57 protein-coding genes and 2 pseudogenes (1 of these 59 running past the window's edge) are annotated in these 57671 nt (G+C 37.4%); 43 read left to right on the forward strand and 16 right to left on the reverse strand.

The features are described from left to right. Window positions 1–434 precede the first annotated feature (434 nt). Both NC797_RS10145 and tnpA read right to left on the reverse strand, forming a co-directional pair. Window positions 435–1919 carry a transposase gene (locus NC797_RS10145; RefSeq protein WP_272436674.1) on the reverse strand — a complete coding sequence of 495 codons (1485 nt, stop codon included), beginning with the start codon at window positions 1917–1919 and terminating at the stop codon, window positions 435–437. Window positions 1920–1937: 18 nt separating this feature from the next. Further along, window positions 1938–2337 (reverse strand): annotated as a pseudogene (gene tnpA, locus NC797_RS10150) (IS200/IS605 family transposase). Window positions 2338–2599: 262 nt separating this feature from the next. Between tnpA and cymR the strand changes: the two are divergent. The 16 genes from cymR to NC797_RS10230 all read left to right on the forward strand — a co-directional run bounded on the left by cymR (window position 2600) and on the right by NC797_RS10230 (window position 19454). Continuing rightward, entirely contained in the window at window positions 2600–3019 is a 420-nt protein-coding gene (cymR, locus tag NC797_RS10155) for a cysteine metabolism transcriptional regulator CymR (RefSeq protein ID WP_272436675.1), read from the forward strand. Between the two features lie 39 nt (window positions 3020–3058). Further along, complete coding sequence (locus NC797_RS10160) at window positions 3059–4201, forward strand: cysteine desulfurase family protein (protein ID WP_272436676.1); 1143 nt, start codon at window positions 3059–3061, stop codon at window positions 4199–4201. A gap of 61 nt (window positions 4202–4262) precedes the next feature. Continuing rightward, window positions 4263–5375 carry a tRNA 2-thiouridine(34) synthase MnmA gene (gene mnmA / locus NC797_RS10165; protein ID WP_272436677.1) on the forward strand — a complete coding sequence of 371 codons (1113 nt, stop codon included), beginning with the start codon at window positions 4263–4265 and terminating at the stop codon, window positions 5373–5375. Window positions 5376–5484: 109 nt separating this feature from the next. Further along, entirely contained in the window at window positions 5485–6156 is a 672-nt protein-coding gene (locus tag NC797_RS10170; protein WP_272436678.1) for a tetratricopeptide repeat protein, read from the forward strand. Window positions 6157–6179: 23 nt separating this feature from the next. Then, on the forward strand, window positions 6180–8489 hold the full coding sequence (gene recD2 / locus NC797_RS10175) for an SF1B family DNA helicase RecD2 (protein WP_272436679.1): 2310 nt from the start codon (window positions 6180–6182) through the stop codon (window positions 8487–8489). An 84-nt stretch (window positions 8490–8573) separates the two neighbouring features. After that, window positions 8574–8762: a hypothetical protein gene (locus tag NC797_RS10180; protein WP_272436680.1), complete on the forward strand. Its 189-nt coding sequence runs from the start codon at window positions 8574–8576 to the stop codon at window positions 8760–8762. Window positions 8763–8893: 131 nt separating this feature from the next. Continuing rightward, window positions 8894–9961 (forward strand): AI-2E family transporter, encoded by a 1068-nt coding sequence (locus tag NC797_RS10185; protein ID WP_272436681.1) that lies wholly within the window; start codon window positions 8894–8896, stop codon window positions 9959–9961. A gap of 399 nt (window positions 9962–10360) precedes the next feature. Beyond that, window positions 10361–13003: an alanine--tRNA ligase gene (gene alaS / locus NC797_RS10190; RefSeq protein ID WP_272436682.1), complete on the forward strand. Its 2643-nt coding sequence runs from the start codon at window positions 10361–10363 to the stop codon at window positions 13001–13003. A 167-nt stretch (window positions 13004–13170) separates the two neighbouring features. Next, a complete protein-coding gene (locus NC797_RS10195) occupies window positions 13171–13437 on the forward strand; it encodes an IreB family regulatory phosphoprotein (protein WP_272436683.1) in 267 nt (88 codons plus the stop codon). Window positions 13438–13440: 3 nt separating this feature from the next. Then, window positions 13441–13857, forward strand: a complete 417-nt coding sequence (gene ruvX / locus NC797_RS10200) for a Holliday junction resolvase RuvX (RefSeq protein WP_272436684.1) — start codon at window positions 13441–13443, stop codon at window positions 13855–13857. A gap of 19 nt (window positions 13858–13876) precedes the next feature. After that, entirely contained in the window at window positions 13877–14158 is a 282-nt protein-coding gene (locus NC797_RS10205; protein ID WP_272436685.1) for a DUF1292 domain-containing protein, read from the forward strand. 138 nt (window positions 14159–14296) lie between these two features. After that, the gene (gene mltG / locus NC797_RS10210) at window positions 14297–15421 is read left to right on the forward strand and encodes an endolytic transglycosylase MltG (RefSeq protein ID WP_272436686.1); all 1125 of its coding nucleotides are present in this window, start codon (window positions 14297–14299) and stop codon (window positions 15419–15421) included. A 97-nt stretch (window positions 15422–15518) separates the two neighbouring features. Beyond that, window positions 15519–16154 (forward strand): O-methyltransferase, encoded by a 636-nt coding sequence (locus tag NC797_RS10215; RefSeq protein WP_272436687.1) that lies wholly within the window; start codon window positions 15519–15521, stop codon window positions 16152–16154. A gap of 75 nt (window positions 16155–16229) precedes the next feature. Then, window positions 16230–16862, forward strand: a complete 633-nt coding sequence (gene udk / locus NC797_RS10220) for a uridine kinase (protein WP_272436688.1) — start codon at window positions 16230–16232, stop codon at window positions 16860–16862. A 191-nt stretch (window positions 16863–17053) separates the two neighbouring features. Further along, window positions 17054–17530 carry a transcription elongation factor GreA gene (gene greA / locus NC797_RS10225; RefSeq protein ID WP_272436689.1) on the forward strand — a complete coding sequence of 159 codons (477 nt, stop codon included), beginning with the start codon at window positions 17054–17056 and terminating at the stop codon, window positions 17528–17530. A 184-nt stretch (window positions 17531–17714) separates the two neighbouring features. Continuing rightward, window positions 17715–19454, forward strand: coding sequence for a peptidoglycan D,D-transpeptidase FtsI family protein (locus NC797_RS10230; RefSeq protein WP_272436690.1), 1740 nt, complete (start codon window positions 17715–17717; stop codon window positions 19452–19454). A gap of 1 nt (window position 19455) precedes the next feature. On the opposite strand, the gene NC797_RS10235 is transcribed toward NC797_RS10230, so the two are convergent. Next, window positions 19456–19695: a hypothetical protein gene (locus NC797_RS10235; protein WP_272436691.1), complete on the reverse strand. Its 240-nt coding sequence runs from the start codon at window positions 19693–19695 to the stop codon at window positions 19456–19458. A gap of 217 nt (window positions 19696–19912) precedes the next feature. On the opposite strand from NC797_RS10235, the gene NC797_RS10240 reads away from it, so the two are divergent. Further along, window positions 19913–20620 (forward strand): YrrS family protein, encoded by a 708-nt coding sequence (locus NC797_RS10240; protein ID WP_272436692.1) that lies wholly within the window; start codon window positions 19913–19915, stop codon window positions 20618–20620. Window positions 20621–20652: 32 nt separating this feature from the next. Further along, a complete protein-coding gene (gene mtnN / locus NC797_RS10245) occupies window positions 20653–21351 on the forward strand; it encodes a 5'-methylthioadenosine/S-adenosylhomocysteine nucleosidase (protein ID WP_272436693.1) in 699 nt (232 codons plus the stop codon). Window positions 21352–21428: 77 nt separating this feature from the next. On the opposite strand, the gene NC797_RS10250 is transcribed toward mtnN, so the two are convergent. The 9 genes from NC797_RS10250 to sda all read right to left on the reverse strand — a co-directional run bounded on the left by NC797_RS10250 (window position 21429) and on the right by sda (window position 28512). Continuing rightward, on the reverse strand, window positions 21429–21620 hold the full coding sequence (locus NC797_RS10250) for a hypothetical protein (RefSeq protein ID WP_272436694.1): 192 nt from the start codon (window positions 21618–21620) through the stop codon (window positions 21429–21431). Window positions 21621–21808: 188 nt separating this feature from the next. After that, window positions 21809–22519, reverse strand: coding sequence for an RNA polymerase sporulation sigma factor SigK (gene sigK / locus NC797_RS10255; protein WP_272436695.1), 711 nt, complete (start codon window positions 22517–22519; stop codon window positions 21809–21811). Window positions 22520–22702: 183 nt separating this feature from the next. Beyond that, a complete protein-coding gene (mnhG, locus tag NC797_RS10260) occupies window positions 22703–23065 on the reverse strand; it encodes a monovalent cation/H(+) antiporter subunit G (RefSeq protein ID WP_272436696.1) in 363 nt (120 codons plus the stop codon). Beyond that, on the reverse strand, window positions 23052–23363 hold the full coding sequence (locus tag NC797_RS10265) for a Na(+)/H(+) antiporter subunit F1 (RefSeq protein ID WP_272436697.1): 312 nt from the start codon (window positions 23361–23363) through the stop codon (window positions 23052–23054). Before NC797_RS10265 ends, mnhG begins: the two co-directional genes overlap by 14 nt. Then, window positions 23360–23836 carry a Na+/H+ antiporter subunit E gene (locus NC797_RS10270; protein ID WP_272436698.1) on the reverse strand — a complete coding sequence of 159 codons (477 nt, stop codon included), beginning with the start codon at window positions 23834–23836 and terminating at the stop codon, window positions 23360–23362. Before NC797_RS10270 ends, NC797_RS10265 begins: the two co-directional genes overlap by 4 nt. 6 nt (window positions 23837–23842) lie before the next feature. Continuing rightward, window positions 23843–25324: a Na+/H+ antiporter subunit D gene (locus tag NC797_RS10275; RefSeq protein WP_272436699.1), complete on the reverse strand. Its 1482-nt coding sequence runs from the start codon at window positions 25322–25324 to the stop codon at window positions 23843–23845. Beyond that, on the reverse strand, window positions 25317–25655 hold the full coding sequence (locus NC797_RS10280; RefSeq protein ID WP_272436700.1) for a Na(+)/H(+) antiporter subunit C: 339 nt from the start codon (window positions 25653–25655) through the stop codon (window positions 25317–25319). The genes NC797_RS10275 and NC797_RS10280 overlap by 8 nt, the downstream gene beginning before the upstream one ends. Then, a complete protein-coding gene (locus tag NC797_RS10285; RefSeq protein ID WP_272436701.1) occupies window positions 25655–27991 on the reverse strand; it encodes a Na+/H+ antiporter subunit A in 2337 nt (778 codons plus the stop codon). The genes NC797_RS10280 and NC797_RS10285 overlap by 1 nt, the downstream gene beginning before the upstream one ends. A gap of 380 nt (window positions 27992–28371) precedes the next feature. Next, window positions 28372–28512 (reverse strand): sporulation histidine kinase inhibitor Sda, encoded by a 141-nt coding sequence (gene sda, locus NC797_RS10290; RefSeq protein ID WP_272436702.1) that lies wholly within the window; start codon window positions 28510–28512, stop codon window positions 28372–28374. Window positions 28513–28914: 402 nt separating this feature from the next. Here sda and NC797_RS10295 point away from each other — a divergent pair, with 402 nt between their 5' ends. From NC797_RS10295 to NC797_RS10325, 7 genes are all read left to right on the forward strand, one after another. Continuing rightward, the gene (locus NC797_RS10295; protein ID WP_272436703.1) at window positions 28915–29430 is read left to right on the forward strand and encodes a YqeG family HAD IIIA-type phosphatase; all 516 of its coding nucleotides are present in this window, start codon (window positions 28915–28917) and stop codon (window positions 29428–29430) included. A gap of 2 nt (window positions 29431–29432) precedes the next feature. Continuing rightward, on the forward strand, window positions 29433–30533 hold the full coding sequence (yqeH, locus tag NC797_RS10300) for a ribosome biogenesis GTPase YqeH (RefSeq protein WP_272436704.1): 1101 nt from the start codon (window positions 29433–29435) through the stop codon (window positions 30531–30533). Between the two features lie 114 nt (window positions 30534–30647). Continuing rightward, entirely contained in the window at window positions 30648–31493 is an 846-nt protein-coding gene (gene aroE / locus NC797_RS10305; protein WP_272436705.1) for a shikimate dehydrogenase, read from the forward strand. Window positions 31494–31539: 46 nt separating this feature from the next. Further along, entirely contained in the window at window positions 31540–32109 is a 570-nt protein-coding gene (locus tag NC797_RS10310) for a nicotinate-nucleotide adenylyltransferase (RefSeq protein WP_272436706.1), read from the forward strand. Continuing rightward, window positions 32096–32686 carry a bis(5'-nucleosyl)-tetraphosphatase (symmetrical) YqeK gene (yqeK, locus tag NC797_RS10315; protein WP_272436707.1) on the forward strand — a complete coding sequence of 197 codons (591 nt, stop codon included), beginning with the start codon at window positions 32096–32098 and terminating at the stop codon, window positions 32684–32686. The genes NC797_RS10310 and yqeK overlap by 14 nt, the downstream gene beginning before the upstream one ends. Next, complete coding sequence (gene rsfS, locus NC797_RS10320) at window positions 32679–33038, forward strand: ribosome silencing factor (RefSeq protein ID WP_272436708.1); 360 nt, start codon at window positions 32679–32681, stop codon at window positions 33036–33038. Before yqeK ends, rsfS begins: the two co-directional genes overlap by 8 nt. Before the next feature lie 3 nt (window positions 33039–33041). Next, complete coding sequence (locus tag NC797_RS10325) at window positions 33042–33797, forward strand: class I SAM-dependent DNA methyltransferase (protein WP_272436709.1); 756 nt, start codon at window positions 33042–33044, stop codon at window positions 33795–33797. Between the two features lie 98 nt (window positions 33798–33895). On the opposite strand, the gene comER is transcribed toward NC797_RS10325, so the two are convergent. Next, window positions 33896–34717 carry a late competence protein ComER gene (comER, locus tag NC797_RS10330; RefSeq protein ID WP_272436710.1) on the reverse strand — a complete coding sequence of 274 codons (822 nt, stop codon included), beginning with the start codon at window positions 34715–34717 and terminating at the stop codon, window positions 33896–33898. An 80-nt stretch (window positions 34718–34797) separates the two neighbouring features. Here comER and NC797_RS10335 point away from each other — a divergent pair, with 80 nt between their 5' ends. The 3 genes and pseudogenes from NC797_RS10335 (at window position 34798) to NC797_RS10345 (ending at window position 38332) form a co-directional block, all read left to right on the forward strand. Then, window positions 34798–35406, forward strand: coding sequence for a helix-hairpin-helix domain-containing protein (locus tag NC797_RS10335; RefSeq protein ID WP_272436711.1), 609 nt, complete (start codon window positions 34798–34800; stop codon window positions 35404–35406). 87 nt (window positions 35407–35493) lie between these two features. After that, window positions 35494–35940: pseudogene (locus NC797_RS10340) on the forward strand (ComE operon protein 2); the annotation flags it as partial. Window positions 35941–36070: 130 nt separating this feature from the next. Further along, a complete protein-coding gene (locus NC797_RS10345) occupies window positions 36071–38332 on the forward strand; it encodes a DNA internalization-related competence protein ComEC/Rec2 (RefSeq protein WP_272436713.1) in 2262 nt (753 codons plus the stop codon). Between the two features lie 69 nt (window positions 38333–38401). Here the strand turns inward: NC797_RS10345 and NC797_RS10350 are convergent, their stop codons facing one another. Next, window positions 38402–38536, reverse strand: coding sequence for a YqzM family protein (locus NC797_RS10350; protein ID WP_272436714.1), 135 nt, complete (start codon window positions 38534–38536; stop codon window positions 38402–38404). Between the two features lie 320 nt (window positions 38537–38856). On the opposite strand from NC797_RS10350, the gene holA reads away from it, so the two are divergent. Further along, a complete protein-coding gene (holA, locus tag NC797_RS10355; RefSeq protein ID WP_272436715.1) occupies window positions 38857–39903 on the forward strand; it encodes a DNA polymerase III subunit delta in 1047 nt (348 codons plus the stop codon). Between the two features lie 80 nt (window positions 39904–39983). Here holA and rpsT read toward each other — a convergent pair whose 3' ends face one another. Continuing rightward, window positions 39984–40250, reverse strand: a complete 267-nt coding sequence (rpsT, locus tag NC797_RS10360) for a 30S ribosomal protein S20 (protein WP_272436716.1) — start codon at window positions 40248–40250, stop codon at window positions 39984–39986. 166 nt (window positions 40251–40416) lie between these two features. On the opposite strand from rpsT, the gene gpr reads away from it, so the two are divergent. The 13 genes from gpr (at window position 40417) to deoC (ending at window position 55456) form a co-directional block, all read left to right on the forward strand. Beyond that, window positions 40417–41517, forward strand: coding sequence for a GPR endopeptidase (gene gpr, locus NC797_RS10365; RefSeq protein ID WP_272436717.1), 1101 nt, complete (start codon window positions 40417–40419; stop codon window positions 41515–41517). Window positions 41518–41627: 110 nt separating this feature from the next. Then, on the forward strand, window positions 41628–42818 hold the full coding sequence (spoIIP, locus tag NC797_RS10370; RefSeq protein WP_272436718.1) for a stage II sporulation protein P: 1191 nt from the start codon (window positions 41628–41630) through the stop codon (window positions 42816–42818). A 12-nt stretch (window positions 42819–42830) separates the two neighbouring features. Beyond that, on the forward strand, window positions 42831–43178 hold the full coding sequence (locus tag NC797_RS10375; RefSeq protein ID WP_272436719.1) for a DUF3679 domain-containing protein: 348 nt from the start codon (window positions 42831–42833) through the stop codon (window positions 43176–43178). Window positions 43179–43416: 238 nt separating this feature from the next. Continuing rightward, window positions 43417–45234 (forward strand): translation elongation factor 4, encoded by a 1818-nt coding sequence (gene lepA / locus NC797_RS10380; RefSeq protein ID WP_272436720.1) that lies wholly within the window; start codon window positions 43417–43419, stop codon window positions 45232–45234. Window positions 45235–45323: 89 nt separating this feature from the next. Next, entirely contained in the window at window positions 45324–46481 is a 1158-nt protein-coding gene (gene hemW, locus NC797_RS10385; protein WP_272436721.1) for a radical SAM family heme chaperone HemW, read from the forward strand. A 77-nt stretch (window positions 46482–46558) separates the two neighbouring features. Further along, window positions 46559–47590 (forward strand): heat-inducible transcriptional repressor HrcA, encoded by a 1032-nt coding sequence (gene hrcA, locus NC797_RS10390; RefSeq protein ID WP_272436722.1) that lies wholly within the window; start codon window positions 46559–46561, stop codon window positions 47588–47590. Window positions 47591–47757: 167 nt separating this feature from the next. Beyond that, window positions 47758–48330 carry a nucleotide exchange factor GrpE gene (gene grpE, locus NC797_RS10395; protein ID WP_272436723.1) on the forward strand — a complete coding sequence of 191 codons (573 nt, stop codon included), beginning with the start codon at window positions 47758–47760 and terminating at the stop codon, window positions 48328–48330. Window positions 48331–48361: 31 nt separating this feature from the next. Beyond that, the gene (gene dnaK, locus NC797_RS10400) at window positions 48362–50203 is read left to right on the forward strand and encodes a molecular chaperone DnaK (protein ID WP_272436724.1); all 1842 of its coding nucleotides are present in this window, start codon (window positions 48362–48364) and stop codon (window positions 50201–50203) included. Between the two features lie 184 nt (window positions 50204–50387). Beyond that, window positions 50388–51512, forward strand: a complete 1125-nt coding sequence (dnaJ, locus tag NC797_RS10405) for a molecular chaperone DnaJ (protein ID WP_272436725.1) — start codon at window positions 50388–50390, stop codon at window positions 51510–51512. Window positions 51513–51575: 63 nt separating this feature from the next. After that, entirely contained in the window at window positions 51576–52517 is a 942-nt protein-coding gene (gene prmA, locus NC797_RS10410) for a 50S ribosomal protein L11 methyltransferase (RefSeq protein WP_272436726.1), read from the forward strand. A 46-nt stretch (window positions 52518–52563) separates the two neighbouring features. Next, a complete protein-coding gene (locus NC797_RS10415) occupies window positions 52564–53316 on the forward strand; it encodes a 16S rRNA (uracil(1498)-N(3))-methyltransferase (RefSeq protein ID WP_272436727.1) in 753 nt (250 codons plus the stop codon). Window positions 53317–53321: 5 nt separating this feature from the next. After that, window positions 53322–54674 (forward strand): tRNA (N(6)-L-threonylcarbamoyladenosine(37)-C(2))-methylthiotransferase MtaB, encoded by a 1353-nt coding sequence (gene mtaB / locus NC797_RS10420; RefSeq protein ID WP_272436728.1) that lies wholly within the window; start codon window positions 53322–53324, stop codon window positions 54672–54674. A 110-nt stretch (window positions 54675–54784) separates the two neighbouring features. Next, on the forward strand, window positions 54785–55456 hold the full coding sequence (gene deoC, locus NC797_RS10425) for a deoxyribose-phosphate aldolase (RefSeq protein ID WP_272436729.1): 672 nt from the start codon (window positions 54785–54787) through the stop codon (window positions 55454–55456). Between the two features lie 47 nt (window positions 55457–55503). On the opposite strand, the gene NC797_RS10430 is transcribed toward deoC, so the two are convergent. Further along, window positions 55504–56442 (reverse strand): Na/Pi symporter, encoded by a 939-nt coding sequence (locus NC797_RS10430; protein WP_272436730.1) that lies wholly within the window; start codon window positions 56440–56442, stop codon window positions 55504–55506. A gap of 984 nt (window positions 56443–57426) precedes the next feature. Between NC797_RS10430 and NC797_RS10435 the strand changes: the two genes are divergently transcribed. Beyond that, on the forward strand, window positions 57427–57671 hold the 5' portion of the coding sequence (locus NC797_RS10435; RefSeq protein ID WP_272436731.1) for a hypothetical protein. 313 nt of this gene lie beyond the right edge of the window; the window shows 245 of its 558 coding nt (coding positions 1–245); its start codon is at window positions 57427–57429; the stop codon falls past the right edge of the window.

The following is a 57671-nucleotide window of genomic DNA, read 5'->3' on the forward strand; positions in this document are numbered from 1 at the left end:
ACTCAGGGTTTTTACCACTAAAAAAGTCACGATCTCAGACCTGCTTTATCATAGTTAACAGGATTACTTAGAAATAAACGCTATACCCCCACTATATACATTTTCATTCTTCGTGGTGGCTGATAAGCCATGGGGGTTTTGAACACGCACTTTATGTTTACATCTGTATTATTCATAAGCGTACGTAGGATCTTTTCTGACAACTCCCACGGCTAAAGCAGTGGGATTCTAGGGTACTTGCAAGCTTCTCAATGGTGCCCTTATCTTTCCTTGCAGAAAGAGTTTCCACCAAAGCACTGACGTGCATTCCCCTAAAACATTAACGGACGTATTGCGTGTAGCAAGGCACCTCTCTCAACAAGCCTAGAAAGACTCTTGATGTGCTTTTCGTTCCGACTTCTATTGGGCGCTGTCACGACCAATCAGGTTTGTTTTTATGCGACGAACCAACGCAATGTTTTACTTGCTGATTGTTTTAGTCGTACAATCTCAAGATTATGCAATTCAACAAAGTTATTCCATTGTGCGTTGCATAAATCTACATCAACAGAATTAAAAGTTTCGTTTGTGTTACGAATTAAAAAGGCACTATATAAATCGCGTTGGATGAAGAAATCTCCAAAGTCACTCCAACGTTCCGACAGTTGTTTTTTGCTATATGCTCCTGATATATGATTAAACTGACTCGCTTTTGTTGCATAAGTATCTATTTTCTTCAAAGAACAACCTTGATAACCTAGTTTTCGGTCGATTATTTTTAGCAACATCGAAGGAGCGCGATTGGCTATCGATTTGCCAAATCTCTTCTTGCGATTGATTTTACCGTTCTTTTTATTGATCGTTGTGTTTTTCGAACGCTTTTGCAACGATTGAAATCTCATGGTTTCTACTCGTACATCTGAACCAAGAGAAAGGATTTCGTTTGCTCGTTTTTCGTGCGACATTTTCCGTTGTACAACCATTTTGCGATAAAGTTCTTTTCTTTTTTGCCGTAGTTTCTCGTATTTCTTTGAGTATGCCCAAGTTAGTCTGCCTGTTTTAGCTGTGCCATTTTCGTTGAAATTATTAGGATTAGTGCTTCGTTTGGACCTATCCATTTTACGCTGAATGCTTCTTAGTTCTTTTTCATCAGTCTTGCATTCTGGTGCAAGTTCTTGAAGTTGAACTTTATCTTCACTACATATCGCAATAGTAGACGTACCAATATCGATGCCTACACGTTTTGATTCATCGTTAGAAGTCTTACGATTTCTTTTTGTTGGTGGATAGCCTTCTTGAATAAGTTGAACAAAGTAGCGACATTTCCCACGCACTTCACGTTTTAATATACGGACGTACTTTGTCTTATCCATTAAAGCTAAATGTGCGTATTCATCTTTCGGTTTCGGTGAAATCGGCATAGAAAGCCAATTTTTTGGTTTTAGATTTTTCTTTGTTGGTTTATCGCCCCAAAGAATGTTCCCTTCTACAAACCTCAATCCAGTTTTATTTGATTTATTCTCAACTGAAATATCATCCGTGTTATTTTTAAAGTGGACTTTTTTTGATTTTCCAAAATGGAGTTTCTCAACCGCGTGAAAAGCTCTCGTTGCAAGCTTTTGTGCTTCGAAACTTCCAATGTGTTCTTTAAACTTGCTTTGAACAGACTTCACAAAGCTATGTATTCCATATTCAGAAAATCCATATGTTAAGCGAATAGCTGAAAGTTGCTTATCACGTTCTTTAGATTTAGACTCTTTAAGGAGTTTACGATATTCTTTATCCGATTTTACCGCTTTATGCCGTTTTAAAGCTTCACCTAGGCAAGCATTATAAACATTTCTAGCAATCTTGAATTTCTTTTCTAGACGGTCTTGTTGCCAAGGTGGGATGTGCAAAGGAAATTCAATTGTATAAGTGGGTTTCGTTTCTCTTGCCATAGGTTTTTACTCCTCTCTCTAATTCCTTTTCTTTTGATTTTCAACGTATCGTTTAATAGTTTCGCTTGAAACATTGCCTGCAGTGGACACAAAAAGCAAACGTGTCCAAAGGCTTTGCAAATGCTGGAGGTGAGGAAATTCCTCTCTTCGTTTTTTTGAAGCTGAATCCCTTAATTTTCGCCATAATGTCGAAGGACTTAGTTTAGGTAGTGCATGAAGAAACATATATGTATGGTTCTTATCGCATTCAATAGCTACAATTTTAATTTCTAATTCTCCACACACTTCTTTTACTGATTCTTTGAAACGTTTTTCTACATCTGACTGAAGAAAAATCTCCCTTCTATTAACGAGGACAGAAAACGAAATGATCGGTTAATAACGAAACAGTTGTTTTGGTTTTTCTATATTCATTCATATATATAATTATATCAATTTTCGTGCCCAACTACACGCATATGCGCATAAAATAAGCGAAATATCCAAATACTTATAAGCGCCACAAACCTTCAGTTTAAAAGTGCCACTCCGTATTTGACCTCACTATCAGCCCACACTTAAAGGAGTGGGCTTTCCCGTTCGGAAAATCTGTAAATGCAAGGATATTGTCATTCATGCTATAATAATTATTAATACTTAAACGAATTTTATTTGTTATTAAATGGGGACTAGGTGAGAAGATGAAAATATCAACTAAAGGACGATACGGCCTTACCATTATGATTGAGTTAGCACGAAAATATGGGGAAGGACCGATCTCTTTAAAAACGATTGCAAGAGAGAATGAATTATCAGAGCATTACTTGGAACAGTTAGTCGCACCATTGCGTAATGCTTCCTTAGTTAAAAGTGTTAGAGGTGCATATGGTGGCTATATTTTAGCCAAAGAGCCTGCTAGCATTACCGCTGGGGATGTCATTCGTATTTTAGAAGGCCCGATTACACCGGTTGAGGGAATGGAAGACGAAGAACCAGTAAAGCAAAAGCTGTGGATGCGTATTCGTGATGCCGTGAAAGATGTTTTAGATACGACGACATTAGAAGATCTGTCTACTTATAATGATGATGAGAATCAAGAGGCTTATATGTTTTACATTTAGAGGATAACATAAAGTGCAAAAAAGGGAAGTGCTTCGAAAGTGAAATCAATTTACTTGGACCATGCGGCGACAACGCCGATCCACCCTGAGGTTATCAATGATATGGTTCCTGTACTAGAAGAAACCTTTGGAAATCCGTCAAGTATCCATCAATACGGTCGTAAGGCAAGGCAAATACTAGATGTAGCCAGAGATGTTATTGCAAAGAGTATTGGTGCAAACGAGAAGGAAATTATTTTTACTAGTGGTGGAACAGAGGCGGATAATCTTGCATTAATCGGAAGTGCATATGCAAATATGGATAAAGGAAAGCATATTGTTACAACAATGATCGAACACCATGCTATACTTCATGCTGCAGAATTTTTAGAAAAACAAGGATTTACCATTACGTATTTACCTGTTAACGAAAATGGTAGAATCAATCTAGATGAGCTAAGTTCCGCTTTAACAGATGAAACAACAACGGTTTCTGTTATGCATGTAAACAATGAAACTGGGATGGTTCAGCCGATCAAAGAAATTGGAGAATTACTTCGAGAGCATCAGGCGTATTTCCATACTGATGCAGTACAAGCTTATGGTGTTCTACCAATTGACGTAAATAAGCTCGGAATCGATCTTCTTACCGCTTCTTCACATAAAATAAATGGACCAAAAGGATTAGGTTTTTTATATGTGAAAGATGGTGTACGAATCGATGCGCTTCAGTATGGTGGAGAGCAGGAACGGAAACGAAGACCTGGTACGGAAAATGTAGCAGGAATAAAAGGATTTCAACGAGCAGTGGAGTTGTTAAACAATACAAGGGAAGAAAAGGTTCAGACGCACCAAATGTTTTTGGATTTATTTTTAAAGATATTAGAAACGGAAGGAATTTCGTTTTCCATAAATGGAGACCGCGACCATGCCGTATCATCGATTATAAATATTAGTTTTCCGGGTACAAACGTGGAATCATTGTTAACCAACTTTGATTTAGCAGGAATTGCCGCATCTAGTGGCAGTGCATGTACGGCAGGTTCTGTGGAGCCCTCACATGTATTGTCTGCCATGTATGGGGATTCGAATGAACGTACAACGAATTCGATTCGATTTAGCTTTGGTTTGGCGAACAATCGAGAGGATATTGAAGAGGCGGCTATGCGTGTAGCTTCAATTGTGCAGAGAGTCAAACGCTAACCTTAAAGTGACTTTTTGAACATCCTCTTAAATTAAAGTTTATGAAAAGGTGATAAACATCATGAAAGAAAAAAAAGATACTCGTGTGGTTGTTGGAATGAGTGGTGGGGTTGATTCGTCTGTTACTGCCCTATTGTTAAAACAACAAGGATATGATGTTGTTGGGGTTTTTATGAAAAACTGGGATGATACAGATGAGTTTGGTGTTTGCACTGCTACAGATGACTTTAATGATGTCGTTCGAGTCTGTAACCAGTTAGATATTCCCTATTACGCTGTTAATTTTGAAAAACAATATTGGGATAAAGTATTTACGTATTTCCTAGATGAATATAAAGCGGGCCGCACGCCAAATCCGGATGTGATGTGTAATAAGGAAATTAAATTTCATGCATTTTTAGAGCATGCTTTATCTCTTGGTGCAGACTATTTGGCTACTGGTCATTATGCTAGAGTAAGGAAGATTGGTGACCAATATGAAATGCTACGTGGAGTCGACGAAAACAAGGATCAAACGTACTTTTTGAATCAGTTATCACAAGATGTCCTGGCAAAGGTCCTATTTCCGTTAGGCGATCTTCCTAAAAAAGAAGTTAGAGAGATCGCAAAGCAACATAACCTTGCCACAGCAACAAAAAAAGACAGTACGGGCATATGCTTTATAGGTGAACGTAATTTCAAAGATTTCTTAAGTCAATATTTGCCCGCACAACCAGGCCGAATGCAAACGCTGAATGGAGTAGTGAAAGGTCAACATGATGGACTAATGTATTATACGATTGGTCAAAGACAAGGATTAGGCATTGGTGGTGCAGGGGAGCCGTGGTTTGTTGTTGGGAAAAACGTAAAAGATAACATTCTTTATGTTGAACAAGGCTTTCATAATGATTGTTTGTATTCGGACGGTTTAATCGCAACGAATCTAAACTGGGTAAGCAATCAGCTATTAACCGAGGAAGTCAAATGTACCGCTAAGTTTCGGTACCGTCAAAAGGATAGCGGTGTGACTGTAAGGCCTACTGGAGATGACAAAGTTACAGTCGTCTTTGATGAAGCAGAACGTGCTATAACACCTGGACAAGCAGTTGTTTTTTATCAAGGTGATGTTTGTCTTGGCGGAGGAACAATCGACGAAATAATTAAAAATCAAAAGTCCTTACATTATGTTGGTTAGTAAACGGTACACCCTTGTCCATATCATATGACAAGGGTGTTTCCTATTATTTGAAACTTGCCATTCCATCAATTATTTTGATATTTTAAATGCAGGAGGTTTCAATCAAATGGATAAAATTAGACAAGGAATTAACAAAATGCAAGAACAAAAACTAGAAGAAGCTGCCACATTTTTTACCGAGGCAATCGAAGAAAACCCAAAAGATTCACTCGGTTATATTAATTTTGGCAATTTACTTTTACATACACATGACTATGAGCGAGCGATCCGATTTTATCAGAAAGCATCTGAACTGGATCCAAACGCTGCTACCGCGTATTATGGGCTTGGAAACGTCTATTACGAACAGTCCGATTTCAATAAGGCACAAGAAAACTTTCAACATGCGATACAACTAGGCTTACAGGAAGCAGATGCGTATTTTATGTTGGGGTTGACGTTTCAACAGCAGGATCATCATAAGTTAGCACTCCCTTATTTTCAACGAGCAACAGAACTAAATCCAAACGATGATTCTATTCTGTTTCAGTATGGTTTATCATTAGCTCAATCGGAACAAATTGAAACAGCGGTAAAAGTCTTCTCCGACGTATTAACAATTAATTCTAATCATAGTGATGCCCATTATAATCTAGGCGTTGCCTATTTGTTTCAAGAAAAACCAGAAAAGGCATTCCATCATTTTGAAAAGGCATTAACCATTCATCCAGAGCACCTTCTAGCTGCAAATGGGAAGAAGAAACTAGAGGAGATGCTTCAGAAAAAGAATAAAGAGTAATGCTTAAAGAGGATGTTCAAAAAATGGCAATAGAAAATAGGGAAACGAAAGAAAAAAAATATATAAAAGGAGAGCTCATTCATACCATTTTCTTAAATAGGGATGAGCATTTTTCTATTGCGAAAATTAAAGTATTAGAAACAAATGAATCATTGGAAGAGAATGAAATTGTTGTAAAAGGCTACTTTTCAAGCCTTGATGAAGGGGAGATTTACCTTTTTAATGGTAGGTTTGAACACCATAAGCGTTTTGGTAAGCAATATCATGTAGAACATTATCAACGCTATATCCCAGAGACAAAGGATGGACTTGTATCCTACTTGTCTAGTGATTTGTTTTACGGAATTGGAAAAAAAACGGCGCAACGAATCATCCACACCTTAGGAGAAAATGCAATTGCATCGATCCTGCAGGATAAGGATGTCTTACATAAAGTTCCAGGGTTAAAAAAAGAGAAGGCAAACAGGTTGTACGAGGATCTAAAGGAACACCAAGGGTTTGAACACATTGTTATCCACTTATCAAACTATGGTATTGGTTTGAAAATGGCACAAAAAATATATCATTTTTATAAGGAAGAAACAATTCGCATTCTACAGGAAGAACCCTATCAATATGTGTTCGACATTGAAGGCTTTGGATTTCAACGTGCAGATGAGATGGCGCGTATTAACGGAATACCGATGAATCACCCAAGTCGGATTAGAGCAGCATGTATTTTTGTTTTACAGCAAAGCATCCAAGATGGACATGTTTATTTGCCAATTGAAACATGCCTATATCGGATTGATGCTCTTGTTCATGGACAAGCGAATGCTATTTCTCCAGAAGCTATTACCCAGGAAATGTTGGAATTAAATAAGCAAAAAAAAGTGATTATGTTGGATTCGTGCATTTATTTACCCTCACTTTATTATGCTGAAACTGGATTTTGCACCCATTTAAATCGAGTAATCGAAAATAAAATCGAAGAACAAACAACACAAGCAGAATTGATGAAGATTATCGGGGAGATTGAAGAAGAAGAATCTTTAAGTTATGGAAAAGAACAATTTCAAGCGATTGAACAAGCACTTTCTGCTAAAATTATGGTTTTGACAGGGGGGCCTGGAACAGGAAAAACGACTGTCATAAAAGGTATTATCAAAGCATTTGCTCACATTCATGATTTGTCCCTTGATCAGAAGGACTATAAGGACAACACGGACTACCCTTTTATTTTAACGGCACCTACTGGTAGAGCGGCAAAGCGCATGACCGAATCTACTGGGCTTCCTGCGGTGACGATTCACCGTCTATTGGGCTGGAATGGCAAAGAAACTTTTGAAAAGGATGAACAAAATCGTTTAAATGGACGGCTGTTAGTAATTGATGAATTTTCCATGGTTGATATCTGGCTTGCCAATCAACTGTTTAAGGCTATTCCAGACGATATGCAAGTACTAATTGTTGGTGATGAAGACCAGCTGCCTTCCGTTGGACCCGGACAAGTATTAGCAGATTTACTTGCAGGTAACGCGCTTCCATCCGTGAAATTAAGTGAAGTATACCGTCAGAAAGAAGGTTCAAAGATTATTCAACTGGCACATGCGATCAAGAACAATACTTGTGAAGAGAGTAGTTTACAAAAAGATCATGATTTTAATTTTATTTCCTGTACCGAACAACAGGTAGTCGAAGTAATTGTTCGAATTGTTGAGAAAGCTCAAAAGAAAGGTGTTGACATCCGCGACATCCAAGTTCTTGCCCCAATGTACAAATCGGCTGCCGGTATTCATCGAATCAATGAAGAAGTACAACAGTTAATTAATCCTAAAACGAATCAAAAGCGGCAAATAAAATGGAAGGATGTGTTTTTTCGGACTGGGGACAAGGTGATTCAACTAGTTAATCAGCCAGACGATAACGTTTTTAATGGGGATATTGGTGAAATTGTTGCGATTTATCAAGAGGGAGAAAACGGGAATGAAGAGGATCAACTTGTTGTGGCTTTTGACGAAAAAGAAGTTGCTTATGACAAAAAGGATCTAGGAAACTTGATGCATGCGTTTTGTACCTCGATTCATAAATCCCAAGGCAGTGAATTCCCAATCGTACTATTGCCAGTCGTTCCTGGGTATCGCCGTATGCTTAAAAAAAACTTACTATACACTGCGGTTACAAGAAGTAAGAAATCCCTAATATTGTGTGGAAACAAAGCAGCATTTCTTCGTGGGATCAAAGAGGAGGACAAAGAAAGAAGGTATACCACTCTACAAAAATGGCTCAAAGTAATAAACTTACACAGTGATGCGGAAGAGGAAGAGGAAGTTTCCCCTTACGACTTTCTTTAAAATAATGTGGTCGTATGTATAAATTTGTCTAAATTGGAGCACTCTGTTGATAAAAGAAGATCGAGGTCAAGGGAGTTGCGTTGAATGTATTGTCCAAATTGTCAAGGTAAGAATATCGGAAAAATTGGGAATCAGCAATATTATTGTTGGAATTGTTTTATTGAGCTTTCAGAGGATGGGGGAATACTCAACGTTCATCAAGTTGAACTAGATGGATCTCTAAGCTCGCTGAACGACTTATTTTCCGAAGATGAAAGAAAAGCGCAGTGGTAATTTCAGATAAATGTCATTCTTTATATGAACCCCTTGTCAGCCGAGTGCGTTGACAGGGGTTAACTTATTGAAAAATGCGTCCACGAACAGTGCTAACCTTTAGTGGTACTACCTTGTAAGGAGAGACCATCATGTTTAAAGATGAAAAGTCACTTCGTTTTTTTTATTGGATTTTATTTGGTATTGCTTCATTTTTGCTCATATATTTGTTAACGAAGCTGTTTCCATTTTATCAATCGATTTTGTCCTTTTTGTTTCGTATTTTGGCTCCATTTTTAATTGCTGGACTGATAGCGTATTTGTTGCATCCAATTGTTGAAAAACTTTATGAACACAAGTTCCCAAGGTGGTTAGCAATATTATTCATCTATGTCGTCTTTTTTGGAGGGTTTGGTTTTTTATTATATCGATCGTATCCTGTTTTTGTGCATCAATTAAAAGATTTAAATCAAAATCTTCCACAATTCATAGAATCATACCATACGACGATTTACGACATGTATGTGAAAACATCCAACTTACCAGAAAGTGTCCACGACAAAATGGATGAATTGTTGGCTGAAAGTGGGAAAATGATCGAACATTTTCTAACGAATTTGGCCAAAAAGGTTACCAAAATTATGGATGTCTTCATCATAATTGCTGTTATTCCTGTGCTTGTTTTTTACATGCTAAAAGACTTTCATTTAATGAAACGAGTTTTATGGCGATTAACACCTAGAAAATATCGTGATGAAGGAAAACAATTAATAAAGGATATTGATAAAAGCCTTGGTAATTATATTAGAGGCCAATTACTTGTCTGCTTTTTTGTAAGCTTAACAACCTACGGGATTCTTTGGTTTATTAATATGAAATATCCGCTTCTTCTAGCTCTTTTTATGGGAATAACGAATATCATACCTTACTTCGGCCCAATTCTTGGTGCCATTCCAGCAGTTATTCTTGCGTTTACGATCTCAATAAAAATGGTAGTGTACGTTATTTTAGCTGTATTTGTTGTTCAAATCATGGAAGGTAATCTATTATCACCATTAATCGTAGGAAAAAGTACGAATACACACCCTATTTTAATCATTTTTGCGTTACTTGTCGGAGGGGAAATAGGAGGGGTAATAGGTATGATTTTGGCAGTTCCGATTGTTACGATCATTAAAGTTGTCCTTGACCATACGAGTAGATTATCGTTTGATGATTGACATATGCACGTTTTTTATCTATACTATCGCATAACGAAACGAATCATAATGAGAACAATATGATGAAGATCACGAGTACATGATACCGAGCTTTGTGGTTGCTAGAGGTTCACACACACTTCTTCAAATCAATTAGAGAGGATTTCCCATAGGCTGAAAGGAATTCAAGTGAAGGATCATGGAATGCTAGATTGGAGTGCGGTTAATCCCCGTCGGTTTGCGCCGTTACACGCATACTAGAGGTGATGGATCAAGTCTTTTGATTCATAATCAGGGTGGTACCGCGATAAGTCTCGTCCCTGCTTTTAATAAGCAGGGATGAGACTTTTTTTAGTGTGTATTCAAACAGTCACCGTATTTCTTTTCGAAATATAGTACAAATAAATTGGAGGAAATAAAATGAAGCAATTATCGTCAGCTGAAGTGAGACAAATGTTTTTAGACTTCTTTCAACAAAAGGGACACCGAGTGGAACCGAGTGCGTCATTAGTTCCAAAAGAGGATCCAACATTGCTTTGGATCAATAGTGGTGTGGCAACATTGAAGAAATATTTTGATGGCAGGGTGATACCAGATAATCCAAGAATCGTCAATGCCCAAAAATCGATTCGGACAAATGATATTGAAAATGTAGGTCAAACAGCTAGACATCACACTTTTTTTGAAATGTTAGGCAACTTTTCTATTGGCGATTTTTTTAAGGAAGAGGCCATTGAATTGGCGTGGGAATTCCTAACAAGTGACAAATGGATTGGGTTTGATTCCACTCTCCTATCTGTCACTGTGCATCCGGAAGACGAAGAGGCATATGTGATTTGGCGTGATCATGTAAAGCTTCCAGAGGAAAGAATTATTCGGCTTGAGGAAAACTTTTGGGATATTGGTGAAGGTCCAAGTGGGCCAAACACAGAAATTTTTTATGATCGTGGAGAACAATATGGAAATGATGAAACAGATCCAGAACTTTACCCTGGTGGAGAAAACGACCGCTATTTAGAAATATGGAATCTTGTGTTTTCCCAATTCAACCATAATCCAGATGATACGTATACTCCTCTTCCTAAGAAAAACATCGATACTGGAATGGGATTAGAACGCATGGTTTCCGTTATTCAGAATGTCCCGACCAACTTTGATACGGATTTGTTTCTTCCAATTATAAAGGAAACAGAAAAACGAGCGAATTGTCGGTATGGGGACAAACTGGAAACAGATGTATCCTTTAAAGTGATCGCAGACCATATCCGTACAGTTTCTTTTGCGATTGGAGATGGAGCACTGCCGTCGAATGAAGGAAGAGGCTATGTACTAAGAAGACTGCTGAGAAGAGCGGTGCGATTTGCAAAGCAAATTGGCATTGAAAAGCCTTTTATGTATCAGCTCGTCCCAGTTGTTGGAGAGATTATGAAGGACTATTATCCTGATGTTGTAAAGAAAACGAATTTCATTCAAGATGTGATTCAAACGGAAGAACAGCGCTTTCATGAAACGCTAAATGAAGGCTTAAGTATCCTTACAACCATTTTAGAGAAAGAGAAAGACAAAGGAAGCAATGTGTTCCCAGGAGAAGAAGTTTTCAGACTTTATGATACGTATGGGTTTCCAAAAGAATTAACAGAAGAATACCTTGCTGATTTCGGCTTTACAATTGACGAACAAGCCTTTGAAATTGAAATGGATAAACAACGTAACCGAGCGAGACAAGCTCGCCAAAAAGTTGATTCTATGCAAGTACAAGATAGCGTGTTAAGTGACGTGAATGTAGAAAGTACCTTTGTCGGCTATACCACATTAGAGCAACAAACGGAAATTGTTACGCTTGTGAAGAACAAGGGCCTAGTTGAGACAGCGTACGAAGGAGAAGAAATTTATATTTTGTTGAAAGAGACACCTTTTTACGCTGAAAGTGGTGGTCAAATAGCAGACAAAGGCTGGATCATTACGGATAACGGGAAAATGTCCGTTGAAGACGTACAAAAGGCTCCAAATGGTCAAAACCTTCATCGGGCAATTGTGAAGTCTGGGATGATTCGCAATGGTGATCAGGTTCTCGCCACGGTAAACAAAGAAGCACGCTCTTTAATTGTTAAAAATCATACGGCTACACATCTATTACACAAGGCATTAAAAGAAGAACTAGGAGAGCATGTTAACCAAGCTGGATCATTGGTGGCACCTGATCGGTTACGTTTTGACTTTTCTCACTTTGGATCTATTACACAAGAACAATTAGAAAATATTGAGAGAAAGGTTAATGATAAAATTTGGTCCTCTATTCAAGTAGATATTGCGAACCACAAAATAGAAGAGGCCAAAGCAATGGGTGCAATGGCACTTTTCGGTGAAAAATATGGAGATGTTGTACGTGTTGTAAAAGTTGGAGACTATAGTATGGAGTTGTGTGGAGGCTGTCACGTAGCAAACACAGCAGAAATCGGGTTATTTAAAATTGTATCAGAAACTGGAATCGGAGCAGGAACGCGGAGAATAGAAGCTGTCACTGGAAAAGGGGCATATGAACACGTGAATAACAGGCTTCAATTGCTACAAGAAGCCGCTCAATTTCTTAAAGTTACACCTGAAAATGTCCCAAATAAAATGGACTCCCTTTACAAAGACATAAAAGAGGTGCAACGTGAAAACGAATCGCTTCGTGCAAAACTATCTAATTTAGAGGCAACGTCCATTTTAGACAAAGTTGAAGAAATCAACGGAGTATCCTTATTAGCACAGCAAGTTGATGGACAAGATATGAACCAGTTGCGCAATATGGTTGATGAACTAAAACAGAAATTGGAATCTGGCATTGTTCTACTTGCTTCTGTAAACAATGGGAAGGTTCAACTAGCTGCAGGGGTATCAAAGGATTTAATTGATCAAGGTTACCATGCTGGAAACATTATAAAAGAAACAGCGAAAAGATGCGGTGGAGGTGGTGGCGGCCGCCCAGATATGGCTCAAGCTGGCGGAAAAAACCCTGCTCAAGTAACTGAAGCCTTACAGTACGCAAAAACCTATGTACAGTCTGTTCAAAATAAATAGTTTGGGAAACCTTAAAGTACGTGTGCAAAAAGACGACATATTAAAAGGTTGACTAAATTGCCAAGTCATACGGCAACCTTGAAATTAGACAAGTTATTTTTTATTCTTTAGGATAGATAGTATATAATGAAAGAAATGGCTAAGAAATATGGAAGTGAGGTGTTTTCATGGGCTCAATGGATAAAACAGTGAAGTTTAATTTTTCAGAAGAACCATTTGATGATAATGTAAAAGAAATACTCCTTTCTGTGCATGAAGCGCTTAGGGAAAAAGGCTACAATCCGATCAACCAAATTGTGGGGTACCTTTTGTCGGGAGATCCAGCCTACATACCGAGGCATAAAGATGCAAGAAATTTAATTCGAAAAATCGAACGGGACGAGCTTATTGAAGAGTTAGTGAAACACTATTTAGAACAACACAAAGAGGCATAATGCATGAAGATGATTGGAATGGATGTAGGGCAAAAAACAATCGGTGTGGCGGTAAGTGACGAACTGGGTTGGACCGCCCAAGGCTTAACAACAATTAAATGGGATGAGAAAGACTTTTCTACGGCAAAAGAAGAAATAGAATCGATCTTGCTTGAGCACAATATTAAGCAAGCAGTTATTGGACTCCCAAAAAACATGAATGGAACGATTGGGGAACGTGGTGAGGCTTCGCAGAGCTTCGCAAAAAAAATGGAAAACATATTTCACATCCCTACAGTGTTATGGGACGAAAGACTAACGACAATGGCCGCTGAACGTGTATTGTTAGAGGCCGATATGAGCAGAAATAAGCGCAAAAAAGTGATTGATAAAATGGCAGCGATGATTATTTTGCAAAGCTATTTAGATGCGAAAAAGTGACATTCATGGAGGTGAAGTAATGGCATTAGAAGAAAAAGAGAGAATCATCATCCCTGATGAAAACGGGGAAGAGCACTTGTTTGAGGTGCTGTTTACCTTTGACGTCGATCAAACAGGTGATTCCTATATTGCGGTCGTCCCAACTGAACAAAAAGATGAAGAAGAAGTTGAAGTATTTGCCTTTCGCTATGAAGAGAAAGACCAAGAAGATGATTTAACCTTGTATCAAATTGAATCAGATGAAGAATGGGAAATCGTTGAAGAAATGCTAAACACGTTAGCTGATGAACAGGACGAATGATAACGTATTTATATCCTTGTGGTCACAACATGACGACAAGGATATTTTTATGTTAAAAATCGTCAAAAATCTTAGTTATGAATAGAAATATGGCAGATTGTTGTAGTATAATAGATCGGATGAAAGGGGGAACCTTATTTGACATCCGATAATAATCATAATGGTTTTGATAAGGATCGTTTAATCAAACGTAGTAATGAAGCAAAAATAGTAAGGAAAATTGTCATAATCGTTATTTCAGCTTTAACACTTATAATGGCAATTGGTGTAACTTTAGGATATTTGTACGTTAAATCTGCATTGGAACCAGTTGACCCTAATGATACGTCAACAATAGATGTTGAAATTCCTTTAGGATCTTCAACCTCTAAAATAGCGAGTATATTAGAAGAAAATGGGATAATAAAAGATAGTAGAGTGTTTCGTTTCTACACAAAATTTAACAATGTATCAAGTTTTCAGGCGGGTGAATATACATTTTCTCCATCGATGAAATTTAATCAAATTGTAGAAGCGTTACAAGAAGGAAAAGTCTTAAAGGAACCAGTGCTAAAAGTTACAATACCTGAAGGAAAAACGATAGAACAAATCGCAACAATTTATGGAAACAAAACTAATATTAACAAAGAGGATTTTCTTAACAAGGTAAACGATATAGAGTATGTGGAACAACTAATCGATCAATATCCGTCCATACTTTCAGAGGATATTTTAGAGCCACAGATCAAAAATCCTTTGGAAGGTTATCTATTTCCTGCAACCTATTCTTTTTATGAAAAAAACCCTAGTATTGAAAACATTATTGAAAAAATGATTCAAAAAACAGAAACTGTCGTTATGCCGTATCTTGATGTGATTAGTGAGAATGAAGAATTAACGGTGCATAAAGCATTAACGATGGCCTCACTAGTAGAAAATGAAGCGACAACAGCAGAAGACCGAAATATAATTTCTGGTGTATTTTGGAATCGATTAGATGCGGGAATGATGCTTCAAACAGATCCAACGGTGTTGTATGCAATGGGTGAACGCAAAGAAGAAGAGATTACTAAAAATAAAGACATTGATTCACCATACAATACATATAAAAATCTGGGACTTCCGATTGGACCGATTTCCAACTTTGCAGAAAATTCATTGAAAGCTGCATTACAACCAGCTGAAACAGATAATATGTATTTTCTTGCGGGAAATGATGGGAAGATTTATTATGCAAAAACGTATGAGGAACATCAACAAAATGTAAATAAATATCTAAAGTAAAATATAGTAAAAGATGGCTGGGAGTAAGGATTTTACATTCGCAATCCCTGCTATTTTTTAAACAGAGCTCATTCTTACCAGAAAGGAGCCAGTAATAATGGAAAACAAATTATACCAATATTTAGATCAAATGGTAGGTTTAAAAAAAGACTGGATGAAACAGATCGAATCACAAGCAAAGAATGAACAGATACCTATTATGGAACCATTAGGTTTAGACTTTTTAAAACAAATCATTCGATTAAAGCAGCCAAAAAAAATCTTAGAAATCGGAACGGCCATTGGTTATTCTGCATTACAAATGTTAGATGCATCTCCAACCTCCACAATCGTTACCATTGAAAGAGATGTCAAGCGTTACAAGCAAGCGATGCACAACATAACTTCCTTGGACAAACAGAAACACATAGAAATTTTATTAGGGGATGCGTTTGCAATGGAGCAAGAAGCAGAAAAACGTGGTCCATATGATCTTTTGTTCATTGATGCTGCAAAAGGCCAATATCAACGTTTTTTTGAAACGTTCCATGCATTTGTAAGAAGCAATGGTGTTATAATATCAGATAATGTGCTGTTTAGAGGGCTTGTAGTGAAGGAAGAATCGAGCAATAAACGACTCCAACAAATCGCTGCAAAGATTCGAGACTATAACGAATGGTTAGTAAACCATTCCGGCTATTCAACAACCATCATACCTGTTGGAGATGGGGTAGCAGTCAGTGTTAAGAAGTAACTTGTTGGGTACACTTAGAGCTGCGAAAAATAACATCCAGAAAAAGACTTGAATATTTAGAAGGAGCGCTTGTACGTGATAGATAAACCAGTAGTAATTGGGGTGGCTGGTGGTTCGGGATCTGGAAAAACATCTGTTACTAGAGCCATTTGCCAGCGCTTTTCAGATAAATCAATTTTAGTAATTGAACAAGATTATTATTACAAAAACCAAGACCATCTTCCTTATGAAGAACGCTTAGAAACAAATTACGATCATCCACTAGCTTTTGATAACGATCTACTTCTTCGTCACATCCATGATTTATTAAATCAAAAGCCAATTAATAAACCTGTATATGACTATGCGTTACATACACGCTCAAATCAAGTGATAAAAGTTGAGCCTAAGGAAGTTATCATTTTAGAAGGCATACTCATTTTAGAAGATCAGCGCTTGTTAGATTTGATGGATATTAAGGTGTTTGTCGACACAGATGCAGATGTTCGGATCATACGTCGCCTAATGAGGGATATTAAAGAAAGAGGGCGATCGATTGATTCAGTCATTGATCAATACATCAATGTTGTACGACCGATGCATCTACAATTTGTGGAACCAACAAAAAGGTATGCAGATATCATTATTCCTGAAGGCGGAGAAAATCACGTCGCAATTGATTTGATGGCAGCAAAAATACAAACCATTATAAATAAATTGACTTTTTGAGCATCCTCTTTAAATGCGTGATAAAAAAAGATTGAAATATCATAATAAATCTGCCATAGTATTATAAATAACCAATTTATTTATGAAATGCATTATACAAAAAGCATTATCAAAGCAACATTAAAAGGATGGGTTGTACCATAGTCCTTTTTATTTTGTTAATTATTGACGGGATCAAAGGAGTGTAAACAATGGCCGTAGAAAAAAGCTATTACATGACACAAGAGGGGAAAGAGAAATTAGAGAACGAATTAGAGTACTTAAAAACGGAAAAAAGACAAGAAGTTGTAGAACGAATAAAAATAGCACGTGGATTCGGTGATCTATCGGAAAACTCTGAGTATGACGCTGCAAAAGACGAGCAAGCATTTGTTGAATCTAGAATAACTCAGGTTGAAAAAATGATTCGGAATGCTGTTATTATAGAAAATGATAATGCTAATCCAAATGTTGTTTCACTTGGAAAGCGTGTTACCTTTAAAGAACTTCCTGATGGAGAGGAAGAAAGCTATAAAATAGTTGGAAGCGCAGAAGCAGATCCATTTGAAGAAAAAATTTCGAACGATTCTCCGATTGCACGAAGTTTGTTAGGACATGAAGTAGGAGAAGAAGTCACTGTATCGACACCAGGTGGAGACTTGGATGTAAAAATCTTAAAAGTGGAATAGAACAAAAGCAGAAGCGAACGTTAACTACGTCTCACTAGAGCTTTCATGATTGAGTTAGACGTGGCTAACCTGTCATCCTCTATAAGAACAAAAAGCATTTTTAAGTTATTTTACTTAAAATGCTTTTTTTATGGTTAAACACTCTTTCTTAAGTAGATACTTGTTGCTAAGGGAGAGTGATTAAATGAAAACGAAGCGTGTGAAATTTTGGGCTTTTTTGTTGGTCTGTAGCTTTGGTCTCCTTTTATATCGGTTAGCGGACATCCAATTGTTTTCCACGGAAAAATTTGGCGATGAACAGGTTAATCTGCTTGAACAAAGTGTTAAACAACAGTCCAGTTCCATTAATCTAACAAGTGGCCGTGGCGAACTATTAGATCGGAATGGTCAATCATTAGGGAAAAGTCAGGTCAAAGATATTGTTCTTTTTCCACTTATTCAAACGATCGGACTGCCACAATCATTTAAAAATCTATTAGAAGCGGAAACGATTTCTTTAACTGACATTGAAACGGAGCTTAAAGAACCAACTTATCTGTCAGAAATGATTGGAGAAGAAATCGATTCAGATCTATATAATGAAGTGAAAAACAGGAAGATTCCTGGGGTAATGGCTGTTGAGCGTAGCCTTTTAGCCGATCCAGAAATTGGGCAACATTTTCTTGGTATTGTTCGAGAAAATCCAAATGCTTATTATAATCGCTATGACGAATCGCCTATTTTAACAGATCCAAAGCCTATTGGAATTTCTGGTTTACAGAAGGCATTTGACCCATTTTTACAATCAGACAACTCGAAGAAACTTTTATATCAAGTAGATGGAAAGGGAAATCCAATGCTTGGCTTAAATGTTCGATACATTGGAGAACAGGATCCGTTTTATCCCGTTCAATTAAAAACGACAATGGATCTGCCCATCCAGAACATGGCTGAAAAGGTTGTAGACAACAACGGGCTTGAAAAAGGTGGATTGGTTTTGTTAGATATAGAATCACGAGAGGTGCTGGCAATGGTATCTCGACCATCTATTAATTCAGAGTCTCCTTATCAAAATCAGTCCATTGTGAATCAGATGCTCGTTCCTTTTTATCCAGGATCTATTTTCAAAACAGTAGTAGCGGCGGCAGCTATCGAAAATAATACAGAGAGTTTGAATAGAACGTATGATTGTAATACGAATTTATATGGAGATGAACCAAGTGAACGTAAACTAGGGACATTAAACTTCCAACAAAGTTTTGCGCAAAGCTGTAATAATGCATTTGGAACCATTGGATCAAAACTAGTGAATGCCAATCCTCAAATTTTTGAGGAGTACACGGAAAAACTCGGTCTATTGGGCCCTGTTGGCTGGACTGGGGATGTGTTTCGTTATTCCAATTTTAAACAGTTTCCTGCAGAAAAGAAAGGGAGAGTTTGGGGGAACAAATACGATAGAAACGTTGAAAAGGCTATTCGTCAGACATCTATTGGGCAAAAGGACGTAAAGGTTACACCACTCGCAGTCGCCAATATGATGGCAACAATCGCAAATAATGGCGAGAAGCAATACGTTCGAGCTGTAACAGATATTTTATATCAAAATAACACAACTATGTACACATTTAAGGCGAACAAGGACAACTCGAATCGAATAAAATCAGATACGGCTCTTCGTCTTCAAGGATTACTTGAAAAGGTTGTAACAGACGGTACTGGTCGTTCCTTAGATGGACTAGGTGTTGCGGGGAAATCGGGGACGGCAGAAACAGGACAGAAAGGGGCATATCATCATTGGTTTGCAGGGTATTTTCCAAAACAGAACCCTAAATATGCTATGGTTGTAGTTGATCTTTATCAAACAGATACAGACGCACAGACATATCCAGTGTATAAAGAGGTTGTTCAAAACATAAATGAAATGAACGGGGTCTCCAACGATTAGATTAGGAGACCTCTGCTTCCCTTTGAATATACTTGTAGTTAGGAAGTAGAAAGTTCTGTATAAATATTTCTTTATCCTGTGCAATAATAAACTGAAAAACAGTGCGTTCATCCATTCCTGAAAATTCAAGTTGTTGACCATTTAATAGATAAATGATAAATACGCGGTTGTTTTTATCGTATCCAATTTTTTCAAATGATAAATTACCCCACATTTGTTGATCGAACATTGTAAATTTCAATTGATAACACACTCCTTAACATCCTACTTTGTTTTATATTTGATGTTTATGCACGTTCTCCTTCCTATATGCCAAAACTAGAAGAACTTCGACAAATTCATGAAAATTTTTTGAGTTACAGAGGTTGTACAAAACATACAAAATACTATTAGATATTTTGGAGCATTGGTTGAATTGGTAGAACATAGTATAATATAGAATAAGGAGGGTGAACTAGATGTCTGAAGAATACGATACATATTCTAGAGTAGATCGATTTGACAAGCGAAGAAAAAACACAAAGATGATATCTGTGTTTATTGTGTTGGGTTCATTATTAATCGTTTTATTAGTGGGTCTTCTTATTTTTGGTGGGGGTAAGGATGAGCAGGATCAAGCAGCTACGTCAAAAACAGAAGAAACAGAAAATGATGCTGTTGACGAACTGGATGGTGAAACAGGCCAAATGGACGAGCCAGAAGATACGAATGAGAATACAGGCACAGATGAGGATACTGTTAATGACGACCAAGAATCGGTACCCAACATTGAAAGTGACACAGAGGAACTAGATAATCCGCAAGATGATAATGTTATTCGAGCGTATACAGGGGACTGGGAACCTGTTGGGACACCAAAAGAAGGACCATATCAATTCCCACAGCAAGATTCTCAGGATTGGCAGGAAATGATCGATGCGGTGAGTCTAGCTACAGGGCTTAGCAAGGACAATATGATACAATGGTGGGTCACTAATAATGGCGAACAGTCCATTGTTGCAACAGTAACGAATAATGAACAAACAGAGAACTACAGGGCTTATGTTACTTGGATAGAAAATGAAGGATGGAAACCAACGAAAGTGGAAGTATTAAAAGAAAATGATCAAAAGGATCGTTTTTCTCAGGATGAGGACACCAATGATGGTGAGTCAGAGGATAATTAGGAAAAGGGCTCGGTAGGTAAGGAGGAACCGCGATGATAATCGGCATAATAGGTGCAATGGATGAAGAAGTAAAACGACTAGAGGAATACATGGAAAAAGAAGAAGAAACTACGATTGCTGGCTGTCGTCTTGTTAAAGGAAAGCTGTTTAATCGTACTGTAGTCTTACTGAAATCTGGTATTGGAAAAGTAAATGCAGCAATGGCTACTACTATTTTACATGAAAGATACCAGCCAACGTATATCATCAACACTGGGTCGGCTGGTGGGTTTGCTAATGAACTCGAAGTGGGAGATTTGGTTATATCCACAAAGGTCACACATCATGACGTAGACGTAACAGCTTTTGATTATGCATATGGACAGGTTCCAGGGATGCCTGCAATGTACGAGGCCTCACAAAACCTGGTTCAATTAGCGATTCAATCGGTGGATGAAATGGAGCATTTACATGCCGCGGTAGGTGTGATTGCAACAGGTGATTCTTTTATGCAGGATGAAAAAAAAGTATCCTTTGTTAGAGAAAAATTCCCCGATATGTTAGCGGCAGAAATGGAAGCTGCAGCAATCGCACAAGTTTGCTATCAATATCGTACCCCGTTTGTGATCACGCGCGCTTTGTCTGATATTGCTGGTAAGGAATCGTCTGTTTCCTTTGATGCTTTTTTAGAAAAAGCATCAAATAATTCAGCCGATTTAATTATGAATATCGTTCAAAAGCTTGATTTGTAATGCTCGTTCAACAAAACGATAAATCCGAAACAAAGCCTCTGGTGCGCCATTTCACCAGAGGCTTTGTTTTATACTTATCAATCAAGGTTGAAATAATATCCGCTACCAAATAGTAGTAGTAGAACAAGCGCAATGATGATCCACCCAAAACCATTCGTACTTCCCCCATAGGCGTAACCAACTGGTGGTTGAGGAACGTAGTAAAATGGTGTGTAAGGTGTATAAGGTGTATGTGACCCGTATGGCGGATATCCAAAGCCTGGTATCATGGTGTTCACCTACCTTTACATACTAATTGTATCTCTACATCAGCTACTATTAGGATATGTGTCGTCTATCTTTTTGTACTATTATACTGGTCGGTAAAGGTAAAAATAGGCGAATTTTCTTTAGTTGAACAACCTCTATTTGGACCATTTCCTTATAAAACCACCTCGTAAAGGTGAAATGGCAACTATTAGGTTGTGTTCTTTATTTCTTTTTTGTAGTATTCATGAAACACCTTCATTAAAGCGCGTTTTTCAATTCTAGAAACGTAACTTCTAGATATATTTAATTTTTTTGCGATTTCTCTTTGGGTTAGTTCGTCTTGGCCATTTAGACCATATCTACCAATGATCACTTCTTTTTCCCTCTTGTCTAAAATATCGAGGTATTCTTTTATCTTTTTTACTTCCATATTTAATTGAATGTACTCGATAACATCTTCATTCTCAGCTTGTAAAATGTCAATTAAGCTAATTTCATTTCCTTCTTTATCCTGACCAATAGGATCTTGAAGAGAAACGTCTTTTTTTGTTTTCTTTATGGCTCTTAAGTGCATCAGTATTTCATTTTCGATACATCTTGCAGCATATGTTGCAAGTTTTGTTCCCTTCCCACTTGAAAAGCTTTCAATTCCTTTAATTAGCCCAATGGTTCCGATAGAAATTAAATCTTCAGTGTCTTCTCCCGTATTTTCAAATTTCTTCACAATATGTGCCACCAAACGAAGGTTATGTTCAATTAAAATATTACGAGCTTCAGCATCCCCTTCGTTCATTTTTTTAATATATTGTGCCTCTTCGTCTGGAGGAAGTGGCTGTGGAAAGGCATGATTTTTTACGTAAGAAACAAAAAATAGCGCTTCCTTAATAAGAAAAGCAAGTGCGCTTAGAATGGTAGACAAATACATGCACCTCCTACATAGTTTGGGCTAAAGCCTATATATTCAACCTATGTATGGATGTGGGGAATTGTGTCTGTCCACACAAAAAAATGATTCAATTCAAATACGTGTCAATTGCTAAAGTGTACGTATTGCATGTAAAAAACCCTTAACACATATGTGCAAGGGAAGGGGCAGAAATAATTATTCGCTTTTTAGGTTTTTAACTTTTTCATATTCATCCTCAACTTTATCCCCCCACGGCTTTACGCCGCTATTATGAGCAGCTCTGGAAATCATATGTCCAGAAACAGGGGCGGTCAGAAGCATAAATGCAATTCCTAGCAGTAGTTTTCCACTGACAATGCCATGTTCAGCATACAAAAATAAGAAGGAACCGATCAGTATACCAGCAACTCCAAGTGTTGCCGCTTTCGTAGAAGCGTGCAGGCGGGTATATATATCAGGGAAACGCAATAGTCCAATTGATGTTGAGAAAATAAAGAAGGTGCCAGTTAAAAGAAAGAATATGACAATGATGTTCATACCTATGTTAATCCATGTCATGATCAATAATGACCCCCTTTTCTAAAAATTTTGCAATAGCGATCGTACCGATAAATAACAGAATCCCTATAAGAAGGATGACGTCATTAAAATAAGTCGTTACCAGAAGAACAGCCAATAACCCAGCAAGTGCCATTATGTTTACACCAATTGCATCAAGTGCAACAGCTCTATCTGGATTCGAAGGCCCCTTAATTACGCGATATAGAAGGAGAACCAACGATATGGAGATAGCAATGATACATATAATGGAAACAACTTCAACCATATTCTGAGTGAAGTCCATAATATTTGTCATCTTGTCACCTCCATAATTGCTTTTTCAAAGGTATCTTTGATCGATCTAATTGCTTCATCGATATCATCTATGTCCATTGCGTGGATATAGAGCACAGTGTTGTCATCTGATACTGCTACTGTCAAAGTACCAGGTGTTAATGTAATTAAATTAGCTAATAAAGTGATTTCCCAATTACTCTTTAATTCGGTAGGCAGTGCAAATATTCCTGGTTTTATATCTGGATTGCGCCTATAAACAAGCTTAACAATTTCAAGATTAGATAAAATTAATTCTTTCATAAAAAGAAGGATGAGGCTGATGATTTTCGTCAGCCGTTTCATGTAAAAAGCATCAGGTATAAAGCGCCGGAGCAGAAATAATAAGAAAATCCCAATGATATAGCCCGCAAAAAAGGAAGCAAAGGAATAGCTTTCACTAAGGAACATCCACATAACAGCAATAATTAGATTTAACACAATCTGAAAAGGCATTGTCATTTACTCCTTTAGTACAGAATCGATATAGATTTCTGGATTCATTAAATATTTTCCAATGGATTCAGCAATCGGGTAGAAAAATTCAGCCCCTATGCCAAGAACGACAGAGAAGAAAAGTAAAAGTATGACAGGTAACGTGAATTTCCTTGCTGCTTGTTTATCCACAGTATAGGCATCATTGTCCTTTTCTCCCCAAAAGCATTGGATAAAGATACGCATTAAGGACAAAAGAATAAGAAAACTTGTGATTAAACCAATTATTACAATGATCACTCTGTCGGAAGCAAGTCCAGCTTGCAGAAGCAGTAATTTCCCAATAAATCCGCTAAACGGTGGAATCCCTGCAAGAACAAAAGTAGCAAGTAAAAACAGCCACCCTAGTACGGGGTAGTGATGCATGAATCCTTTTATTTTCCGGAGATCAGTTGTTCCAGCTAAATATGCTACAGCACCAACCAATAAAAAGAGGGCAGCCTTTATAATCATGTCGTGTACTAAATAATATACTGTTCCACTAATAGCGGTTTGGTTAAATAAACCTATCCCCAAAATCATAAATCCAACAGCTGGAATAATGTTATATGCGATGACGAGTTTAATATTATTGGTTGACAGAGCACCAATTACACCAAACAGCATGGTCAGGCCAGCAATCCAAATGAAAAACTGTTGCAAATTTGGATCGTAAATAAAGATCAAGGTAAACACGCGCAAAATAGAATAAATGCCGACCTTGGTAAGTAATGCACCAAATAGAGCAGAAACGACTGGATTGGGAGCAACGTAAGAATTTGGTAACCAGTAATATAATGGGAACAATGCGGCTTTGATAGCAAAAACGAAAAAAAATAGAATAGCAATCGTAGTCAATATTCCCTTTTGTTCTACTTCTCCGACCCTCTCCGCAAGTTGCGCCATATTGACCGTTCCAACGACTGAATAAAGAAAGGCAACTGTAGTTACAAACAATACAGAAGAAAACAAATTTATCAATACATATTTAATGGACTCACGTAACTGGATTCGACCACCGCCTAGTACAATTAACGCATAAGAAGCCATTAACATTACCTCATAGAATACAAACAAGTTAAATATGTCTCCAGTTAAAAATGCCCCAGAAACTCCTGTAATGAGGAGAAAATAAAACGTATAAAAATAAAAATGTTCCTGTTTATTGCTTAAGGAAGAGGGTGCATAAAAAACGGCAGCCACTGCAACAAGATTTGTCGTTAACACTAAAATTATCGATAACATATCTGCTACAAGAACGATTCCATAAGGAGCTTGCCAACCACCTGCTTCTAAAGTTATCGTTCCATTTTGGTAGATGTAATAGGCGATGTAGGCAACAACCGCTAAATTGCCAAGGGTTAGTACTTTAGCTAATATTCGTACAACTGTCATTCGATTATGTAAAAATATTAACAGAATCCCTGATATAAGTGGAATGATTATCGGTAAAGCAGCTAAATTACTCATATTCGTTACCTCTCATTTTATCCATATTGTCTGTCTGATTTTCTTTTGACGCCCGATAAGCTAGTACTAGTAGTAAGCTTGTTACCCCAAAGCTAATAACGATTGATGTAAGGATTAATGCTTGTGGGAGCGGATCAACATAATCCGTTACACCTTCACGTAAAATGGGTGGTTGTCCTCTTTTTAACTCTCCCATTGTTAAAATAAATAAGTGGGCACCATTGGAAATTAATACTGTTCCGATAATAATTCGTAATAATTGTTTTTGAAGGAGGTTATATATTCCAGTTCCAAAAAGAGTACCAGCCAGAATGGACATAATAATTTCCATTATTCATTTTCCTCCTTTTTGTTACGAAGTCGTATAAGACCATAAATGCCTAGTGCAGCAATTCCTAGTACGGTAATTTCAAATAATGTGTCAAGTCCACGCATATCTACTAAAATCACATTTACAACGTTATCTCCACCAGCAAGTTCCTCGGAAGTTTCAATAAAATATTCCGAGATAGGCTCAAACCATTTACTACTATGTGAAGAGATCGCTACCATTGTCATCAACGTTCCAAAACTAATAGCGATGGCACTATTTATTATTTTTGTCCGTTTAGAATCCACATTTTTTCGTAGCTTTGGCAAATGGTAAAAACAGAGTAAAAACAAGGCGACTGTAACCGTTTCAACGATAAGCTGTGTAAGTGCAAGGTCTGGTGCTCGGTAAATGACGAATAAAGTAGATATTCCATATCCGACAACGCCCAAAATGATAATAGCTGCAATATTGTTGTTTGAAAAAATGGTTCCAAATGCAGCAACAATCATGACGATAGCTATCGAAATTTCTAAAGTAGAAACTTCAGCAAGATTACTCGTATCCATTACAAACCCTTCCGTGAAGCCCATGAAGGTAAATGTGACTAGGAGGATGGTAGTTAAAATCAAGGCAACATATCTTGATATCGAGCCATTCATATATCCTTTTGTCATTCTTGAAGAATAAGATTCTGTTTTTTCAAGAAGCCAATCGTATACTCTGTTAAGGCTAAGCGGGCCTGGTATGGCATGATAGATACCTTTCCATTTGTTTCTGAATACAAATAATAGTGTACCAATACCTACTACCGTTAAAGACATACGAAACGGTGGGGTGATTCCATGCCAAAAAGCGATTTTTTCCTCAAGCTTCATTCCTGAAATTGCTTCTGCTGCATGAGCAAGGAACGGTTGGTTTACCATATTTGGGAATAGACCAATCAGAATGATCCCCACAACAAGAATGGCTGGTGGTACAAGCATTCCGACAGGGGCTTCATGTGGTCTTTTTGGTAATGAACCAATATCCCCTTTGCCAGTAAAGGTTCCGAAAAACAAGTACATGGAATAAACAAAAGTAAAAATACTGCCAAATACCGCTAAGTACGGTATAACGTTTCGTAAAAAGGTGGTGAGCGTTAATGATCCCTCTGTTAGGTTAAGGGCAGAATCAAAAAACATCTCCTTACTATAAAAGCCATTTAAGAATGGAAGCGGCACTCCAGCCATAGAAAAAGTACCAAAAAGAGCTAGTGTTGCCGTTATTGGAAGGAAAGTAAATAAACCGCCAAGCTTCCGAATATCTCTCGAACCTGTTTCATGATCAACGATCCCCGCGACCATAAACAAGCTACCTTTAAAGGTTGCGTGATTTAAAATATGAAAAGCAGCTGCAAAAACAGCAACTTCCGTACCAAAGCCTAACATGGCCATGATCATGCCTAGTTGACTGATAGTAGAAAATGCTAAAATGGCTTTCAAATCGGTTTGTCTTACAGCCATATAAGATCCCCAACAGAGCGTAATAATTCCAACAATGCTTACAACAATAAAAAACCACTCTGATCCAGATAAAATGGGAGAAAATCGAGCAACTAGAAAGATTCCTGCTTTTACCATTGTAGCTGAGTGAAGATAAGCACTAACGGGTGTAGGTGCCTCCATTGCATCAGGAAGCCAAATATGAAATGGGAATTGCGCAGATTTCGTAAATGCACCTAATAAAAGGAAAGTCATAATCAATGGGAAATAGTCATTGTTTAACAACATCTCCTTTTGAAGAACCATTTCCTGAATGCTTGTCGTTTCAGTAATGATGGACAAAAGAATAAGTCCAGCAAACATGCTTAATCCACCAAATACAGTAACTAACAACGATTTAAGTGCTCCATACCTTGAGCGCTCTCGATGGTTCCAGTAGCCAATTAGCAAAAAGGACGAAATAGATGTGAGTTCCCAAAAACTATATAAGACAAATACGTTATCCGATAACACGACACCAAGCATGGCAGACATGAACATTAACAGGTACACATAGAAGTGACCTAATTTTTCATTTTTATGTAAATAATATATAGAATATAAGGTTACTAATGCCCCAATTCCACTAATGAGTAAAACAAAAAGTAAGCTTAGCCCGTCTAAATAGAAGTCAAGCATAATATTTAAAGATGGTATCCAGGGGACTTGCTGGCTAACAGGTTGAAAATCCTCGCCAATAAACCGAATAAAATAAAGGAAAATGCCAAGTGGGACAACAAGTGCAAAAACCCCTGTATGGATTCTTTTTTTAAATCTATTAAGGAAAGGGATAACAATTGCAATAATAAGTGGAAAAAATACGGTGAAAATCATCGAAAGAAACATCCTCCTTAAACCGAGATTGTCAAATCGGTTTTATCCTATATTCAAATTGTATAAATTATACTCTATGCTATCTAGTCCACTCCATTTTAAACAAAAGAGTAAGATAAATTCAACTGAATATATTTATTTTAAGTTCTCGTGATCGACCGTGTTCAAAAAGTTGACAAACTTTATGTTAAAAAACAGCCTCTAGGATGGAATTTATGTAGGACATATAAAAAACCCTTGTAGCAAATGCGACAAGAGCTTTAATCATTCCACTTTATTAGGTGCATATGTTTTCATATATTTGTTCCAGTTTGGTTATAGATAACTTGTCCAATATTTTGGCCTAGTTGCTTGGAACTAATTTCACAATGAAGATCCGATTAACTTGAATAGCGAATCTTGTGTGATAAGCTTCTTCTTTGAATCTCTCTCTCAATCAGATGGATGAACTCTTTACTTAAATGAAGTTCATTAGCTTTTTTGTACGATTCGATTAATAATTCATCAGACAAATGTTCCATATTACAGTCCCTCCTGTACTGGAAGTCACTCTTAAGCATTTTTAAGATAATATTACTTTACCATGAATACATATGGCGGACAAGAACCGACTTATCTACAGGCAACTGTAGATAACATGTTAGTAAACTGTATATAATTTGAGGAAAAGTTGGTACAACACTGTTTATTATGTGAACAAAGTTATCCACAGATTCGGCGGTGGCAAAAATTGTCGAAAAGTTTATAGAAAATTTTTTTGTTCGTTCGCATAGATATGTTCGTTTTACCTAAATTATGTTGAAAAATTGTGATTCTAGAAATTTTCGTCTATAGTAAATGATGAAATAAATTTTGATGTTTTGATCATCCTTTTATTCTTATTTCGGAAGTATTGGAACGTATGATGAACTGGAGTGAATACATTGCTAAAAAAGTTTTTGCCAAATGAACATGTGAAAAGCGTCCTTGACATAAAACCAGACCAATTAAAAGAACAAGGGGTTAAAGGAATCATTACGGACCTTGATAATACGTTAGTGCCATGGGATGTACGGGATGCTCCTCCTGTTATTGTGGAATGGTTTAAAATTATGAAAAAAAACGAGATAAAGGTAACCATAATCTCTAATAATAAGGAAGATAGGGTAAAACTATTTTCAAATCCGTTAGAAACGCCTTACGTGTACAATGCACGAAAGCCACTTGGTCATGCATTTCGTAAGGCCGTGGAAGAAATGAAGTTGTCAAGAGATGAGATCGTCGTTGTTGGCGATCAGCTGTTAACAGACGTACTAGGCGGAAATTTGGCTGGGTTTTATACTATTTTGGTTGTTCCTATTGTTCAAACAGATGGAAAAATTACTAGAATGAATCGGAAAATAGAACGCAGAATGTTAAATTGGATGAGAAGAAGAGGAATGATTACTTGGGAGGATTAAATGTGAAAGCAATTTTGTGTCAGGGCTGCGGAGTTGAGATTCAAACGGAAAATCCGGATAAGCCTGGATTTGTACCAGGGGCAGCATTAAAAAGCGATACCGTTATTTGTAAAAGGTGCTTTCGTTTAAAACACTACAATGAAGTACAGGATGTTTCCTATCAGGACGACGATTTTTTAAAAATGGTTAGTCAAATACGTAATACAAAAGGATTAATAATCAAACTTATCGATATTTTTGACTTTAATGGAAGTTTTATTAAGAGTCTGCCGCGCCTAACTGGAGATAATCCCATTGTTCTAGTAGGAAATAAAGTGGACTTGCTACCAAGATCAGCAAATCTGAATAAACTCAAACATTGGCTTAAAGAATCGGCCAAAGAATATGGGGTAAAAACAGAAGCAGTATTTTTGATTTCTGCTGTAACTGGCAACGGTATGGACGAGTTAGAGACCTCCATTGAACAACTAAGAGAGGGTAGAGACATTTATGTGGTTGGGAGTACAAATGTCGGTAAATCGACGTTTATTAATCAACTGATTAACAAAACAACAGGTATTGAGAACGCGATTACAACCTCTTATTTTCCTGGTACAACATTAGGATTTATTGAAATACCAATGGACAAGTCTAGTTCGCTTTTTGATACACCAGGCGTCATAAACAGAAATCAGATGGCACATTATGTCTCAAAGCAGGATCTAAAAATAATAACTCCCAAAAAGGAAATTAAGCCGGTCGTTTTTCAACTGAATGAAGGTCAAACTCTATTTTTCGGGGGGTTAGCTCGATTAGATTTTATCAAAGGAGAGCACCAGTCGTTTGTTTGTTATTTTTCAAATGCATTAAAGATCCATCGAACAAAAATAGAAAACGCAGACGAGTTGTACAAACGACAAGTTGGATCATTGCTCTCACCGCCTAACGAGGAGACATTACAAGATTTTCCTGCTTTACGATCAAGCACACACAAGGTCAGTTCCGAAAAAACAGATGTTGTGTTTCCTGGGCTAGGCTGGGTTACCATTTCAACGAGTGGTGCTACAATAAATGCACATAGTCCTGTTGGTGTTTCGATTTCATTGCGAAAATCATTAATATGACCGATAACTACCGCCTCGATCTACTTGCGACGCACAGAACGTGGCAACATTAGTCGACCTTCTGACTTGTCGATTTTATGAACACTTGCTATAAAGTGGGGAGGAGAAAGAAAAATGGGAATATCATTAGGTTTAATTGGGTATCCTGCAAAACATTCTTTGTCACCATGGATTCATCAGCGTTTTATGGAAACTGCGAAAATAAAAGGTTCCTACAACATATTTGAAATCGCTCCAGATGAATTTGACAAAGAAGTAAAAAATTTGAAAACAATGGATCTTCAAGGATTCAATGTCACCGTTCCGTTTAAACAGAAAATCATCCCTTATTTAGATCAACTGGATCCTGATGCAAAGAGAACAGGTGCAGTAAACACAGTGATTGATCATGATGGGAAATGGATCGGGTATAATACAGATGGAAAAGGATATATTCGTTCATTAAAGTCTGCTTATCCAGAAGTTATTTCTGATGATAAGAGGGTACTTATACTTGGAGCTGGTGGGGCTGCAAGAGGAATTTACCGGGCTTTAGTAACTGAAAACATGAAACAGGTAGATATTGCAAACCGAACGATTTCTAAAGCTAATTTATTATTAGAATTAGGCGAAAGGACAACGGAAACATTTATTTTTACAATGGAGGAAGCAAAAGAAAAGCTTCGCGACTATGATTTGATTATCCAAACAACCAATGTTGGCATGAAACCAAATAGTAAAGAACAACCGATCCCTTTGACCACTCTAAAGAAAGGTACGGTTGTGAGTGATATTGTGTACCAGCCTTTACAAACAGCATTTCTACAAGATGCAAAATCCCATGGAGGATTTACCCATATGGGACACACGATGCTGTTATACCAGGCTCAATATGCGTTTGAACTATGGACGAACCAAAAGGTCGAAGTGGAGTTAATGGACAGGGAATTAGAACAAAGATTGAAAGGTTTTGAAACATGATAAAAGGGAAACCGCTTTGTACGGCGAAGGAGGTAAGGAGGTAAAGATGAAAAAAATTGGAATCCTTGGAGGAACGTTTGATCCACCTCATCTTGGTCATTTAATCATGGCAGAAGAAGTGCACTTTAAGTTAGAGCTGGATGAAGTTTGGTTTGTACCTTCCTATGAACCTCCACATAAAGAAAAAGCTAAGACGCGTGTGGAAGACAGAATAAAAATGCTAGAAGCGGCTATCCAAACGAATGAACATTTTTCTGTTAACTTATTGGAAATAGAACGGTCTGGTAAGTCATATACATATGATACGGTAAGACAGTTAAAAAAAGATAATCAAAATGTTACTTTTTACTTTATCATTGGAGCGGACATGGTAGAGTATTTGCCTAACTGGTATAAAGTTGAAGAGTTAGTGCGTTTCATTCAATTTGTAGGTGTAAAGAGAAAAGGGTTTCCATTAACTAGTAAATACCCGATTCTTGAAGTGGAAGCACCATTAATTGATGTTTCCTCTACGATGATTCGGGAGAGAATAGCAAACAATCAGCCCGTTCGTTATTTTGTTCCTGATATTGTTCAAAAAATAATAAAGGAGAGGCATTTGTATGGATTTGAATGAGGCACTTACATATGTCGAGCCACATTTAAAAAAAGCTCGATTTGATCATACTATTCGAGTAGTGGAAACAGCGGTTCAATTGACAGGTCTACATGGTGGAAATCAAAAAAAAGCAGAATTAGCGGGAGCTTTTCACGATTATGCAAAATATAGACCTACAGAAGAGCTGAAGAGATGGATACTGAAAGAGAATCTCCCAAAGGATTTATTAAGCTTTCATTATGAATTGTGGCATGGGCCTGTTGGATCTATTCTGGTAGAAAGAGAATATGGAATAACAGATGCAGAAATTAAGTTTGCGATCCGCTATCATACAACTGGAAGAGATAATATGTCTCAGTTAGAAAAGATGATATTTTTGGCCGACTACATTGAACCTGGTAGAAATTTTCCAGGGGTGGATAAGGTAAGAGAGGTTGCCCAAACGAATCTTAACGAAGCCTGTTTAATGGCTTTGCAAAACACAATACCGTTTTTAATGTCTAAAAATCAGCGTATTTATCCAGATACTTTTTATGCGTACAATTTTTTTATGAAACTTCATGATCATGAACAGGAGGAAAGAGGAAATGGATAGTAAACAACTGGCACAGTTAGCGGTAAAGGCCTGCGATGAAAAACGTGGAGAAGATATTGTCTTGCTAGATATGCAGCAAGTTTCCCTTGTTTCAGATTACTTTTTAATTTGTCACGGGAACAATGAGAGACAGGTTCAGGCAATAGCAAAAGAGGTTCAAGAAAAGGCCGAAGAAAATGAACGAATTGTAAAACGTCTTGAAGGTTTTGAACAAGCAAGATGGGTTCTTGTTGATTTAGGTGATGTTGTATGCCACATTTTTCATAAGGATGAAAGACAATATTATAATCTGGAGCGTCTATGGGGAGATGCACCGTTAGTGGAAACGTCTTCAGAAAGCTTTGGTGGGTAAAATATGTCCTATTTACGGATGGCGGCTCATTATGATCGACTTATGCAGGATGCACCATATGACAAATGGGTACAGTTTACGAATTACATACTTGACTTATATGACTACGATCCAACAACAATTGTTGATTTAGGTTGCGGCACAGGTGAAATTACCCAACGACTCGTACAAGCAGGATTTCATTTATATGGAGTGGACGCCTCGGCAGATATGTTAAGTTATGCACAAATGAAAGCAGCTGAAGCAAATATTGAGATAAATTGGATCCAGCAAGACATTCGTTCTCTACATGGGCTATCTGACGTTGATGTTGCAGTAAGTTATTGTGATGTGATCAATTATTTAACTACAGAGGAAGAAGTGAAACAGGCATTTTGCTCGATTAACCACCTATTAAAGCAGGAAGGAATTTTTTTGTTCGATGTTCATTCCATTTCCCATCTCGAGAATGATTTAAAAAATCAAACATTCGCTGAAATTTACGACGACATTGCCTATGTGTGGTTTTGTGAATCTGGTGAATCGGAGGGGGAAGTGCTACATGACTTAACTTTTTTTGTTTTGAATGAAGGTCATTATGATCGGTTTGATGAACAGCATCACCAAAGAAGTTTTCCGGTAGATACATATCAGACATTGCTGCGCGAAACAGGGTTTACAGTGCTTGGAATTTATGGTGACTTCTCTACTGCGGAAGGAGCTATAACGAGTGAAACAGAACGCATCTTCTTTGTAGCGCAAAAAAATTCGAGGTGTTAAGGCAGTCCTCGAATTTTTTTGCGCCTAAGATTAAAAAATTTAAAAGTAAAAAAAAAAGGAATTTGGAATACTTTGTCGAATAAATACAATATGAAAACCTAGTTTGTTAATTGTGCGCCTATCTTTTCGATATCCTCATTGTATTTGTTGTGTGTATGTTGGAATAGATGGTGAAAAAGCTTACCAATATCTTGTTCCATCGATCCGATTCCTTCTCCAGTAACACCTCCCTTTACACATACTTTTTCAATGAGTTCCGTTAATGTGAAGTGTCCATCAGCTAACAACTTTCCAAATCCAATAAACATTTCTTCTGTAAGTATGGTTGCGGTTTCTTTTGAAATCTCTGTTTCCTCACTTGCCGCTTTGATGAATTGCTCTGCCAAATATCCAAAAAATGCTGGACCGCAAGATACAATATCTGAAGAAACGCGAGTCACATTATTTTCAATCGATACGGGTTTAGAATATAAGCGACTACTTTGTGTTAAGTAACCTTGCATTTCTTTTGTTACTCGTTCACCAAAGGTGGTCAAGGTAATTCCTGCCAAGGCTCTATTTGTAATACTTGGAATCATTCGTGCAACCTGACAAGGAACGAGTGATTCCAATCTTTCAACTGAAAATGGGCTTGTAATGGAAACGATACATTGATCTTTATTTAGATACGGTCCGATTTCAGTTAAAAGAGGGTATATTTCAAGGGGTTTAACGCAGATGTAGATGATGTCTACTTCTTTTACTAGTTGATCAACCTGTTCACATACTTGGATCCTGGGATAGGATTCCTTATACTGATAAGCTTTTTGTATGGAACGGTTCGTAATAAACAAATCTTTCTCTTCCATTACATTGGAGTTCATCCATGCATCAATTAAAATTCCTCCCATATTCCCCGTTCCGATAACTCCCCATCTCATACGAACAGCCCTCCCTATATTCGTGTCTTTTAAAGTGTATGTTTTCCTATAAAAACTTATGAGAAAAGAAGTGATACTGGATGAAAGGCTATCGAGCAAAAATATTGATTGGCTTACTTGTTGTAATTGTGATCGTCATTTGGATGGTAGACAAACAGAGAAAAGAGCCAAATCAAATGGAATTTATAGATGAGGTAATGGTGAAAGAACCTGCCAATATCGAGGGGGAAAAGCAAGATAATACTGTTTCTGTCATAATTGTTGACGTGAAAGGTGAAGTAGAACGGCCTGGCGTAGTTGAAATACAAGGTCAAAAAAGGGTTGGAGAAGTAATTGATATAGCAGGTGGCTTTACGAAGGATGCACAGGTCGATGCTGTTAACCTAGCACAAAAGGTTTACGATGAAATGGTCATTTACGTACCAAAAATAGGAGACACAAAAGCCGTTCTTCCAACAGCTAGTGGCCAAATGGATGGAGGGGAAAACGGGACAACGAAAATAAGATTAAACACTGCTACAAAAGAGGAGATCGAGAGCATAAATGGAATTGGAGCAGTAAAAGCAGCAGCAATTATCGATTATAGAGAAGAAAACGGAAATTTTCAAACAGTTGAAGACCTGTTAAACGTTAATGGTATCGGAGAAAAAACGTTAGAAAAAATGAGAGATAGTATTCTGATTCCATAGTGTGTTGACGGATTCTTATGTGGAGGGTAAACTAAAAAAAACTTTTGTCAGTAGGGTTCTAAATAAACTTGGTAAGGATGATTTGAAATGGAACGTATTTCTTGGGATCAATATTTTATGGCTCAAAGCCATTTGTTAGCGTTACGCTCTACATGTGAACGGTTAATGGTTGGGGCAACAATTGTAAGGGACAAGCGTATTATTGCTGGTGGATATAATGGAAGTGTATCTGGAGGTGTGCATTGTATTGACGAGGGGTGTTACGTTATTGATGGTCATTGCATTCGGACGATTCATGCTGAAATGAATGCATTACTACAATGTGCTAAGTTTGGTGTCGCAACAGATCAGGCTGAACTTTATGTTACGCACTTCCCTTGCATCCAGTGCTGTAAGGCAATTATTCAAAGTGGTATACAAACAGTTTACTATGCCACAGACTACAAAAATCATCCTTATGCGATTGAATTATTTGAAAATGCCGGCATAAAAGCGGAAAAAGTTGTCTTGGAAGAAACCTCCTTAGATTTGCAGTTAAATCACTTCAACCGGCAATAATCTTAGAGGTGGGGCAAACCATTTATAGCTCAATTGTTATTAACGGGAGGTGTTCATACTGGCCATAAATGGATGAAATTAGTCCCATTTAACATACCAGGCTCAAATGAAAGGATATTGGCACATCGTAGCTTTCATTGCATTCGTCAATAGTGTAAGTGCAACTTACCATTTTCTCTTTTCGATTCTAGGCTACACATGGTTATTTTGGTTATATAAGAGGCGAAGGATTAAGCTGCGTGTTTGTATAATGAGTATCGTAATTGGTATGGCTGCTTTTTATTTAATTTATAACGTAAAAAGTCATGCTGTATCAACACCCATTCCAAAGCAGGATACCTTACAAGGAAAAATTGTATCGTCCATAAGTAACAATGACGCTGGTATTTCGTTTACTTTACGGGATTTAAATGACCAGCTGATAGAGGTTTTCTTGTTTGAACGTGATGCCAAGCAATTAAAAGAGATAAAGACAGGTGCTTCTTGTACAATGAAAGGAAATGTGCAAGAGCCACAACAGGCAACCAATCCCGGGCAATTTGATTATAAAAATTATTTGGCCAATAATGGCATATACTGGAATATCACATTAGACGATCGTGATCCTATTCAGTGTGAAGGTGAATCATGGCTCCAATTCATTTATTCTATCCGCCAAAACATAGTAGTAAAGACAAAGGATGTTTTAAGTCCTTTGACATCTTCCTGGCTACAGGCGCTTCTGATAGGAGAAAAAATGGGAATAGATAACGAAACAGAAGAACTGTTTCAACGCTGGGGTTTGTCGCATTTGTTAGCCATATCCGGACTCCATGTTGGAATCGTTATCGGTATTCTTTATACAACATTAGTTAAATTTCACCTTGTAACAAAAGAAAAAGCACAATGGATTATTATTTTGTTTTTGCCTTTTTATGCAATCTTAGCTGGTGGTGAACCATCTGTGTGGCGTGCATCTATGATGACAGCAGTTGCTTTCCTTTTTCTGAAAGCAGGTAAAAAAATTTCTCTCACCGATGGCCTAAGTATTTTATTCCTGGTTTTTATCATTGTTAGTCCAACGATGCTATTTCAGATTGGTTTTCAACTTTCCTTTATCGTCACATTTGCATTGCTCTTGTCTAAAAAAATCTTCAGTGGACCGAAGCTGTTTGTTGCTCTTAGAATAAGCTTAATTAGTCAGCTAATTGTCCTTCCCTTCCAGCTCTACTATTTTTTCTTTTTTAATCCACTTTCGGTTTTGGTTAATGTGATTTTTGTTCCATATTTCACATTTCTCGTGATTCCACTTATGTTTCTTCTCCTTTTTCTTACCTATACTTTTCCTTTGTTAGCCAAATTAATGGATTCTTTGTTTATTCCAACACATGAAATGATGCTTCGAGTATTAGAATGGATGGACCAATCCTTATATTTTCCTTGGGTTATAGGAAAACTATCCCCAATTCTTTTTATTTCCTACTTTTTTCTCTTTTTATTCTTTATGAAGTATTTAAGTGCTGAACGTGAACGTCAAGCATTTCGGTATGGTTTGATTTTAGTTTGTTTTCTTTTTATATTGTCGATTAAGCCCTTTTTTACCCCGTATAGTACCGTGACCATGCTTGATGTCGGTCAAGGTGATTCCTTTGTAATTGAACTTCCGTACCGTAGAGGAATTATCGTCATAGATGCTGCGGGGAGTATTGGGTCAGATTTTCAAACTGCAACGGATAAGACCTATCGCCAAATTATCAAACCCTTCTTGTATGCTAAAGGTATCCGTCAAATTGATTCCCTCATATTATCTCATGAAGATATAGACCATGTTGGAAGTGTCCCTTATTTATTAGATGGATTTGATGTAAAGCAAATTGTAACAAGCCGATATTTTAACATTTCAAAAACGACTAAAAAGAATCTGAAGGATAGTGGTGTTCGCGTAACAAAATTGGTGGAAGGTGAATATATTGATATTAAAGGGTATTCATTTCTTGCATTATCACCTACTTCTGACAACGGCACTTCCAATGAAAATTCACTCGTGTTATTCACGGAACTTGGTGGTCTTCGTTGGCTGTTTAGTGGTGATATAGGAAATAAGTCAGAAAGGGAAATGATCAATAACTACCCTAATCTTAAGGCAGATGTTTTAAAGGTATCACATCATGGCAGTAAATTTTCCACTTCTGATCAATGGTTGGAGAGGCTAAAACCCAAAATAGCGTTGATTTCAGTCGGTAGGAATAATCAATATGGGCATCCTGCAAAAGAAGTTGTTTCCAAACTGAAAAATCAGGGAATAGCAATTGTAAGGACGGATCAACATGGTTCGATTCGCTATCGTTTTACAGGAAAGAAAGGAACATTTTCAAAGTACTTACCATAAATAATCTAAAAAACAACAACCTACGGAATAATAAAAAAGAGACTGCCAGAACAGTCTCTTTCGCTCGCATTACCCTGCAACAACATCGATAATAACACCAATCGCAAAAATAATGGTGAAAAAAAGGAATGAGAAGATGAAGCCATTTCCAGAGTCAATAACGTCATTATTTTTTGATTGTACTTCTTTTTCAAACTCATTCATACTTAGCCCTCCTTTTATCCAACTTTAGTATACGGGAAAGAAATCAAAAAATCCACTTTGAAATAAAAATCATTCAGATTATGAGCTATCTCTTTTACTTACCTTTATTAGCAAGAGTTAACACCCATAGTTTTAAGGTAAAGTGGTCAATCTATAAGTAACAGAAAATATCGCTTAGAAAGCAGTATCCTGGGGCTGTTTTTTAAGCGTTAATATAGATTGTGGGGGGGACAGTCACAGGCTGTTTCCCTCTTTCATTACTTGCACAATCGTTGTTTTCGATTTACGATTACATTATCCTTATGATGGAGTGAATCGAAATGGCCTATTTTGAAGCAATAAAGAAAATAAAGGAAAAGCAATTTTCTCCAATATACTTAGTTTACGGAACAGAATCCTATTTAATACAGGATGTGAAACAGTATTTAGTACGTTATGTGTTAAACGAAGCGGATAAAGATACGAATGTTTCAACATATGATCTTGAGGAAACCACGATTCAAGACGTTATTACCGACGCAGAAACATATCCTTTTTTTGGTGGTACAAAGCTTATCTTTGCTTATCATCCGATATTTCTAAAGGCTCGTCCAGACAAGGTTGCTGTAGAACATAATATGGATGCTTTACAATCCTATCTAATCAATCCTGCACCATACACCGTTCTTATTTTTATCGCACCATATGAAAAAGTGGATGAAAGGAAGAAAATAACAAAGACTATCAAGAAATCCGGAGAAATTGTGCATTGTGAACCAGTAAAGGAATGGGAATTAAAAAAATGGATCGATAAGATTGCATCCGATTTAAATATAGAGCTGCAGGATACGGTAAACGAATTGATCGCACAAGAGGTAGGTCCTAATTTGCTTGCCTTGCAAAATGAAATGCAAAAGCTCGCATTATATGTAGGTGATCATGGTTTTGTAACAGTTGATATTGCTGAACAACTGCTATCCAATAGTGCTGAAACGTCGGGATTTAAACTTGTTGATGCAGTAATTGATCAAAAGCTGGATAAAGCGATCCAAATATTTAAGGAGTTAGAAAAAGCGAAAGAGGAGCCAATTGCCTTATTGGCATTACTCGCTTCCCAATTTAGAACCATATACCATGTGAAAGTACTCTCAGAGAAAGGATATTCACAAAAGCAAATGGCACAGCAATTAAAAGTCCATCCTTTTGTGGTGAAAATGGCACATCAAAGAGAGAAAAGCTTCTCTTATGATCAATTAAAACGGATTATTCAATTGTTTACCGAAACGGATGTACAGATGAAGCAAGGACAAATGGAAAAAGGACTTGCGTTTGAATTGTTATTGTATCACTTAGTAACAAGGACAAGTGTCTTATCTAAAAAAGCGTAGTTTATAGTGAACAACGCACTTATAATAAACAAAAACGATCCTCTCTAGGGGATCGTTTGGGTGTTGGTCAAAAAAGAAATTTATGCACTAAGATTGTTCACTTTTTTAGTAAGGCGTGATTTTTGTCGATCACCCTTATTTTTGTGGATGAGTCCTTTTTGAACAGCCTTATCAATTTTACGAGTTGCGTTTACGAGTGACTTTTTAGCATTTTCAACATCGTTACTCGTTACGAAATTTTCCAAACGCTTGATTTCAGTACGCATTTCAGCTCTATAAGACTGATTTTGTGCACGGTTTTCATTATTAATACGAACGCGTTTAATTGCAGATTTTATATTAGCCATATCTTTCACCTCCATTAAAACTTGTTTCTACTATCTCTCTATCTGAACAAGAGTTATTTTACCAAAGTAAAGTGCGGTTTTCAATAGCTTTGTAATTGTGACGGGAAAGAATGTATGTATTTATGTTGTAAAGGCAATCCTAGAGATAAAAAGGGAGGCATTTACGATGGAACAAAAAGATAACTTATTTGAAGTTCGAACAGATTTAGCTGTTGAAGCAAGAGACATGTATGTTGAAAAAGAGAAGACAAACGAAAACAAAATTAATGGTGTACAAGTAAAGGAAAGAACAGACGGGGATATTAACATTACATATGTTCAAATAGATGAAAGTGGCGCTGAACGAATTGGAAAAAAAGCTGGTAATTATATTACGATTTATTCTGACGGTGTGAAGCAACAGGACACGAAATTACAGGAGCACACATCAGTCGTTCTATCTAGAGAATTAGAAAGAATGATACAAGAAAACAATGTACCAAATGATGCAAAGTGTTTAGTAGTAGGACTAGGAAATTCAAATGTTACACCAGATGCCTTAGGACCGATGGCAATGGAAAAAATACTTGTAACTAGTCATTTGTTCAAACTACAGCCTTATCAGGTTGCAGAAGGATATCGCCCAGTATCTGCCATGACCCCCGGCGTGATGGGAGTGACAGGTATTGAAACGAGTGACATTATTGATGGAATTATCGAAAAAACAAAACCAGATTTTATTATTGCTGTTGATGCACTTGCTTCCAGATCCATCGAACGGGTGAATGCAACGATCCAACTATCGGATACTGGTATTCATCCAGGTTCTGGTGTTGGAAATAAGCGGAAGGAACTTAGTAAAGATACGCTTGGAATACCTGTAATTGCACTTGGTGTCCCAACTGTAGTAGATGCAGTGACGATTACAAGTGATACGATTGATTACTTGTTAAAGCATTTTGGAAGGGAATGGAACGAGAAAGATAAACCATCGAAAGCTCTTGCTCCATCTAGTTTAAATTTCGGTAAGAAAAAGAAACTAAAGGAATCGGATATGCCTGATTCTGAACAAAGGAAAGCGGTACTTGGAATGGTTGGAGAACTTTCAGACGAGGAAAAACGATCGTTAATAAAAGAAGTGTTAACTCCACTTGGACACAACCTCATGGTAACACCAAAGGAAGTAGACGGTTTTATGAAGGATATGGCACACGTTGTTGCCTCGAGTGTCAATGCAGCACTACACGAAACTGTAGATGTGGAAAACTTTGGTTCTTATACGAGATAACCAGTACTTTACTATTTTTTTAAACACACTCTTATTTAATCGTTCTACTTTTTAAATCTCTATCATAGAGTCTACTAGAGATGATAGAAAGATTTAGAAAGGATGGCACGATGAAAAAGAATAAAAATAAGAGTACTTTCTCATTCCATATATTTAGTCAAAATTTAAAACCTTTATACAAAAGAGGCACATTGCTAATACTAAGTGTAACTGTTTTATTTTTTTTAATTGGTATATTGACAACAGTTAAACCAGCATATCGTCTGTCTTCTAATACAATCAATGAATGGACAAGGCAAATACAAGGTTCCTCATTTTTCTATTTGCTTGGATTTGAAAATAGGTTGTTTATGAAGGCCTTCCCAGGGGATATAGAACCATTGAATTTGTCAGAGGTTACCTTTCAGTTAGTAACAAGTCTTAAGCCTAGTGATCCTAGAAGCTTACTAGGTAGAGAACTACCAGGGTTTTATGAAAATAGTAAAATCGTCGTAGCTGGAGAAGGTACAACCTATCAAACATTACCGATTGAATCTGCGGCACCACTAGACGTAGTGTTAGAGGATAGAGCAGCAACTGTTCCTGATGAGGAAGAGTTAGCAGGAAATGACCAGAATAAGGAAAGTAAAGATCAACCAACTACTGACGGGAAAGATGTCGTCTATATTTATAACACCCATAACCGGGAGTCTTTCTTACCATATTTGCCAGAAGGAACAACACCAGATGAGGCGCACAGCGCTGAGGTGAATATTACGAATGTAAGTGATCGTTTAGCTCAAAGTCTTGAAGATAATGGTATTGGTTCGTCCGTAAGCAACTCAGACATTATGGCGTTATTGAATGAAAAGAATATGGATTATGCAGAGTCTTATACTGCATCTAAATCGGTCTTGAAACAAGCACTTTCAGCGAATAAGGACATTCAATTTGTTTTTGATTTGCATCGAGATAGTCAACCAAAGGAAACGACTACAAAAACAATCGACGGAAAAAAATATGCCAGACTCTTTTTTGTTATAGGTGGAGATAATCCTAATTATGAAAAAAATCTTAAAATAGCAACGGATTTAGACAATAAACTTCAAGATAAATATCCAGGACTAAGTCGAGGCGTTATAACGAAAGAGGGCAAAGGAACAAACGGAGTGTTTAATCAAGACTTATCTGAAAATGCTGTAACGATTGAATTTGGCGGGGTAGAAAATAAAATGGAAGAACTGTATCGGACAGCGGATGTATTAGCAGAAATATTTAGTGATTATTACTGGCAAGCAGAAAAAGTTCAAGCAAATCCATAGGAGGTGATTCAAGTGGTAAAAACGATAATAACACTACTCATGATGATTATTTTGTTTCTAGGTGGCACATTATTTGGGATCGATCAAGCAAGTGAAGGAATTATACAAACGAGAGGGTATGCGACAGCAGATGTGAAGGAAGCTGTTCAACCTAGTAGAGATGAAGCGGGAAACGTTGAAGTAGAATTGCTGGGTAAAGACCTTCAGCAGGTAACATTTGAGGAAAAAGAACAAGAGTTTCAGGAAATTGAATCGTCTAATTTTACTCAAAAACTTGCAGGAAGTATGGAAAAGGGGGTATCTTCATTTTACAACTTGATGATCCAATCTGTGTACCAGCTTGTACAAGTATTTTTCTAAAATAATGGTCCACTATTTAACGTCACATAAAGTGCAGCAATTTTGGCACCGAACGGTCACTCATAGCTCAAAATGAGTGATCGTTTTCTAGTTTCCGTCTCTTTTCGGAACTCAGTGCATTCACTTTGTTATGGAATATCTACTTTCGATTGAATATCTACGTTCCAGTTGCTATAATTTAATCTAGCACTTTAAATGCGTGTTTTATTTGCTTTCCGATAAATAGGAGTTGAACATATTGACAAACAAAAGAAACCAGAGCAGAGTACGTAATTTTTCGATTATTGCTCATATTGATCATGGAAAGTCGACACTAGCAGACCGAATTCTTGAAAAAACAAAGGCATTAACTTCACGCGAAATGAAAGAACAATTTCTTGATGCAATGGACTTGGAGCGTGAACGGGGCATTACGATTAAACTGAATGCGGTACAGTTAAAATACCAACAAAAGGACGGAGAAGAATACGTCTTTCACCTAATCGACACCCCTGGACACGTCGATTTTACATATGAAGTGTCACGGAGTCTTGCGGCATGTGAGGGAGCCATTTTAGTAGTCGATGCTGCTCAAGGAATTGAGGCCCAGACATTGGCTAATGTATACCTCGCACTTGATAATGACTTGGAAATTATTCCAGTGATAAATAAAATTGATCTTCCTAGTGCTGATCCTGAACGGGTGAAACAAGAAATCACCGACGTAATTGGGATTGATGGAGATGAAGCAATATTAGCCAGTGCGAAGTCGGGAATAGGCATCGATGAGATATTGGATCGAATCGTTGAAAAAATTCCCGCTCCAGTAGGTAACCCTAATGAACCACTAAAAGCGTTAATTTTTGATTCCTTATACGATTCTTACCGCGGTGTAGTTGCATACGTTTGTATTAAAGAAGGATCGGTTAAGGTCGGGGACAAAATAAAAATGATGGCAACAGGTAAAGAATTTGAAGTAAATGAGATCGGTGTATTTAATCCAAAACCTATTCCACAGAATGTATTAACCGTTGGGGATGTTGGGTACTTAACAGCCTCAATTAAAAATGTCGGTGATACACGGGTTGGTGACACAATTACCCTTGCACAAACACCAGCAAAAGATGCTTTACCAGGTTATCGCCGGTTAAATCCAATGGTGTTCTGTGGTCTATATCCAGTTGATGCAAATAATTACAATGACCTCAGAGAAGCGCTAGAGCGGCTAGAATTAAATGACTCATCCTTGCAATACGAGGCAGAGACCTCACAAGCGTTAGGGTTTGGTTTCCGTTGTGGCTTTCTGGGACTACTGCACATGGAAATTGTTCAAGAAAGAATTGAGCGTGAGTTTGACATTGATTTAATCACAACTGCGCCAAGTGTGATTTACCAAGTAATCCAAACAGATCAGAAGGAAATATCGATTGATAACCCATCCTTTATGCCAGATAACCAAAAAATTCAGGAAGTACGAGAACCTTATGTAAAAGCGACGATAATGGTTCCGAAAGATTTTGTTGGTTCTGTCATGGAACTATGCCAGAAAAAACGCGGGGACTTCATCGATATGCAATATTTGGATGATAATCGAGTGAATATTGTGTATGAAATCCCTTTGTCTGAAATTGTATATGACTTCTTCGATCAGTTGAAATCGCAGACAAAGGGATATGCTTCTTTTGATTATGAAATGATTGGATATAAAGTATCCAATCTAGTAAAAATGGATATTTGGCTAAATGGAGAAACAATAGATGCGTTGTCTTTTATTGTTCATCAAGACTTTTCATTTGAACGTGGAAAACAAATCGTAGAAAAATTAAAGAAATTAATCCCAAGACAGCAGTTTGAAGTTCCTGTTCAAGCTGCTGTCGGAAACAAAATCATCGCACGTTCAAACATTAAAGCAATACGCAAAAACGTTCTATCCAAATGCTACGGTGGCGACATTACGAGAAAAAGAAAATTATTAGAAAAACAAAAAGAAGGCAAAAAACGAATGAAAATGGTTGGGTCAGTGGAAGTACCACAAGAAGCATTTATGGCTGTTTTAAGAATGGATGACGATAACTAATTACTCAAAAAGATTCATTACTACTCAGGAAACCCTTGTCAATTTGACAAGGGTTTCCTGATCATCATTGCTACGATAGGAGGAAAACCATGGTATCATCTGTTTATATTCATATCCCGTTTTGTCAACAAATTTGTCACTACTGTGATTTCACCAAATTTTTCTATAATGAACAGCTTGCCAATCAATACCTTGAAGCACTAGAGAAAGAGATCTCAACCTATATTGCCCATCCGAAAGAAGCTGTACGAACGATATTTGTCGGTGGTGGTACACCAACAGCACTTACTTCCACTCAATTAAAGCGGCTTTTAGATATGATTGATATGCATTTTGAAGTGACAAATTGTTTAGAATACACGTTTGAAGCAAACCCAGGGGATCTTGATGAAGAAAAAATACACCTATTAAAATCCTATGGAGTAAATAGAATTTCGTTAGGAGTTCAAGTATTTGACGATAACATGCTTGAAGAAATTGGACGAATCCATCGTGTAAAGGATGTTTATCGCACCATTGAATCCTTGCTCAAAAATGATTTTGGTAACACGAGTATTGACTTGATTTATGGATTACCAAACCAAACGCTAGATCATTTTAAAGATACACTTCAGGAGGCAATGTCGTTTGGTTTGCCACATTACTCTGCATATTCGTTACAAATCGAGCCGAAAACTGTATTTTATCAGCGATATAAAAAAGGAAAGCTACACAAGCCAAAGGAAGAAGAGGAAGCAGCAATGTTTGAACATCTTAGAAAAGAAATGGAAAAATCCGGTGTTCATCAATACGAAATAAGTAATTTTTCAAAATCAGGCTTTGAGAGTAAGCATAACTTAACCTATTGGAACAATGATTTCTACTATGGATTTGGCGCAGGCGCTCACGGTTATTTACCAGGTAGAAGAATCATTAACTTACGACCACTTCCCGCATATGTTAAGCAAGCGAACGAAAATGGTATTCCTGTGTTACATGAAGAATCAATTGGAAAAAAAGAAAAAATAGAAGAAGAGATGTTTCTTGGCCTACGTAAAATGGAGGGAGTCTCTAAAACGGCGTTTTTTGAAAAATATGGAACCACCATTGAACAACTATATGGGTCGGAGTTGCATGTGTTGAAGAGCAAAGGCTGGCTTGCAGACAATAACTCGCACATTCACCTTACGAAAGAAGGTGTTCTTTTTGGAAACGGGGTGTTTCAAGAATTTTTACTGGATGATAAGACTTTTGCACAAATCAATTGACAATGATTCATCATTTTGATAATTTGTTATTAGAATTAGCACTCGGTAGGCAGGAGTGCTAACAGAGGTGATCATCGATGTTATCAGAAAGACAATTGTTCGTTTTACAAGTTATTATTGATGAATTCATCCAAACTGCACAGCCAATTGGCTCACGCGCCATTTCCAAGAAGGAAGAAATTTCTTACAGTTCAGCAACCATTCGAAATGAAATGGCAGATTTGGAGGACATGGGTTTTATCGAAAAAACTCACTCATCTTCAGGGAGGGTACCTTCCGAAAAAGGCTACCGTTTTTATGTGGATCATTTGGTGTCACCATTCAGGCTTTCCACAGAGGATCTTGTAACGATACAGGATACGTTTGAGCGAGAAATGCTAGAATTTGAACGTGTTGTTCAGAAATCGGCTACCGTTCTGTCTGACTTAACTAATTACACATCGATTATTCTAGGCCCTGAAGTGTTTGAGACAAAATTAAAACAGCTACAAATTATTCCGTTGACACCCCAAACAGCTGTTGCCATTTTAGTAACGAACACCGGCCATGTAGAACATCGTTCGTTTTCGGTTCCAGTAGAATTAGATGCTTCCGATTTGGAAAAAATGGTAAACATATTGAACGATAGACTACATGGAGTCCCACTTGTTGAATTGCATGATAAGCTTCTAACAGAAATAACTTATTTGATCCGTACGTATACGAAGGATTTTGAAGCATCGTTTCAGTACTTACGAGCAGCGCTTTTTGATGAGCAACCAGTAAAGCTTTACTTTGGCGGGAAAACAAATATTTTAATGCAGCCTGAATTTAAGGATGTAAATAAAATCAGGACCTTATATTCGATGATTGAAGAAGAAGAGGAAATGGCTCGGTTAATCCGTACAAATTCAGATGGATTAAAGGTTACAATTGGCCAGGAAAATAAAAGCGTAGCAATGCAGGATTGTAGCTTAATTACTGCTACGTATTCTTTAGGAGACAAGCAAATGGGTACGATTGCTCTTTTAGGACCAACCAGAATGGAATATAGCCGAGTGATTACCCTTTTGAATGTACTTTCAGGTCAGTTATCAAAAACGTTTCAATCATGGTATCAAAACGGATAATAGAGGGTATACCTGATAAGGTGGAAGTCTTACACAAGCCGTATTTTGGTTGCCTTTTTTGAACAGATTAAATTATTTTATTTCATCGTCATTTCGTGGTATATTCGTCGATGTGTAAAAAATAGCTTTTTGATACTGGAAACACAGCTGAAGAGGAGGTGGCAGCAATGGGTGAAAAAGAATATGCGCAAGCAGAAAAAGAAACAGAGGAAGAAGTTGTTGAACCAACATCTGAACAAGTAGATATACTTGATGAAGCAGGTAATGATGAAGAAGAAACAGCTACAGAATTATCAGAAATAGAGCAATTAAGACAAGAAAAAGATGAACTGTATCAAAGGTTATTAAGGGTGCAAGCGGAGTACGATAATTTCAGAAAACGTACCCAGAAAGAGAAAGAAGCAAGTCTTAAGTATCGGTCACTGGATGTAGTGTCTGAGCTTCTACCAGCACTGGACAATTTCGAGCGTGCACTTCAATTGGAAGTGAAAGATGAAACAGCGGCGAAATTTGTAGAAGGAATGCAAATGGTGTACCGTCAATTACAAGATGCCTTAACAAAACAAGGTGTAGAAGAATTGAAAGCTGAAGGTGAACCGTTCGACCCACATTTGCACCAAGCGGTTATGCAGGTTGAAGATGACCAGTATGAGTCGAATGTAGTGGTGGAGGTACTTCAAAAAGGATATAAACTAAAAGACCGTGTGATTCGACCTGCAATGGTCAAAGTAAATCAATAGTTACATAGGTTTGTGAAGGAGGACTTTAGTCATGGGAAAAATTATTGGAATTGATTTAGGAACTACAAATTCATGTGTAGCAGTTATGGAAGGTGGAGAATCAAAGGTTATTCCGAATCCAGAGGGAAACCGGACAACACCATCTGTTGTTGCATTTAAAAATGGAGAACGTCAAGTAGGTGAGGTAGCGAAACGTCAAGCTATTACAAACCCGAATACGATTCAGTCCATTAAACGTCATATGGGCACAGATTATAAGGTTGAAATTGATGACAAAAGCTTTACGCCACAAGAGATTTCAGCTATCATCCTACAACATATTAAGTCTTATGCGGAAGACTACTTAGGTGAAACGGTTGATAAAGCGGTGATCACTGTTCCTGCATATTTTAATGATGCTGAACGTCAAGCAACAAAGGATGCTGGAAAAATAGCTGGTCTTGAAGTAGAACGTATTATTAACGAGCCTACTGCAGCAGCATTAGCGTATGGAATTGACAAGGAAGACCAGGATCAAACTATTTTGGTTTATGACCTTGGCGGTGGAACATTTGATGTGTCTATTTTAGATATTGGAGATGGAACGTTCGAAGTAGTAGCTACCGCTGGGGACAATCGCCTTGGTGGTGACGACTTTGACCAAGTGATTATCGATCATTTAGTTGCTGAATTTAAAAAAGAAAACGGTATTGATTTATCTAAAGATAAAATGGCTTTACAGCGCCTAAAAGATGCCGCTGAAAAGGCGAAGAAGGAATTGTCAGGGGTAGCACAAACTCAAGTGTCCCTTCCATTTATTACCGCAGGAGAAGCAGGTCCGCTTCACCTAGAAATGAATGTAACGCGTGCAAAATTTGATGAACTTTCTGCTGATTTAGTTGAACGTACAATGGGTCCAACTCGTCAGGCATTAAAGGATGCAAGTATGTCACCAAGTGACATTGATAAAGTATTGCTTGTTGGTGGTTCAACACGTATTCCAGCAGTTCAAGAAGCAATAAAAAAAGAAATTGGAAATGACCCATCAAAAGGAGTTAATCCTGATGAAGTAGTAGCACTTGGAGCAGCCATTCAAGGTGGTGTACTTCAAGGGGATGTGAAAGATGTAGTGTTGCTTGATGTCACACCACTTTCGTTAGGTATTGAAACAATGGGTGGCGTGTTCACAAAACTAATTGAGCGCAATACAACGATCCCAACAAGCCATTCTCAAGTATTCTCGACTGCTGCCGACAATCAAACAGCTGTTGATATACATGTCCTTCAAGGTGAACGTGAAATGGCTGCGAACAACAAAACACTTGGTCGCTTTCAATTGACGGATATTCCACCTGCGCCACGTGGTGTACCACAAATAGAAGTTTCGTTTGATATTGATTCAAATGGTATTGTAAACGTGCGGGCGAAGGATCTTGGTACGAATAAAGAACAATCGATTACGATAAAGTCTTCTTCTGGTCTCTCTGATGAAGAGGTAGAACGTATGGTGAAAGAAGCAGAAGAAAACGCTGATGAGGATAAAAAGCGTCGTGAAGAAGTAGAACTACGTAATGAAGCAGACCAATTAATTTTCACCACAGACAAAACAATAAAAGATCTTGGTGACAAAGTTTCAGATGAGGAAAAACAAAAGGCAGAGGCTGCAAAGGAAGAATTGCAAACAGCTGTTGAAGGTACTGACTTAGATGCAATTAAAGAAAAGAAAGAGGCACTTGAGGAGCAAGTTCAAGCCCTTTCAGTTAAGCTTTATGAACAGGCACAAGCAGAGGCTCAAGCGGGTGCACAGGCAGAAGGTCAAGGAGAAGGAAACACTGACGACGATGTTGTAGATGCGGACTATAAAGAAGTCAATGAAGAGGACGAAAAGAAATAAACTCTCCTGTGTTAAATAAGGAATGAAAAAAAGTCAAAGTCAGGATCTCCTTGACTTTGACTTTTTTGCAGTTTACATGTTTGTGCTTATTATTTGGTGGCTTCCTCTTTAAAATATTTGATTCGAAAAGCTGAATAATGTTATGATAAATTTTATGCAATAGAGTCGGGAGAGTGATCGTTAAGTGAGTAAACGAGATTATTATGATGTGCTTGGTGTCGGAAAAGACGCTTCAAAAGACGAGATTAAAAAGGCATATCGAAAGCTTGCAAGAAAATACCATCCAGATGTGAACAAAGAACCGGATGCTGCAGATAATTTTAAAGAAGCTAAGGAAGCCTATGAAGTTCTAGGAGATGATCAGAAGCGCGCCCAATACGATCAATTTGGTCATGCTGGCCCACAAAACCAAGGTTTTGGAGGCGGTTTTGGTGGTGCAGAGGACTTTGGTGGATTCGGTGACATATTTGATATGTTTTTCGGAGGTGGTCGTAGACGTGATCCGAATGCACCTCGTCAAGGTGCAGATCTACAATATACGATGACGCTTGAATTTGAAGAGGCTATTTTTGGAAAGGAAACAGATATTGAAATTCCAAAAGAAGAAACCTGTGATACGTGCCATGGGTCTGGGGCAAAGCCTGGAACGAAACCTAAAACGTGTTCCCACTGTAATGGTTCTGGACAATTAAACACGGAACAAAATACCCCATTTGGTAGGGTCGTGAATCGCAGGGTGTGTCACCATTGTAATGGAACTGGTAAGATGATTCCTGAAAAATGTGCCACATGTGGTGGAGCAGGAAAGGTGAAAAAACGCAAAAAAATTCATATTAACATTCCTGCTGGTATCGATGAAGGACATCAAATTAGGGTTTCAGGACAGGGTGAACCTGGTGTGAATGGAGGTCCTCCTGGAGACTTGTATGTAGTTGTTCAAATTAAACCACATGACTTTTATGAGCGAGAGGGAGATCACATTTTTTGTGAAATGCCAATCACCTTTGCACAAGCAGCATTAGGGGACGAAGTAGAAATCCCTACTGTTCACGGAAAAGTGATGTTGAAAGTGCCTGCAGGTACCCAAAACGGGAAAACATTTAGGTTAAAAGATAAGGGAGCACCAAACGTAAGAGGTTATGGCAAAGGAGATCAACATGTAAAAATAGTCGTTGTTACACCTACTAACCTTACAGATAGACAAAAAGAGTTGTTGCGCGAATTCAACGATATTTCTGGGAATCAACCAACAGACGAACAACATGGAACGTTTTTTCAACGTGTCAAAAAAGCGTTTAAAGGGGATTAATCCTTGATCTACACGTAGGGTGTGAGATTTCTTCCAAATTTATGATGAAATGAGTTGATTTCTTTGAAGTGGTCTGAAGTTTGTATCCATACTACTAATGAGGCAATCGAGCCGATTTCGAATATTTTACATGAGGCTGGCGCTAGTGGAGTAGTGATTGAAGACCCTAATGACCTGGTTAAAGAAAGAGAAACACCCTTTGGTGAGGTTTACGAATTAGACCCAGCAGACTATCCAGAAGAAGGGGTTTATATTAAGGCCTACCTAGCAGTTAACAGCTTTTTAGGAGAAACAGTAGATGAAATTAAACAGGCCATCAATAATCTTCTTATTTATGATTTTGATCTTGGAGCAAACCACATAACGATCAGTGAAGTAAATGAACAGGAATGGGCAACAGCTTGGAAGAAATATTATAAACCTGTCAAGATTTCTGAAAAAATAACAATAATCCCAACATGGGAAGAGTATTCACCAGTATCAAGTGACGAAATCATCATTGAATTAGATCCAGGTATGGCATTTGGCACTGGAACACATCCAACTACTGTACTTAGTATTCAAGCATTGGAAAGAATATTAAAGCCAAACGATGTTGTCATTGATGTAGGCTCTGGTACTGGTGTACTAAGCATAGCTTCAGCATTACTTGGTGCTGAAAAAGTACACGCTTTTGATTTAGACGATTTAGCGGTAAAAATATCGGTGATTAATTCTAAATTAAATAAAGTAGAGGATAAAATAACTTCTGCACAAAATAATCTGCTTGATGGTGTAACAATAAAGGCAGACGTTATCGTTTCCAATATTCTTGCCGAAATTATCGTGCGCTTTGTTAAGGATGCTTATCTTTGTTTGAAGCCAGGCGGTGTTTTTATAACTTCTGGAATTATTAATACAAAAAAACAGCTTGTAAAAGAAACATTAATTGCAGAAGGATTTGACATTATTGAAGTGAATAAAATGGAAGATTGGATTTCGATAACGGCTAAAAAGAATGATTAGATTGCGATGAATTTGTTGTCATATACAGAGGAAGCGGGTGCTAAGGGTGCAGCGCTATTTTGTTTCAGAGGAAAACCTGTTGTCAGATAAAATAGTTATTAAGGGTGAGGATGTTCATCATATTGTGAAAGTAATGCGTATGAACGAAGGCGACAAAATCATTTGTAATGTACTTGACGGGCGAGCAGCAGTTTGTCAAATTCAATCTGTTTCAGACGCCTCTGTTGTGACAACTGTTTTGACATGGGAAACGAATTATACACAACTACCAATAAATGTTACGATCGCCCAAGGGCTCCCAAAAGGTGATAAATTAGAACTTGTCCTGCAAAAAGGTACCGAACTTGGGGCTCATGAATTTCTACCTTTTCAAGCACAGCGATCCATTGTAAAATGGGACAGTAAAAAAATGAAAAAAAAGATGGAGCGCTACCGAAAGATTGTAAAGGAAGCGAGCGAGCAGTCCCACCGAAATAATGTTCCATCTATTTTATCTGTTGCAAGCTTCACAGAGCTATTAACGTATAGTTCCAAATTTAATCACAAAATAGTAGCGTTTGAAGAAGAAGCACGTTCACCGCACTATCGTAAATTAAGTGAAGCGATCAATCAAATGAAACCGAATGAGTCCATATTAGCTTGCGTTGGACCAGAGGGTGGATTTTCAGATGAAGAGATCCAATCCTTAAAGAAGCATGGGTTTCACACTGTACGATTGGGTCCTAGAATACTAAGAACGGAGACAGCGCCTTTGTATCTTCTAGCATGCATATCGTATCATTTTGAAGAATTGAGGTGATGAGAATGCCTACTGTGGCGTTTCATACATTAGGATGTAAGGTAAATCATTATGAGACGGAAGGAATTTGGCAAAAGTTTGAAACAGAAGGCTATGAACGCGTTGACTTTGACCGAACCTCTGATGTTTATGTTATCAATACATGCACTGTTACCAATACTGGAGATAAAAAAAGCAGACAGGTGATTCGTCGTGCCATTCGTAAAAACCCTGATGCAGTTGTATGTGTGACAGGCTGTTATGCCCAAACATCACCAGGAGAGATCATGGAAATTCCTGGGGTGGATGTAGTGGTCGGAACACAAAACCGCGGAAAAATGATCGAATACATTGAAGCACACAAAAAGGACCGTCAACCAATTAATGGCGTAACAAATATTATGAAAAATCGTGTGTTTGAAGAAATGGATGTTCCTGCTTTCACGGACAGAACACGCGCATCTTTAAAGATTCAAGAAGGATGCAACAACTTTTGTACATTTTGCATTATTCCTTGGTCAAGAGGATTATTAAGATCAAGGGATCCAGAGAATGTTTTAAAACAAGCTCAGCAGTTGGTTCATGCAGGTTATAAAGAGATTGTACTTACTGGAATCCACACAGCTGGCTATGGCGAAGATATGAAAGATTATAATTTTGCTAAACTTCTTAGAGAGCTAGAGACAAAAGTGGATGGTTTGAAACGAATTCGGATTTCTTCCATTGAGGCTAGTCAAATTACAGATGAAGTAATTGATGTATTAGATCAATCTGAAAAAATCGTTCGGCATCTACACATACCTCTTCAGTCTGGATCAGACACGGTTCTAAAGCGAATGAGAAGAAAATACTCGACTGATTTTTATAAAATGAAAGTCGAAAAAATAAAGCGTGCATTGCCAGGGTTAGCCATAACATCCGATGTAATCGTTGGTTTTCCAGGTGAAACAGAAGAAGAATTCATGGAAACATACGAATTTATTAAAGAGATTGGTTATTCTGAGCTTCATGTATTCCCGTTTTCTAAAAGAACTGGTACTCCAGCTGCTCGCATGAGTGATCAAGTGGATGATGATAGTAAAAACGAACGAGTACACCGTTTAATTGAATTGTCCAATCAGCAAGCGAAACAGTATGCCTCGAAATATGAGGGGGAAGTATTGGAAGTTATACCAGAGGAACGATCGGATGAAGGGTCTGAAGAAAATATTTTTATAGGGTATACAGATAACTATCTAAAGGTCAAATTTCACGCAACAGATGATATGATTGGTAAAATTGTTCGCGTTAAAATAACAAAGGCTGGATATCCATACAATGATGGACAATTCGTGAGAGTAATGGATGAACCACATATTAAGGATAAAATTTCCTCTTAAAAACCCGGTCTAAACCGGGTTTTTTTAGATAAGACAAACTTGGCGACTCCGTTTGGATAATGATATGATGTAATAGAAATGATAATTGTTATGAAAGGAAGCGTGCTAAATTGACTAAAAATCTAGCTAAATATATTGATCATACACAGCTTAAAGCGGATACGAAACAAGAGAAAATAGATCTAATAATCGGGGAAGCGATAGCGTTTCATTTTGCTTCCGTTTGTGTGAATCCATATTGGGTATCTTACTGTTACAATAGGTTAAAAGATACCGATGTCAAAGTATGTACGGTTATCGGTTTCCCATTAGGGGCAACGACATCCAAAACAAAAGCATATGAAACAGTGGATGCGATTGAAAGTGGAGCAACAGAAGTCGACATGGTCATCAATGTAGGTGCACTTAAATCAAAGCAGTATGACGTTGTAAAACAAGATATAGAAGCCGTTGTTGACGCTGCAAAAGGAAAGGCACTTACAAAAGTCATTATCGAAACATCACTATTATCGAATGAAGAAAAAGTAAAAGCGTGTGAGATTGCAAAAGAAGCAGGAGCAGATTTCGTCAAAACATCAACCGGTTTTTCTGGTGGTGGTGCTACGGTGGAAGATATTGTTTTGATGAGGAATACGGTTGGCAGTGACATCGGAGTAAAAGCTTCAGGTGGTGTTCGTGACTTGAAAACGACAGAAGCAATGATTGATGCCGGAGCTACTAGAATTGGAGCTAGTGCTGGTGTTAAGATCGTTTCTGGAGGGGAAGGGAACTCTGATTATTAAAGAATTTTTAGCGGACTGAGAGTCCGCTAAAAATTCTTTAAATAAGTTCAAACGCGACGTTGTTTATCTCCATGAAAAAATAGAATAAATCGCTCAAATAGATGAATAAATGGTAGAAATAGAAGAACTGTTAGTACATTAAATAATACAGATATGTGTGCTAGCTGTTCCCTTGGTACGTCCGATAAAAGGATAGCAGTGTTAGATAATGTGTAAAGAAACGGAAGGAAAATCAGAACCCCAAAAATGTTAAACCAAACATGTGCCATGGCAACCAAATGGGTCTTTTTACCGGCTCCAATTGTTGCAAGCAATGCGGTGATACAGGTACCTATATTTGCTCCAAGAACAATAGCGATTGCAGGCGTAATGTCTACTAGTTCCTCTTGTAAGAAACTCATCGTTATCCCAATCGTTGCACTAGAGGATTGTATAATTGCTGTCACGATTGTGCCAATCAACACCCCTATGGATGGATTTTCATTTGCATATTCAAAACCGTCAGTTAGAATCGTAAATCTACTAATCATTGGTGTTAAGGTTTCAAAACCATTCAAAGCAACAAAAATACTTCCGATGCCAAAAAGAACACAGCCGATACCGAAATAAATTCGTTTCGGAAGCAACATCAGTATGGCACCTATTATTAAAACAAATGGTGCTGGTATCAGTGAGGACATTGTTAAAAGCTCACCAGTAACAGTTGTTCCAATGTTTGCCCCCAAAATAATTCCAATCGATTGCCTAAAGGTAAGCATGCCTACACTTACAAACCCAATGGTTAAAACGACTGTAATAGAGCTGCTTTGTAAAACTGCTGTTACAATAAATCCTGTAAGAATTCCTACATACGGTGAGCTCGTAAATCGTGTTAACATGGATTGCATTTTATTGTAAGAAAGCTGATATAAACCGATTCGCAGCACGCTCATCCCAAGAAAAAAAATCATAAGAAAAACTGCTGTTAAAGACAACAGATCTGCCACAACACTTCACCTCTATACCATTGTATGGACAAGGGGTCAAAACATGAACATTTTTCTATAAGAGGTTGTTCAAAAAGTCACCAAATGATAAGCTGCGCATCTCTTCGTTGGCTTGTTTTTCTGGTGCTCATGTAGGTTATATCTACACTGCGCTCCTCAAAACTACGCTGCCTCGACCTGCTTGCTTCTAATTCGGCGACTTTTTGAACACGCACTATAAGAGGTTGTTCAAAATCATACACTATTTAAAGTTGTGCTCTGGAAGCTTGTCATTCTTATAGATCAATTCTAAAAATAAGTTGACCTAAAAAAATCAATATATTCCTGATTTTTGCAGTTAAAACAAAAACAAAACCAGCCAGAGAGCCCATATGTTTATTGGTTCTGTGGCTGGGTTGTCAAAAAGTTGTAGGGTTTTTACTCTTTTTTTGTTGCTCCTAAATTTATTTTTCCGATTGTCATATATTTCTTCCCAAAATCAATATCCAATTTTTTATCCCGGAAACATCAATAATATCAACGCCTCCAGGTAAATTGTTAATCAATCGTGCTGTAAAATTGGAAATTTACACTTGACAATTACAATATAATTTGAAATTATTGTAATATAAAGAACAGTTGAAATATTAGTGTAAAAAGAAGCCTCATATTTCCCTAAGTTTTTTACATGCCAGTAAATGAACTAGGTCTTTCAATAATTCATTAAAATTGTCGTTGTCTATGACAAAAAAATCATCTATCTAATAATTAAAAACACAACTTATAGCATTATATTTATAAGAAATTTTAGTACTGTATTTATTTTTATTCAAACTATTCTGCATATCGAGAGGAGGTATAAAAAGAGACTAGAGAGAGGTGGTAAGTAAATAAGTGAATTTACTTTTATCCTTAGTAATGTCATAAAAGAATCGTATGCAAGTGTTAAATCGAATTTTTTAACCAAAACTAATTTAAATCTATTAAAATGGGGGAAAAACATTAATGATAAAACAGAAACCAATTAATATTATTTCCTCAGTTTTAATTTGTGCATCCCTGTTTGTAGCAAGTGGATTATCAGTAAATGCAAAATCAGCACCTAATAAAGACACATATAATGTTGATAATGTTCAAGGAGCATATTATTATGTAGATGGTGTTAGGTATGAAGTTCCAAAAGAAGAGTATGGAAATTATTTCAGTGATGATTCAATTACTAGACTACCATACGATCCAGTGGGTAAAAA

It is taken from the genome of Terrihalobacillus insolitus (assembly GCF_028416575.1).
In the GTDB taxonomy this organism is placed as follows: Bacteria; Bacillota; Bacilli; order Bacillales; family Amphibacillaceae; genus Terrihalobacillus; species Terrihalobacillus insolitus.

Excerpts from the sequence above, each read along its gene's own strand:
- NC797_RS10145 (WP_272436674.1), bottom strand. The coding sequence starts at position 1,919 with ATGGCAAGAGAAACGAAACCCACTTATACAATTGAATTTCCTTTGCAC.
- cymR (WP_272436675.1), top strand. The coding sequence starts at position 2,600 with ATGAAAATATCAACTAAAGGACGATACGGCCTTACCATTATGATTGAG.
- mnmA (WP_272436677.1), top strand. The coding sequence starts at position 4,263 with ATGAAAGAAAAAAAAGATACTCGTGTGGTTGTTGGAATGAGTGGTGGG.
- NC797_RS10170 (WP_272436678.1), top strand. The coding sequence starts at position 5,485 with ATGGATAAAATTAGACAAGGAATTAACAAAATGCAAGAACAAAAACTA.
- recD2 (WP_272436679.1), top strand. The coding sequence starts at position 6,180 with ATGGCAATAGAAAATAGGGAAACGAAAGAAAAAAAATATATAAAAGGA.
- NC797_RS10180 (WP_272436680.1), top strand. The coding sequence starts at position 8,574 with ATGTATTGTCCAAATTGTCAAGGTAAGAATATCGGAAAAATTGGGAAT.
- NC797_RS10185 (WP_272436681.1), top strand. The coding sequence starts at position 8,894 with ATGTTTAAAGATGAAAAGTCACTTCGTTTTTTTTATTGGATTTTATTT.
- alaS (WP_272436682.1), top strand. The coding sequence starts at position 10,361 with ATGAAGCAATTATCGTCAGCTGAAGTGAGACAAATGTTTTTAGACTTC.
- NC797_RS10195 (WP_272436683.1), top strand. The coding sequence starts at position 13,171 with ATGGGCTCAATGGATAAAACAGTGAAGTTTAATTTTTCAGAAGAACCA.
- ruvX (WP_272436684.1), top strand. The coding sequence starts at position 13,441 with ATGAAGATGATTGGAATGGATGTAGGGCAAAAAACAATCGGTGTGGCG.
- NC797_RS10205 (WP_272436685.1), top strand. The coding sequence starts at position 13,877 with ATGGCATTAGAAGAAAAAGAGAGAATCATCATCCCTGATGAAAACGGG.
- NC797_RS10215 (WP_272436687.1), top strand. The coding sequence starts at position 15,519 with ATGGAAAACAAATTATACCAATATTTAGATCAAATGGTAGGTTTAAAA.
- greA (WP_272436689.1), top strand. The coding sequence starts at position 17,054 with ATGGCCGTAGAAAAAAGCTATTACATGACACAAGAGGGGAAAGAGAAA.
- NC797_RS10230 (WP_272436690.1), top strand. The coding sequence starts at position 17,715 with ATGAAAACGAAGCGTGTGAAATTTTGGGCTTTTTTGTTGGTCTGTAGC.
- NC797_RS10240 (WP_272436692.1), top strand. The coding sequence starts at position 19,913 with ATGTCTGAAGAATACGATACATATTCTAGAGTAGATCGATTTGACAAG.
- mtnN (WP_272436693.1), top strand. The coding sequence starts at position 20,653 with ATGATAATCGGCATAATAGGTGCAATGGATGAAGAAGTAAAACGACTA.
- NC797_RS10250 (WP_272436694.1), bottom strand. The coding sequence starts at position 21,620 with ATGATACCAGGCTTTGGATATCCGCCATACGGGTCACATACACCTTAT.
- mnhG (WP_272436696.1), bottom strand. The coding sequence starts at position 23,065 with ATGACATGGATTAACATAGGTATGAACATCATTGTCATATTCTTTCTT.
- NC797_RS10265 (WP_272436697.1), bottom strand. The coding sequence starts at position 23,363 with ATGACAAATATTATGGACTTCACTCAGAATATGGTTGAAGTTGTTTCC.
- NC797_RS10270 (WP_272436698.1), bottom strand. The coding sequence starts at position 23,836 with ATGCCTTTTCAGATTGTGTTAAATCTAATTATTGCTGTTATGTGGATG.
- NC797_RS10275 (WP_272436699.1), bottom strand. The coding sequence starts at position 25,324 with ATGAGTAATTTAGCTGCTTTACCGATAATCATTCCACTTATATCAGGG.
- NC797_RS10280 (WP_272436700.1), bottom strand. The coding sequence starts at position 25,655 with ATGGAAATTATTATGTCCATTCTGGCTGGTACTCTTTTTGGAACTGGA.
- NC797_RS10285 (WP_272436701.1), bottom strand. The coding sequence starts at position 27,991 with ATGATTTTCACCGTATTTTTTCCACTTATTATTGCAATTGTTATCCCT.
- sda (WP_272436702.1), bottom strand. The coding sequence starts at position 28,512 with ATGGAACATTTGTCTGATGAATTATTAATCGAATCGTACAAAAAAGCT.
- aroE (WP_272436705.1), top strand. The coding sequence starts at position 30,648 with ATGGGAATATCATTAGGTTTAATTGGGTATCCTGCAAAACATTCTTTG.
- NC797_RS10310 (WP_272436706.1), top strand. The coding sequence starts at position 31,540 with ATGAAAAAAATTGGAATCCTTGGAGGAACGTTTGATCCACCTCATCTT.
- yqeK (WP_272436707.1), top strand. The coding sequence starts at position 32,096 with ATGGATTTGAATGAGGCACTTACATATGTCGAGCCACATTTAAAAAAA.
- rsfS (WP_272436708.1), top strand. The coding sequence starts at position 32,679 with ATGGATAGTAAACAACTGGCACAGTTAGCGGTAAAGGCCTGCGATGAA.
- NC797_RS10325 (WP_272436709.1), top strand. The coding sequence starts at position 33,042 with ATGTCCTATTTACGGATGGCGGCTCATTATGATCGACTTATGCAGGAT.
- comER (WP_272436710.1), bottom strand. The coding sequence starts at position 34,717 with ATGAGATGGGGAGTTATCGGAACGGGGAATATGGGAGGAATTTTAATT.
- NC797_RS10335 (WP_272436711.1), top strand. The coding sequence starts at position 34,798 with ATGAAAGGCTATCGAGCAAAAATATTGATTGGCTTACTTGTTGTAATT.
- NC797_RS10345 (WP_272436713.1), top strand. The coding sequence starts at position 36,071 with ATGAAAGGATATTGGCACATCGTAGCTTTCATTGCATTCGTCAATAGT.
- NC797_RS10350 (WP_272436714.1), bottom strand. The coding sequence starts at position 38,536 with ATGAATGAGTTTGAAAAAGAAGTACAATCAAAAAATAATGACGTTATT.
- holA (WP_272436715.1), top strand. The coding sequence starts at position 38,857 with ATGGCCTATTTTGAAGCAATAAAGAAAATAAAGGAAAAGCAATTTTCT.
- rpsT (WP_272436716.1), bottom strand. The coding sequence starts at position 40,250 with ATGGCTAATATAAAATCTGCAATTAAACGCGTTCGTATTAATAATGAA.
- gpr (WP_272436717.1), top strand. The coding sequence starts at position 40,417 with ATGGAACAAAAAGATAACTTATTTGAAGTTCGAACAGATTTAGCTGTT.
- spoIIP (WP_272436718.1), top strand. The coding sequence starts at position 41,628 with ATGAAAAAGAATAAAAATAAGAGTACTTTCTCATTCCATATATTTAGT.
- hemW (WP_272436721.1), top strand. The coding sequence starts at position 45,324 with ATGGTATCATCTGTTTATATTCATATCCCGTTTTGTCAACAAATTTGT.
- hrcA (WP_272436722.1), top strand. The coding sequence starts at position 46,559 with ATGTTATCAGAAAGACAATTGTTCGTTTTACAAGTTATTATTGATGAA.
- grpE (WP_272436723.1), top strand. The coding sequence starts at position 47,758 with ATGGGTGAAAAAGAATATGCGCAAGCAGAAAAAGAAACAGAGGAAGAA.
- dnaK (WP_272436724.1), top strand. The coding sequence starts at position 48,362 with ATGGGAAAAATTATTGGAATTGATTTAGGAACTACAAATTCATGTGTA.
- mtaB (WP_272436728.1), top strand. The coding sequence starts at position 53,322 with ATGCCTACTGTGGCGTTTCATACATTAGGATGTAAGGTAAATCATTAT.